Source organism: Actinoplanes sp. NPDC051346, from assembly GCF_040682215.1.
Classification (GTDB): Bacteria; Actinomycetota; Actinomycetes; order Mycobacteriales; family Micromonosporaceae; genus Actinoplanes.
The window spans coordinates 43,501-97,260 of record NZ_JBFBAJ010000008.1; the positions used below are offsets into that span (position 1 = coordinate 43,501).

The 53,760-nt window shown below is 70.7% G+C and carries 53 protein-coding genes, 1 tRNA gene, 1 other RNA gene and 1 pseudogene; 34 read left to right on the forward strand and 22 right to left on the reverse strand.

Features of this window, described 5'->3' with window-relative positions:
* Nucleotides 1–325: 325 nt before the first annotated feature.
* Complete coding sequence (locus AB0M36_RS20590; RefSeq protein ID WP_364159773.1) at nt 326–655, reverse strand: hypothetical protein; 330 nt, start codon at nt 653–655, stop codon at nt 326–328.
* A gap of 244 nt (nt 656–899) precedes the next feature.
* On the opposite strand from AB0M36_RS20590, the gene AB0M36_RS20595 reads away from it, so the two are divergent.
* The 3 genes from AB0M36_RS20595 to AB0M36_RS20605 all read left to right on the forward strand — a co-directional run bounded on the left by AB0M36_RS20595 (nt 900) and on the right by AB0M36_RS20605 (nt 3,913).
* Nucleotides 900–1,391, forward strand: coding sequence for a DUF3145 domain-containing protein (locus tag AB0M36_RS20595; protein WP_364159775.1), 492 nt, complete (start codon nt 900–902; stop codon nt 1,389–1,391).
* Nucleotides 1,392–1,837: 446 nt separating this feature from the next.
* A complete protein-coding gene (locus AB0M36_RS20600; protein WP_364159777.1) occupies nt 1,838–3,577 on the forward strand; it encodes a glycoside hydrolase family 3 protein in 1,740 nt (579 codons plus the stop codon).
* A 3-nt stretch (nt 3,578–3,580) separates the two neighbouring features.
* The gene (locus AB0M36_RS20605) at nt 3,581–3,913 is read left to right on the forward strand and encodes a hypothetical protein (RefSeq protein ID WP_364159779.1); all 333 of its coding nucleotides are present in this window, start codon (nt 3,581–3,583) and stop codon (nt 3,911–3,913) included.
* Nucleotides 3,914–3,965: 52 nt separating this feature from the next.
* Here AB0M36_RS20605 and AB0M36_RS20610 read toward each other — a convergent pair whose 3' ends face one another.
* From AB0M36_RS20610 to AB0M36_RS20635, 6 genes are all read right to left on the reverse strand, one after another.
* Nucleotides 3,966–5,390: a carboxyl transferase domain-containing protein gene (locus AB0M36_RS20610; protein WP_364159781.1), complete on the reverse strand. Its 1,425-nt coding sequence runs from the start codon at nt 5,388–5,390 to the stop codon at nt 3,966–3,968.
* A 26-nt stretch (nt 5,391–5,416) separates the two neighbouring features.
* Complete coding sequence (gene fabF, locus AB0M36_RS20615) at nt 5,417–6,643, reverse strand: beta-ketoacyl-ACP synthase II (protein ID WP_364159783.1); 1,227 nt, start codon at nt 6,641–6,643, stop codon at nt 5,417–5,419.
* Nucleotide 6,644: 1 nt separating this feature from the next.
* Nucleotides 6,645–6,887 (reverse strand): acyl carrier protein, encoded by a 243-nt coding sequence (locus AB0M36_RS20620; RefSeq protein ID WP_364159785.1) that lies wholly within the window; start codon nt 6,885–6,887, stop codon nt 6,645–6,647.
* Between the two features lie 57 nt (nt 6,888–6,944).
* Entirely contained in the window at nt 6,945–7,895 is a 951-nt protein-coding gene (locus tag AB0M36_RS20625; RefSeq protein WP_364159787.1) for a beta-ketoacyl-ACP synthase III, read from the reverse strand.
* A gap of 31 nt (nt 7,896–7,926) precedes the next feature.
* The gene (locus AB0M36_RS20630; protein WP_364159789.1) at nt 7,927–9,099 is read right to left on the reverse strand and encodes an acyltransferase domain-containing protein; all 1,173 of its coding nucleotides are present in this window, start codon (nt 9,097–9,099) and stop codon (nt 7,927–7,929) included.
* Between the two features lie 165 nt (nt 9,100–9,264).
* A complete protein-coding gene (locus AB0M36_RS20635; RefSeq protein WP_364159791.1) occupies nt 9,265–10,461 on the reverse strand; it encodes a helix-turn-helix domain-containing protein in 1,197 nt (398 codons plus the stop codon).
* 220 nt (nt 10,462–10,681) lie between these two features.
* Here AB0M36_RS20635 and AB0M36_RS20640 point away from each other — a divergent pair, with 220 nt between their 5' ends.
* From AB0M36_RS20640 to AB0M36_RS20655, 4 genes are all read left to right on the forward strand, one after another.
* Entirely contained in the window at nt 10,682–10,921 is a 240-nt protein-coding gene (locus AB0M36_RS20640; protein ID WP_364159793.1) for a hypothetical protein, read from the forward strand.
* 82 nt (nt 10,922–11,003) lie between these two features.
* Nucleotides 11,004–11,816 (forward strand): TetR family transcriptional regulator, encoded by an 813-nt coding sequence (locus tag AB0M36_RS20645; RefSeq protein WP_364159794.1) that lies wholly within the window; start codon nt 11,004–11,006, stop codon nt 11,814–11,816.
* Between the two features lie 64 nt (nt 11,817–11,880).
* Complete coding sequence (locus AB0M36_RS20650) at nt 11,881–12,357, forward strand: sigma factor-like helix-turn-helix DNA-binding protein (RefSeq protein WP_364159796.1); 477 nt, start codon at nt 11,881–11,883, stop codon at nt 12,355–12,357.
* The gene (locus AB0M36_RS20655) at nt 12,357–13,121 is read left to right on the forward strand and encodes a hypothetical protein (protein WP_364159798.1); all 765 of its coding nucleotides are present in this window, start codon (nt 12,357–12,359) and stop codon (nt 13,119–13,121) included. Before AB0M36_RS20650 ends, AB0M36_RS20655 begins: the two co-directional genes overlap by 1 nt.
* Before the next feature lie 33 nt (nt 13,122–13,154).
* Here the strand turns inward: AB0M36_RS20655 and AB0M36_RS20660 are convergent, their stop codons facing one another.
* From AB0M36_RS20660 to AB0M36_RS20670, 3 genes are all read right to left on the reverse strand, one after another.
* A complete protein-coding gene (locus AB0M36_RS20660) occupies nt 13,155–13,838 on the reverse strand; it encodes a hypothetical protein (protein ID WP_364159800.1) in 684 nt (227 codons plus the stop codon).
* A 325-nt stretch (nt 13,839–14,163) separates the two neighbouring features.
* Nucleotides 14,164–15,573, reverse strand: coding sequence for a glutamate--tRNA ligase (gene gltX, locus AB0M36_RS20665; protein ID WP_364159802.1), 1,410 nt, complete (start codon nt 15,571–15,573; stop codon nt 14,164–14,166).
* 36 nt (nt 15,574–15,609) lie between these two features.
* A complete protein-coding gene (locus tag AB0M36_RS20670) occupies nt 15,610–16,863 on the reverse strand; it encodes an MFS transporter (RefSeq protein WP_364159804.1) in 1,254 nt (417 codons plus the stop codon).
* Nucleotides 16,864–16,942: 79 nt separating this feature from the next.
* Here AB0M36_RS20670 and AB0M36_RS20675 point away from each other — a divergent pair, with 79 nt between their 5' ends.
* On the forward strand, nt 16,943–17,476 hold the full coding sequence (locus AB0M36_RS20675; RefSeq protein WP_364159806.1) for a dihydrofolate reductase family protein: 534 nt from the start codon (nt 16,943–16,945) through the stop codon (nt 17,474–17,476).
* A gap of 44 nt (nt 17,477–17,520) precedes the next feature.
* On the opposite strand, the gene aceE is transcribed toward AB0M36_RS20675, so the two are convergent.
* Nucleotides 17,521–20,259: a pyruvate dehydrogenase (acetyl-transferring), homodimeric type gene (gene aceE, locus AB0M36_RS20680; RefSeq protein ID WP_364159808.1), complete on the reverse strand. Its 2,739-nt coding sequence runs from the start codon at nt 20,257–20,259 to the stop codon at nt 17,521–17,523.
* A 149-nt stretch (nt 20,260–20,408) separates the two neighbouring features.
* Nucleotides 20,409–20,813: a YjbQ family protein gene (locus AB0M36_RS20685; RefSeq protein WP_364159810.1), complete on the reverse strand. Its 405-nt coding sequence runs from the start codon at nt 20,811–20,813 to the stop codon at nt 20,409–20,411.
* A 203-nt stretch (nt 20,814–21,016) separates the two neighbouring features.
* Here AB0M36_RS20685 and AB0M36_RS20690 point away from each other — a divergent pair, with 203 nt between their 5' ends.
* The 5 genes from AB0M36_RS20690 (at nt 21,017) to AB0M36_RS20710 (ending at nt 25,195) form a co-directional block, all read left to right on the forward strand.
* Complete coding sequence (locus AB0M36_RS20690) at nt 21,017–23,293, forward strand: transketolase C-terminal domain-containing protein (RefSeq protein ID WP_364159812.1); 2,277 nt, start codon at nt 21,017–21,019, stop codon at nt 23,291–23,293.
* Nucleotides 23,294–23,387: 94 nt separating this feature from the next.
* Nucleotides 23,388–23,819: a DUF3052 domain-containing protein gene (locus AB0M36_RS20695; RefSeq protein WP_364159814.1), complete on the forward strand. Its 432-nt coding sequence runs from the start codon at nt 23,388–23,390 to the stop codon at nt 23,817–23,819.
* A gap of 93 nt (nt 23,820–23,912) precedes the next feature.
* Nucleotides 23,913–24,377, forward strand: coding sequence for a peroxiredoxin (locus AB0M36_RS20700; RefSeq protein WP_364159816.1), 465 nt, complete (start codon nt 23,913–23,915; stop codon nt 24,375–24,377).
* A gap of 35 nt (nt 24,378–24,412) precedes the next feature.
* A tRNA-Val gene (locus AB0M36_RS20705) sits at nt 24,413–24,484 on the forward strand.
* Between the two features lie 270 nt (nt 24,485–24,754).
* Nucleotides 24,755–25,195: a DUF1810 domain-containing protein gene (locus AB0M36_RS20710; protein WP_364159818.1), complete on the forward strand. Its 441-nt coding sequence runs from the start codon at nt 24,755–24,757 to the stop codon at nt 25,193–25,195.
* On the opposite strand, the gene AB0M36_RS20715 is transcribed toward AB0M36_RS20710, so the two are convergent.
* Nucleotides 25,192–25,617, reverse strand: coding sequence for a MarR family transcriptional regulator (locus tag AB0M36_RS20715; protein WP_364159820.1), 426 nt, complete (start codon nt 25,615–25,617; stop codon nt 25,192–25,194). The two genes, AB0M36_RS20710 and AB0M36_RS20715, sit on opposite strands and share 4 nt — an antisense overlap.
* A gap of 35 nt (nt 25,618–25,652) precedes the next feature.
* On the opposite strand from AB0M36_RS20715, the gene AB0M36_RS20720 reads away from it, so the two are divergent.
* From AB0M36_RS20720 to AB0M36_RS20735, 4 genes are all read left to right on the forward strand, one after another.
* Entirely contained in the window at nt 25,653–26,234 is a 582-nt protein-coding gene (locus tag AB0M36_RS20720) for a TIGR03086 family metal-binding protein (RefSeq protein WP_364159822.1), read from the forward strand.
* Nucleotides 26,235–26,723: 489 nt separating this feature from the next.
* Nucleotides 26,724–27,374, forward strand: coding sequence for a maleylpyruvate isomerase family mycothiol-dependent enzyme (locus AB0M36_RS20725; RefSeq protein ID WP_364159824.1), 651 nt, complete (start codon nt 26,724–26,726; stop codon nt 27,372–27,374).
* Between the two features lie 71 nt (nt 27,375–27,445).
* A complete protein-coding gene (locus tag AB0M36_RS20730; RefSeq protein ID WP_364159826.1) occupies nt 27,446–27,970 on the forward strand; it encodes a hypothetical protein in 525 nt (174 codons plus the stop codon).
* 538 nt (nt 27,971–28,508) lie between these two features.
* Entirely contained in the window at nt 28,509–28,802 is a 294-nt protein-coding gene (locus tag AB0M36_RS20735) for a barstar family protein (RefSeq protein ID WP_364159828.1), read from the forward strand.
* A 10-nt stretch (nt 28,803–28,812) separates the two neighbouring features.
* Here the strand turns inward: AB0M36_RS20735 and AB0M36_RS20740 are convergent, their stop codons facing one another.
* Nucleotides 28,813–29,211 carry a YciI family protein gene (locus AB0M36_RS20740; protein ID WP_364159830.1) on the reverse strand — a complete coding sequence of 133 codons (399 nt, stop codon included), beginning with the start codon at nt 29,209–29,211 and terminating at the stop codon, nt 28,813–28,815.
* A 595-nt stretch (nt 29,212–29,806) separates the two neighbouring features.
* On the opposite strand from AB0M36_RS20740, the gene AB0M36_RS20745 reads away from it, so the two are divergent.
* Complete coding sequence (locus tag AB0M36_RS20745) at nt 29,807–30,670, forward strand: hypothetical protein (RefSeq protein ID WP_364159832.1); 864 nt, start codon at nt 29,807–29,809, stop codon at nt 30,668–30,670.
* A 285-nt stretch (nt 30,671–30,955) separates the two neighbouring features.
* Nucleotides 30,956–31,444, forward strand: a pseudogene (locus AB0M36_RS20750) (XRE family transcriptional regulator); the annotation flags it as partial.
* 406 nt (nt 31,445–31,850) lie between these two features.
* Here AB0M36_RS20750 and AB0M36_RS20755 read toward each other — a convergent pair.
* On the reverse strand, nt 31,851–32,546 hold the full coding sequence (locus AB0M36_RS20755; RefSeq protein WP_364159834.1) for a bifunctional DNA primase/polymerase: 696 nt from the start codon (nt 32,544–32,546) through the stop codon (nt 31,851–31,853).
* 245 nt (nt 32,547–32,791) lie between these two features.
* Here AB0M36_RS20755 and AB0M36_RS20760 point away from each other — a divergent pair, with 245 nt between their 5' ends.
* The 8 genes from AB0M36_RS20760 to mctP all read left to right on the forward strand — a co-directional run bounded on the left by AB0M36_RS20760 (nt 32,792) and on the right by mctP (nt 41,025).
* Complete coding sequence (locus AB0M36_RS20760; protein ID WP_364159836.1) at nt 32,792–34,021, forward strand: helix-turn-helix domain-containing protein; 1,230 nt, start codon at nt 32,792–32,794, stop codon at nt 34,019–34,021.
* Between the two features lie 13 nt (nt 34,022–34,034).
* Nucleotides 34,035–34,622 (forward strand): flavoprotein, encoded by a 588-nt coding sequence (locus AB0M36_RS20765; RefSeq protein ID WP_364160392.1) that lies wholly within the window; start codon nt 34,035–34,037, stop codon nt 34,620–34,622.
* 228 nt (nt 34,623–34,850) lie between these two features.
* Entirely contained in the window at nt 34,851–35,711 is an 861-nt protein-coding gene (locus AB0M36_RS20770) for a Nif3-like dinuclear metal center hexameric protein (RefSeq protein ID WP_364159837.1), read from the forward strand.
* The gene (locus tag AB0M36_RS20775) at nt 35,708–36,442 is read left to right on the forward strand and encodes a C4-type zinc ribbon domain-containing protein (protein WP_364159839.1); all 735 of its coding nucleotides are present in this window, start codon (nt 35,708–35,710) and stop codon (nt 36,440–36,442) included. Before AB0M36_RS20770 ends, AB0M36_RS20775 begins: the two co-directional genes overlap by 4 nt.
* An 85-nt stretch (nt 36,443–36,527) precedes the next feature.
* Nucleotides 36,528–37,631, forward strand: a complete 1,104-nt coding sequence (locus AB0M36_RS20780; RefSeq protein ID WP_364160393.1) for a bifunctional RNase H/acid phosphatase — start codon at nt 36,528–36,530, stop codon at nt 37,629–37,631.
* Nucleotides 37,632–37,713: 82 nt separating this feature from the next.
* Complete coding sequence (locus AB0M36_RS20785; protein WP_364159841.1) at nt 37,714–39,006, forward strand: glycoside hydrolase family 18 protein; 1,293 nt, start codon at nt 37,714–37,716, stop codon at nt 39,004–39,006.
* A 143-nt stretch (nt 39,007–39,149) separates the two neighbouring features.
* Nucleotides 39,150–39,386 carry a DUF3311 domain-containing protein gene (locus AB0M36_RS20790; protein ID WP_364159843.1) on the forward strand — a complete coding sequence of 79 codons (237 nt, stop codon included), beginning with the start codon at nt 39,150–39,152 and terminating at the stop codon, nt 39,384–39,386.
* Nucleotides 39,379–41,025, forward strand: coding sequence for a monocarboxylate uptake permease MctP (gene mctP, locus AB0M36_RS20795; protein ID WP_364159845.1), 1,647 nt, complete (start codon nt 39,379–39,381; stop codon nt 41,023–41,025). Before AB0M36_RS20790 ends, mctP begins: the two co-directional genes overlap by 8 nt.
* Here mctP and AB0M36_RS20800 read toward each other — a convergent pair.
* Entirely contained in the window at nt 41,022–41,483 is a 462-nt protein-coding gene (locus AB0M36_RS20800) for a MarR family transcriptional regulator (protein ID WP_364159847.1), read from the reverse strand. The two genes, mctP and AB0M36_RS20800, sit on opposite strands and share 4 nt — an antisense overlap.
* A gap of 28 nt (nt 41,484–41,511) precedes the next feature.
* A complete protein-coding gene (locus tag AB0M36_RS20805; RefSeq protein WP_364159849.1) occupies nt 41,512–42,270 on the reverse strand; it encodes a sulfite exporter TauE/SafE family protein in 759 nt (252 codons plus the stop codon).
* 52 nt (nt 42,271–42,322) lie between these two features.
* Between AB0M36_RS20805 and rnpB the strand changes: the two genes are divergently transcribed.
* Nucleotides 42,323–42,720, forward strand: an RNA gene (gene rnpB, locus AB0M36_RS20810) — RNase P RNA component class A.
* A 111-nt stretch (nt 42,721–42,831) separates the two neighbouring features.
* Here rnpB and AB0M36_RS20815 read toward each other — a convergent pair.
* Nucleotides 42,832–43,449: a hypothetical protein gene (locus tag AB0M36_RS20815; RefSeq protein WP_364159851.1), complete on the reverse strand. Its 618-nt coding sequence runs from the start codon at nt 43,447–43,449 to the stop codon at nt 42,832–42,834.
* Nucleotides 43,450–43,610: 161 nt separating this feature from the next.
* On the opposite strand from AB0M36_RS20815, the gene AB0M36_RS20820 reads away from it, so the two are divergent.
* Nucleotides 43,611–43,772 (forward strand): hypothetical protein, encoded by a 162-nt coding sequence (locus AB0M36_RS20820; RefSeq protein WP_364159853.1) that lies wholly within the window; start codon nt 43,611–43,613, stop codon nt 43,770–43,772.
* A 120-nt stretch (nt 43,773–43,892) separates the two neighbouring features.
* On the opposite strand, the gene AB0M36_RS20825 is transcribed toward AB0M36_RS20820, so the two are convergent.
* The gene (locus AB0M36_RS20825; protein ID WP_364159855.1) at nt 43,893–45,902 is read right to left on the reverse strand and encodes a LamG-like jellyroll fold domain-containing protein; all 2,010 of its coding nucleotides are present in this window, start codon (nt 45,900–45,902) and stop codon (nt 43,893–43,895) included.
* Nucleotides 45,903–46,101: 199 nt separating this feature from the next.
* On the opposite strand from AB0M36_RS20825, the gene AB0M36_RS20830 reads away from it, so the two are divergent.
* Nucleotides 46,102–46,809, forward strand: coding sequence for a phosphatase PAP2 family protein (locus AB0M36_RS20830; protein ID WP_364159857.1), 708 nt, complete (start codon nt 46,102–46,104; stop codon nt 46,807–46,809).
* A gap of 125 nt (nt 46,810–46,934) precedes the next feature.
* On the opposite strand, the gene AB0M36_RS20835 is transcribed toward AB0M36_RS20830, so the two are convergent.
* Nucleotides 46,935–47,537 carry a hypothetical protein gene (locus tag AB0M36_RS20835; RefSeq protein WP_364159859.1) on the reverse strand — a complete coding sequence of 201 codons (603 nt, stop codon included), beginning with the start codon at nt 47,535–47,537 and terminating at the stop codon, nt 46,935–46,937.
* Between the two features lie 324 nt (nt 47,538–47,861).
* Nucleotides 47,862–48,314, reverse strand: a complete 453-nt coding sequence (locus AB0M36_RS20840; RefSeq protein WP_364159860.1) for a MarR family transcriptional regulator — start codon at nt 48,312–48,314, stop codon at nt 47,862–47,864.
* An 88-nt stretch (nt 48,315–48,402) separates the two neighbouring features.
* Here AB0M36_RS20840 and AB0M36_RS20845 point away from each other — a divergent pair, with 88 nt between their 5' ends.
* Both AB0M36_RS20845 and AB0M36_RS20850 read left to right on the forward strand, forming a co-directional pair.
* A complete protein-coding gene (locus AB0M36_RS20845) occupies nt 48,403–48,636 on the forward strand; it encodes a hypothetical protein (RefSeq protein ID WP_364159862.1) in 234 nt (77 codons plus the stop codon).
* Nucleotides 48,637–49,130: 494 nt separating this feature from the next.
* Entirely contained in the window at nt 49,131–49,511 is a 381-nt protein-coding gene (locus tag AB0M36_RS20850; RefSeq protein ID WP_364159864.1) for a hypothetical protein, read from the forward strand.
* Here the strand turns inward: AB0M36_RS20850 and AB0M36_RS20855 are convergent.
* The gene (locus AB0M36_RS20855; RefSeq protein WP_364159866.1) at nt 49,500–50,084 is read right to left on the reverse strand and encodes a hypothetical protein; all 585 of its coding nucleotides are present in this window, start codon (nt 50,082–50,084) and stop codon (nt 49,500–49,502) included. The genes AB0M36_RS20850 and AB0M36_RS20855 overlap by 12 nt on opposite strands.
* A gap of 750 nt (nt 50,085–50,834) precedes the next feature.
* On the opposite strand from AB0M36_RS20855, the gene AB0M36_RS20860 reads away from it, so the two are divergent.
* Both AB0M36_RS20860 and AB0M36_RS20865 read left to right on the forward strand, forming a co-directional pair.
* Nucleotides 50,835–51,845, forward strand: a complete 1,011-nt coding sequence (locus AB0M36_RS20860) for a glyceraldehyde 3-phosphate dehydrogenase NAD-binding domain-containing protein (protein ID WP_364160395.1) — start codon at nt 50,835–50,837, stop codon at nt 51,843–51,845.
* A gap of 586 nt (nt 51,846–52,431) precedes the next feature.
* Nucleotides 52,432–53,346: a threonine/serine dehydratase gene (locus AB0M36_RS20865; RefSeq protein ID WP_364159868.1), complete on the forward strand. Its 915-nt coding sequence runs from the start codon at nt 52,432–52,434 to the stop codon at nt 53,344–53,346.
* Nucleotides 53,347–53,760 lie beyond the last annotated feature (414 nt).

Here is a 53,760-nt window from a genome sequence, read left to right on the forward strand (position 1 = left end):
CGGACGGGAGAGTCCGCCCGTGACCCGGACGGGAGAGTCCGCCCGTGACCCGGACGGGAGAGTCCGCCCGTGACCCGGACGGGAGAGTCCGCCCGTGACCCGGACGGGAGAGTCCGCCCGCGATGTATGCGGCGGTTTGGCCCCTCGGTGCTTCGGTTTTGGACGCCAAAAGGCGCCCCCGGAGCATGATGCCCGGGAGCGCCTAAGCCGGCGAGGTGTTGCCCCTGGCCCAGGAACGCGGTCCTTGACTCAGAGACTCGGCCTCGACCTGGCGATCAGTCCTCGACCTGAAAGTTCAGGCCTCGGGCTGGAAGCCGGGAGAGGCTCAGCCCTCGAAGACGCCCGCGTCGACGAGGCGCTTCTCGGTGGCGGCCCAGCCGTGCTGCGGGAAGGTCTGGTCGTAGCCCTGCAGCTCGGCGCGGATCTTGGCGCCATGGCCCGCCGCGGCGAGGACGCGGATCTCCTCGACGAAGGCGTCCGAGTCGGTCTTGAGGTGCGCGGTCTTGCCGTTGGTCAGGTTGCGCACGTATGCGAAACGGCCGTTGGCCAGCGGGATGAGGTACTTGAACTCACCGAGCACGCTGAGGGCGCCACCCTGGCCTGCCTGGCCGGCGCGGACGGATGCGCGGGCGGTCTTTGAGGTGTTGCTCGCCACGGCGTGTACTCCTTGGGAAAGAACGGGTGTCGGCATAAAACGCCGGAGCAATCCTACACGACCATGGCCGGGCCGCACCGCGGGAGCGGGCTGGTCCGTTAGGTCAGGTGTGCCACTACGGCCATTCACATGTCGATATTGCGGTTTCTCTGGCGCACCATCCGTACCACCCGGCATCATGGAGCACGATCAACCGCGGTCGAGGTCGTAGGGGAAGACGCACCTCGGTCTCCGGGAGGTCACCGTGCCAACGTGTGGCGTCGTATACGTCCACTCGACCCCACTCGCCGTGTGCCAGCACGTCGAGTGGGCGATCGCGCGCGTCCTGACCGCGCCGGTCACCTTGCACTGGACTGCGCAGCCGGTCGATCCCGGCATGCGGCGGTCCGAGTGCGGCTGGACCGGAAGGCCTGGCACTGGCGCCGAGCTGGCTGCTGCCCTCCGACAGTGGCCCATGATCCGTTTCGAGGTCACCGAGGAGCCGAGCCCCGGCATGGACGGGGAACGCTTCATGCACGTACCGGGCCGGGGCCTGTTCCGAGGCACCACCGGCGCCTCGGGCGACATCCAGATCGGTGAAGACCGCCTCCGCGCGATCATGGCCTCGGCACGAGCTCCGGAGGCGCTGTCGCACGCCCTGGACAAGGCGCTGGGCACGGCCTGGGACGCCGAGCTGGAGCCCTACCGCTACGCGGGCGACGGCGCACCGGTCACCCTCCTCACCCGCGTCGGCTGATCGGGACCCCTGCCCGGCGGCTCCCGCCGGCCCGGGTCGTATCCCGCACGGCGCGGGTCGTATCCCGCCGGCACGGAGTCGTATCCCGCACGGCCCGGGAGTCGTATCCCGCACGGCGCGGGTCGCCTCCCGCACGGTCCAGGCGGGGCCTGAGCCGCGCTGCCGGCGGGTTGGGGTCCTAGCCGCGCTCCCTCGTGGTCGTTGTGGCTTGTGCAGCCCGCCGCGCTCTCCGCGAGACAGCCGCTGCAGGGAGGCGCTGCCGCCCGACGAGCGCTGGGAGGTGTTGCCGTTCCACTCTGCGGCGACGATGTCGATCCGCGGTGTGCTGCCGCCCGACGAACCCCGGGGGAGGTGCTGCCGCCCGACAAGCCCCGCCACCCGCGACGTAGTGTGGGCGACGGCCGCCACCGCGGTCGGTTTGTCGGAGGCTGGGCGGAGCTGGTCCAATGGCGGGCGTGAATAGGGCGCTTCGTGTGGCTCTGGCCGTACCCCTCGGGCTTGTTTTAGCCGCCTGCAGCAGTGACGCGCCTTCCTTGCCGCAAGCCGGCGCCAACGTCGCGTCCGCTCCCGCGCCGAGCCTTGTGCCCTCCTCGGCGCCGGCGAGTGTTCCGGCGGTGGCCGATCCCGCCGTGCGCGCGCGTGAGACCGTCAAGACCCTGAGTGACGTCCAGCTCGCGGGCCAAGTGCTCATGCCCTATGCGTACGGTGACAAGGCCGACCGGGTGGATGCCGCGGGCGCCGCCGGGAATCAGCGGCTGGCTGGGGTTGACACTCCGGCGGAGATGGTTGCGAAGTTCCATCTCGGTGGGCTCATTCTCGTCGGTTTCGTGCCCGACGATCCGACCGCCGCCACCAATCCGGCGACCAATGTCGATTCGCCGCAGCAGGTGCGGGCGCTCACTGACGGTCTCCAGGCGGCCGCGCGGAAGCTGCCGGGGGGCGTGCCGCTGTTGATCGGCACGGACCAGGAGTTCGGGGTTGTCACCCGGATCAGGACCCGCGCCACGCAGCTGCCGTCCGCGATGGCGTTCGGTGCGGCCGGGCGTCCCGATCTGACGGAGGCCGCCTGGCGGGTCGGCGGCACGGAGCTTGCCGCGATGGGCGTGAACCTCGATTTCGCCCCGATCGCCGACACCCTGGGGCCGGCGGGGAGCTCGGTCATCGGCTCCCGGTCCTACGGTGCCGATCCGGTGGCCAACGCCGCGCAGGTGGGGGCCGCGGTGCGGGGCATGCAGGGCGCCGGGGTGTCCGCCACTCTCAAGCATTTTCCGGGGCATGGTCACACCACGGGCGACAGTCACGACGATCTTCCGATCGTGCGGCAGAGCTCGGCGGCGTGGGAGAAGCAAGATCGTCCGCCGTTCGACGCGGGCATCGCCGCGGGGGCGCATGTGGTCATGTCCGGCCATCTGGACGTGGAGGGGCTCGACAAGGGCGTCGCGGCCACGTTCTCGCGCAAGATCATGACGGATGTGTTGCGTGGCCGGCTCGGGTTCACCGGGGTGGTGATCACCGACGCGATGAACATGGCGCCGGCGCTGAAGTGGCCGCCCGGCAAGGCCGCGGTCCTCGCCCTGAACGCGGGCAACGACATCTTGCTGATGCCGCCCGACATCGCCGCCGCGCGCGACGGGATCCTGGCCGGGCTGCGGGATGGCAGTCTCAAGCGTCAGCGCCTGGTCGAGGCGGTCACCCGCGTCTTGACGCTCAAGTTCCGGAGCGGCCCGCCGCAGCCCGCGTTGTCCGTTCTGGAGTCGCCCGCGCATCTCGAGGCGGTCGCGCGGGCGAGCGCCGCGGCGGTCACCGTCCTCAAGGGCCGCTGCTCCGGGCCGCTGGTCAGCGGCCCGGTCACCGTCACCACCTCCGGCGGCCGGGAGGCCGCGCGGATCGCGCTGGTCGAGGCGTTGCGCCAGGCGGGCGTCCCGGTCCAGGCCGCGGGTGGCAAGGTCGTGCACCTCGTCGGGTACGGCGACCGCACCACGGACCTGGCCGCCGGCGCGGCGGTCACGGTGGTGATGGATACGCCCTACCTGCTGGCCGCGGCGCGATCCCCGGCGCTCGTGGCCACGTACTCGTCGGGCCCGGCGTCGATGACCGCCCTGGCGGCGGTGATCGCCGGCAAGGCGAAGGCGCCAGGACGGTCTCCGGTCGCGGTCACGGGCCTGCCCCGCAGCGCCTGCCCCTGACAAGTGCACGGCAAGCCGGGGCGGTGGGCGTGGAAGGGCGTCTTCGCGGTTCACCGCCGTTCCGAGGGTGCCCTGTCATCGTGCACCGGGCGGATCTACCAGTACACCTACCGGCTCTATGCGCCGGAGGACAGCCGTTATGAGCGCTGCGTCGGCATGTCCTGGTGTTCGGTGTGTCGCGAGGCTTCCGAGAATCTCGTATTCGTCAGTCGCGACACGACGCTCGCGGACGCGCTCGCCGACCTGCCGGCGAGTGAGCGGGAAAGGATCGGCCAGAACTCCCGGAAGATCCGTGAGTGTCTGGATCGCCTCGTCCGGCGCGGGCTCTGGCCGTGACGCGGAGAAGGGGCGCCCCAGGTGGGACGCCCCTTCTCCGACCGGTAGTTCGTCAGAGCGGGATGTTGCCGTGCGCGCCGCGGGCCGCCGGGGCCGCGGCCAGCGCCTCCGCCAGCCGGCGGCGGGTCTCCTCCGGCTTGATGACGTCGTCGACAACGCCGATCTCCAGCGCGCGGTTGACGCCGCCCGCCGTGGTGATCTGCTCCTGGATCAGCTGCTCGCGCAGCGCGTCGCGCTCCTCGTGCGGTGCCGCGGCCAGCTTCTTGCGGTGCAGGATGTTGACGGCCGCGCTCGCGCCCATGACCGCCACCTCCGCGTTGGGCCAGGCGAAGACCGCGGTCGCGCCGAGCGAGCGGGAGTTCATCGCGATGTACGCGCCGCCGTACGCCTTGCGGGTCACCAGCGTGACCCGCGGGACGACGGCCTCGGCGAACGCGTGCAGCAGCTTGGCGCCGCGGCGCACGACGCCGTCCCACTCCTGGCCCAGGCCGGGCAGGTAGCCGGGCACGTCGACCAGCACGATCAGCGGCACGCCGAGCGAGTCGCACATCCGCACGAACCGGGCCGCCTTCTCGGCGCTGGAGGCGTCGAGGCAGCCGCCGAGGCGCAGCGGGTTGTTGGCGATGACGCCGACGGTGCGTCCGGCGAACCGGCCCAGCGTCGTGACGACGTTCGGCGCCCACTTGCCGTGCAGCTCCACGCCGGGCTCGTCGAGCAGGGCCTTGACCACGGGCTTCACGTCGTACGCCCGGTTGGCCTCGGCCGGCATCGTGGCACCCAGGTCGTGGCCCTCTTCGGCGCCCTCGGCGACGTCCGCGGGGGTGAGCCGGCCCTGGTGGCCGAGCAGCACGGTGAGCTTGCGCGCCTGGTCGAAGGCGGCCGCGTCGTCCTTGGTGGTGATGTGCACGACGCCGGAGCGGCGGCCGTGCGGCTCGGGGCCGCCGAGGCGTTCCATGTCGACCTGCTCGCCGGTGACGCTGCGGACGACCTCGGGGCCGGTCACGAAGATCCGGCCGCCCTTGCTCATGATCACGATGTCGGTCAGCGCCGGCCCGTACGCGGCACCGCCGGCCGCCGGGCCGAGCACCACGGAGATCTGCGGTACGCGCCCGGAGGCCCGCACCATCGCCGCGAACACCTGGCCGACGCCGTCGAGGGCGACCACACCCTCGGCGAGGCGGGCGCCGCCGGAGTGCCAGAGGCCGAGGACCGGCACGCGCTCGCGGACCGCCGTGTCGATGGCGTCGATGACGTGCTGGCAGCCCTCCATGCCCATCGCGCCGCCCTGGCGGGTGGCGTCGGTGGCGAAGGCGATCGCCGGCGTGCCGTCGACCTCGCCGCGGGCGTACAGCACGCCCGAGTCGTCCTTGGGTGCGAGCAGGCGCAGGGAGCCGCTGTCGAAGAGCGCGCGCAGGCGTGCCTCCGGGTCGCGGTGGTCGACGGCGGCCGCGTCGGCCGAGGTTGAGGTCGTGGTCACGGCGTTCTCCAAGGTGGGATGAGGGGTCACGCGCGGGTGAAGACGAGCGCCACGTTGTGGCCGCCGAAGCCGAACGAGTTGTTCATCGCGGCGTTGATCTCGAGCGGACGCGCCTTGTGGGCGGCCACGTCGAGGTCGAGCCGCTCGTCCGGGTCATCCAGGTTGATCGTGGGCGGCACGACGCCGTCGCGGATCGCCAGGATGGTGGCGATCGACTCGAGCGCGCCCGCGGCACCGAGCAGGTGACCGGACATCGACTTGGTGGAGGTGAGCACCGGGTGGTCGCCGAGGGCGGCCCGGATGCCTCGGATCTCGCCCATGTCGCCGACCGGGGTCGAGGTGGCATGGGCGTTGACGTGCGCGATGTCGGCGCCGGTCAGCCCGGCGTCGCGGATCGCCTTGGTCATCGCGCGGATGCCACCGCGGCACTCCGGGTCCGGCTGGACGATGTCGAATCCGTCCGAGGTGATGCCGGCACCGGCGAGGCGGGCGTAGACGGTGGCGCCGCGGGCGGCGGCGTGGTCGGCGCGCTCGAGCACGAGCGCACCGCCGCCCTCGCCCAGGACGAAGCCGTCGCGGCCCTTGTCCCAGGGGCGTGACGCGCGTTCCGGATCGTCGTTGCGCGTCGACATGGCGCGCATGGAGGCGAAACCGGCGATCGGCAGCGGGTGGATGACCGCCTCGGTGCCGCCGGCGACGACCACGTCGGCGCGACCCGAGCGGATGAGGTCGAGGCCCAGCGACAGCGCTTCGGCGCCGGTGGCGCAGGCGCTGGCCATCGAGTGCACGCCGGCCTGCGCGCCGAGGTCGATGCCGACCCAGGCCGCGGGGCCGTTGGGCATGAGCATCGGCACGGTGTGCGGGCTGACCCGGCGGGGCCCGGAGGCCTCCAGGATGTCGTCCTGGTTGAGCAGGGTGATCGCACCGCCGATGCCGCTGCCGAAGCTGACGGCGAGGCGCTCGGGGTCGAGCCCGGAGTCGGCCAGGCCGGCGTCGGCCCAGGCCTGGTGCGCGGCGATCAGGGCGATCGCCTCGGACCGGTCGAGTTTGCGCAGGCGTACCCGCTCCAGCACCTCGGAGGGGTCGACGGCGAGCGAGGCGGCGATGCGGACGGGCAGCTGCCCGGCCCACTCCTGGGTGAGCGGACCCACCCCGGAGCGGCCGGCGAGCATGGCGTCCCAGGTGGACGCGACGTCCCCGCCGAGCGGGGTCGTCGCGCCGAGCCCGGTGACGACGACGTCTGTGGAACTCATGTCAGTGGTTCGCCTCGATGAAGGACACGGCGTCGCCGACGGTCTTGAGGTTCTGCACCTCGTTGTCGGGGATCTTGACGCCGAACTTCTCCTCGGCGGCCACGACGACCTCAACCATGGAGAGCGAGTCGACGTCCAGGTCGTCGGTGAAGGACTTTCCCTCGGCGACGTCGTCCGGGTTCACCCCGGCGACCTCCTCCAGGATCTCGGCGAGGCCGGAGGTGATCTCAGCGCGGGTAGCCATTGTTCGGTGGTTCCTCTCGATGGTGGGTGAAAACTCGACGGGTTGTCGGTCCGCTGCTCAGGGGCAGCGGATGACCTGCCCGGCGTACGTGAGGCCGCCGCCGAAGCCGAAGAGCAGCACCGGGGCGCCCGAGGGCACCTCGCGACGCTCGATCAGCTTGGACAGGGCCAGCGGCATGCTCGCCGCGGAGGTGTTGCCGGATTCGACGAGGTCCTTGGCGACGACCACGTCCGGGCTCAGGCCCAATCGCTTAACGATGCCGTCGATGATGCGGGTATTGGCCTGGTGCGGCACGAACGCGGCGAGTTCCTCCGGCTTGACCCCGGCCCGCTCGCAGGCCTGCAGGGCGAACGGGGCGAGCGCGGTGGTGGCCCAGCGGAAGACGCTCTGGCCCTCCTGCTGGATGTAGGGCCGCCAGCCCTCGATGCGCAGCACGTCGCCCTTTTCCGGTGCGGAACCCCAGAGCACCGGGCCGACGCCGACTTCCTCGCCGTCGGCGACCGCGGTGACCACGGCGGCGCCGGCGCCGTCACCGAAGAGCACGGCGGTGCTGCGGTCGGTCCAGTCGACCAGGTCGGACAGCTTCTCGGCGCCGATCACGATGGCGTTGCGGGCGGCGCCGGCACGCATCGCGTGGTCGGCGGTGGCGAGTCCGTAGGAGAACCCCGAGCATGCCGTGTTGAGGTCGAACGCGGCGGGCGCGGCGACCCCGAGCCGGGCGGCGACCCGGGTCGCGACGTTGGGGCAGCGGTCGACCGAGGAGCAGGTGGCGACGATGACCATGTCGATGTCGGCGGCGGTCAGCCCCGAGCTCGCGAGTGCCTTCTCCGCGGCGAAGGTGGCCATGTCGGCGACCGACTCCGAGTCCGCGATCCGGCGCTCGGCGATGCCGACCCGGTCGCGGATCCACGCGTCGTTGGTGTCGACGACCGCGGCGAGGTCGTCGTTGGTGACGACTCGCGAGGGCTGGTAGTGGCCCATCGCGACGATGCGGGAACCCGCTGTCATGGTGCTGCTCCTTCGGTCGCGATTGGCGGGGTCACACCTGCTGCCCGCCGATGCGGGCAACGGGCTGGCCGGGGGCCACCGGGTCGTCGTGGTGGGCGAGCCACTCGGTGAGAACGCCGGCGGCGTGTGCGGTGATCTCGACCGGTCCCTGCCGGGTCACCACGCTGCCGATGACCTGACCGCTGCGGACGGTGGCGCCCTCGTCGAGGCCCTCGGCCGGCGCGAACGTGCCGGCGCTGCTGGCCACGACCACGCGGAACACCGGCGTCGGCTCGAGGCTGGGCACCATGCCGTGGCGGGCGATGAGGTCGCGGGCGGCGGCCAGGTCGTCCGGCGTGTTGAGGGTGACGATCTCCGGCGCCTGCTCGCCCTTGAGCTCCCGCTTGACCAGGCCGGCCAGGGTGCCGGCCGGCGGCAGCTCGATGATGCCGGTCACTCCGAGGTCACGCAGGGTGCGCATGACCAGATCCCAGCGAACCGGCGCGGTGACCTGCCGGACGAGGCGCTGCACCATCTCGCGGCCGTGGACGACCGCGGAGCCGTCCAGATTCGACAGCAGGATGCGGGCCGGGTCGGCCGCGGTGATACCGCCCGCGACGGCGGCCAGCGCCTGCTCGGCGGGGGCCATGAACGGCGTGTGGAACGCGCCCGCGACGGCCAGCGCCCGGACCCGGGCACCTTCGGGCGGCTCGGCGGCGAACTTGCCGAGCGCGTCGAGGGCCCCGGCGGCGACGATCTGGCCGGCGCCGTTGCGGTTGGCCGGGTAGAGGCCGTGCTGCTCGATCGCGGCGACCACGGTCTCCGCGTCGCCGCCGAGAACCGCGCTCATGCCGGTCGGCTCGAGCGCGCAGGCGGCGGCCATCTCGCGGCCGCGGACACCGGCGAGGGTGATCGCCGCCTCGGCGGGCAGCACCCCGGCGAGCGCGGCGGCGCCGATCTCGCCGACGCTGTGGCCGGCGACCAGGCCGACGTCGTACATCGGGAGTTGTTCGGCGGCGAGCAGGGCGGCGGCGACGAGCAGCGGCTGGGTGCGTGCGGTGTCCTTGATCTCGTCGGCGTCGGCCTGGGTGCCGAGGTGGATCAGGTCGACGCCGGCGAGGGCGGACCACCACTTGAGGCGGGCCTCGGCACCGGAGAGTTCGAGCCACGGAGAGAGGAAGCCGGGCTTCTGGGAGCCCTGGCCGGGCGAGAGTACGGCGAGCACGTCCTCGACTCTTCCGGATGCGAGTGCGATCCGCGGTTGCCGCGGGAGACCAAACCCTACGATCCGCGTTGTGGGTTTCCTACAAAGCGCCCCCGGCTTTGCCCCGATGCGTGGGGTTTTCCGCCGTCTGGCATCACGGAACGATCGTTCGATCGTTGGGGTGATTTAGCTCGCAGGGTCGAGCCGGCCGATGGTCAGCGCCATCCGCAGCGCGAACGCGTCCCGACCGTCCAGCGGGGACAAACCGGTCACTTCGGCCACCCGCTTGAGGCGGTATCGGACAGTGTTCGGATGCACGTACAACTCTCGGGCGGCGCTCTCCAGGACGCCGCCCGCGGCGAAGAACGCGTCGAGGGTTTCGAGCAGGCCCCCGCCGGCGCGCGCGAGGGCGCCGTACGCGTCGTGCCGCAGCGCCCGCCGCGCCTCGGCGTCGCCGGCCAGGGCCCGCTCGGGCAGCAGGGCGTCCGCGGCCACCGGGGTGGGCGCCCCGGGCCACGCGGGCGCGGCCCGGAAACCCGCGAGGGCCGCGCGGGCCGATTCGGTGGCATGGTCCAGCGACGGTACGGCGGGCCCGACGACGACCGGCCCCTCCCCGAAAGCGGGGGCGAGCTGCCCCGCGATGGCGAGCGGATCCGCGGCGCCGCCCATCACCACCACCAGCCGGTCGCCGTGCACGCCGCCGATGACCTCGACCCGGGCTCGCCGGGCGGCCCGGTAGACGGTGTGCAGCACGGCGGTGTGGTCGCCGCCCGGGGAGCGCCCGACCACGACGGCGACCGGAGGGGCGTCGGCCCAGCCCAGCGCCGCCGCCCGGCTGGCGAGCACGTCGGAGGAGTCGCCTCGCAGCAGCGCGTCGACGAGCAGGGCCTGCAGCCGGGCATCCCAGGCGCCGCGCGACTCGGCGGCCCGGGCGTACACCCGGGCGGCGGAGAAGGCGATCTCGCGGGAGAACTTGAGGATGGCCTCGGTGAGGGCGCCCTCCTCGCCGGCGGCGGCCAGGTGCGCGACCTGGGACTCGGCGACGTCGATGGTGACCTTGACGAGCTGGACGGTCTGGGTCAGCGTGATCGAGCGGGCCAGCGCGCGCGGCGCGGCGGCGAAGACCTCGTCGGAGATCTCCTGGGTGCCGGCCGCCGTGCCGCCCGAGCGCAGCCACTCGACCAGGGAACGCACGCCCGCCTGGGCGACGAGCATGATCGAGGAGCGCTGGTCGGCCGGGAGCTCCCGGAACCACGGCAGGGTCTCGTCCATCCGGGCCACGCTCGCCGACGCCAGGTCGCCGGCGCTGCGTTCGACCCGGCGCAGGGTGGCGGCCAGGGGCGGGCGCTTCGCCGTACCCCCGGATCTGTCGCGCTCTGCCACCCGCCCAGCATGTCAGGGGCCCGACGGAGCGGGAGTGTCGCGGACCACATTGCGCAACCTTTTGAGCATTTTGTCCTTAATAGCGGTGCGCCTTCCCCCCGCTCTCGGTCGGTGACCTGGCATGGTGTCGTCCTAGCGTTGCGCGGACCGGTGCCCCGCGGAGGGTCAACCCGGGCCCCGCGGTGCCGATCAGACCGGCGACCGGCGGAAGGAGGCGGAAGTGACGGACCACGAGGGCGTACGCCCCGACACGGAGCATGACGGCGAGGACAGGCAGTCCTCCGCGCCCGACACCGCCGTGCTCGCCGCGGTGCCGGCCGAGGAGCCGACGGACGACGTCCCGCACCGCGTGGGCTGCCGATCGGAGCTGCGCGGCTGGGCGGGAGCCCACCTGCACGGCGCCGTGCGACCCCGGCGGCGCGCGGCGGGCCGAGGCCGCCCACCCGGCCGCTGGTGCTGAGTCCTCACCCTGGGGAGTGACTGACGGCCGTGCTCCGGCGCGTCCGGCGTCCCGTCCGGTCGGCTGCCGACACGGTGTGCGGGTGGACGACAAGAGACGGCTGATTCTCGACCAGGCCCTGGCGCTCGTCGACGAGCGCGGGCTGGCCGCCATGTCCATGCGAGCCGTGGCCGAACGCGTCGGGCTCACCTCGATGGCGCTCTACCCCTATGTGGGTGGCAAGGACGCGCTCCTCGACGGCCTGGTCGACCTGCTGCACCTGGAACTCGGCTCGGCATACGGCGACGACCCGGCCGACATCGACTGGCGGCAGCGCCTGCGGGCCCTGGGCCGGGCGGTCCGCGGGGTGTCCCGGCGGCATCCGGCGGCCTACCCGCTGCTGCTCAACCGCCCGTCGCCCGCGGGATCCTGGCTGACGGCGGCCCTGCGCGGCACGCTGCACGACGCCGGGGTGCCCGCCGGCGAGGTGCCGCGGCTGACCCGGATGATCTGCGCCTTCCTGCTCGGCTACACGACCGGCGAGGTGACCGGGGGCCTTCCGTCGGGCGGACCCGGCCGCCCGGCCCAGACCGACCCCGACCCGTCCCCGGCCGAGCCATCCGCTTCGCCACAGCCGTCCCCAGCCGAGCCATCCGCTTCGCCACAGCCGTCCCCAGCCGACCAGCCGTCCCCGGCTGAGCCGTCCCCGGCCGAGCCGGCGTCGGCGGTTGAGCTGGTGGATTCGGTCGAGTCGGTCGAGCCGGGGTCGGTCGAGACCGAGTCGGCCGACGTGCGGGGCGGCGGCCGCCCGTTCAGCCCTGCCGGGTTTGAGCCCGGTCCGACGGCCGACGCCGAATTCGACGCCGACCTCGACGACCTGATCCGCCTCGTGGAGGTCACCGTCCGGGTCGCGTGACCGCCGTTCCGCGCCGCACCCCCTTCCTCGTGCCCTATAAAGGTGCAAAAGGTACGGAGGCGCGATGACCGACGACTACGTGGCACAGCGATACGTCCACCTGCGCCGCGCCGCGTTCCTGATGTGCGGCGACTGGGAGCGGGCCGGCGACCTCGCCCGCGCCACCCTCGCCCGGGCGTTGACCGATCCCGACATCGCTGACCTGGACCTCTGGGCCTACGGCGACCTGATGGCCGCGTTCAAGCCGTCCCACGGGCGCCGCGAGCACGTCTTCGTCGCCCCACCGGAGGCCGCCGCCCAGGGAGCCGCCGACGCGGACGCCGCGCTGAGCGACGTCTACACCGTGTTGGTGCTCGACGCGCTGCGTCGGCTCTCCCCGAAGTGCCGGGCGGTGCTGGTGCTGCACCACTTCTGCCATCTCGCCGTCGGGGAGACCGCGGACGTGCTCGGCATCGACGGCAACAAGGTCACGGAGTACGAGGCGGAGGGCCTGGCGGCCTTCGGCGCCCTGCTCCGGGCGACCCAGCCGGCGGTGGCGTGATGAGCGCCGCGATGACCGCCGTGCTCGAGCGGGCGTGCGCGGGTGAGCCGCCCATCGGCGACGCGGTCGAGGACGTCTTCCGGCGCGCGGACCGGCTGCGCCGCCGCCGCGCCAGCTCGGTGGTCCTGGCCGGCCTGGTCGCCGTTGTGCTGGTGGTGCTGCTCGGGTACGCGCTCACCACCGTCTTCCTGCCCGGCCCGAAGCCCCGCTCCGCCGCCGCGGTCCCGGTCGCCCAGCCCCGCCCGTCGGCGGAGCTCGACCCGGTGCTGAACGTGCTGGCGCCGCCCGTCGACGCGAAGGAGCACCGGATCGTTCCGCGCCCGCCGGCGTCGGGTTCGGGCTGGCGGCAGTACGCGGTGATGGACGCGGACGGCAGGCCGCACGGCATGATCGAGGTGGCCGTCTTCGACGCCCGGGCCGGGATCTGCCTGCCGGTGCTCGCCGACGAGACCGCCTGCGCCCGCCCGGAACGGACCCGGGCGGGCATCGAGTATGCCCGTTACGCCGACACCGCCGACCAGGACTGGCAGGTGCGCCAGGTGATCGCCCGGCGGGTGGTGGACGGCCGCACGGTGGCGGTCCAGGCGACGGGCGAGCGTGGCACCGGCGACGGTGAACGCGGCGAGCCGCCCCTGACCACCCGCGAGTTGGCGGACGCGGCCACCGACCCGCGCCTGCCGGACGCGTTCGGCCTGGGGGAGCGCTGCAACGCACCCGCTCCGGCCTGCCCGATCTTCAAGATCCCGATCCGCCCGTCCACCTGAGCGACCCCAGCCCCGGCCGAGCGGCGGAGGCGGCTAGACCCGGCGGCGGATCAGGAAGGCGACGCCGCCCAGTCCGGCCAGGACGACCAGCAGCACGGCGATGTTGATCATGAACAGGCGCCGCATCTCGCCGAACACGCTGCTTCCAACGGCGAGCGGGTCGAGTTCTCCCGAGTCGACCTTCTCGCCGATGCCGCCGCCGATGCCGCCGGTGACCACATCCGGCTTTTCCTTGAGCGGGAGGCCGCTCAGGCGCAGCGACTCGGACATGGTGAGCCGGCCGTAGAACCAGCCGGCGCTCTTGCCGCCGGTCGGCTGCTTCGCCGGCCGGTACGCCCGCGGGCCGCCGGAGGCGAGCGGGTAGAGGTCGTAGGACTGGGTGGCCCTGTCCTTGACCAGGACGGTGACGGTGTATTTCGGACCGAGCTTGTCCGCCTTGGGCTTGGTCGTGGTCGGCTCGGCGCCGGAGAGCCAGTTGACCTCACCGAGCAGGCGCCGGAACAGTTCGGGGTGTTCCGCCTGCTGGATGGTGATGTCGGCGGTGCTTTCACCGGCGATCTGGACGGCGGTCGGTTTCGCCGGTGCCTTCGGCGCCGCGGCCGGAGACTCCTCTCGCACCGGCGGCGGTGGCGCGGCGTGTGCCGCCGTTGCCATTCCGGCACCGAGCACCGCGGCCGCGGCCAGTGCTCCGGCCGCCGCGACCAACCTTCCGAACATTCCTCGAGCCACCGTCCGGCCTCCCCCGCCTACGTGATGGACACTGCTGGCGCTGCGCACGTTCTCACAGCCTCCCCGCAGTGCCGTCCGGGCGCATCCCTCGGCCGTGGCCTTTGGAGCTATCCGGAATCGGTGTGGGAGGTGTAACGAGTGCTGATCAGCGCGCGAATAGTACCGACCGGTGGCAAGTCGTGGATCACCACGTCACCCGTGCTGCTGACAGTCATACCGGTACGACTTTCAGCAATGGCGGAACCGGGGGCCATAAGGTAATGCGCGCGCCGGGAACCCCGGCGCGCGCATCTTGAAGCGGTGGTGGAGGCGGTCAGCCCAGCTTCGCGCGGGCGGCCGCGAGGCGGGCGAGGCTCCGCTCGCGGCCCAGGATCTCGAGCGACTCGAAGAGCGGCAGTCCGATCGTGCGGCCGGTCGTCGCGACCCGTACCGGAGCCTGGGTCTTGCCGAGCTTGAGCCCGCGCTCCTCGCCGACCCGCTCGAGCGCGGCCTTCAGCGGCTCGGCCGTCCACTCGTCCAGGGCGCCGAAGGCGGCCGCCGCGGCGTCGAGGATGTCGCCGGCACCCTCCTTCATCGCCTTGTTCCAGGACTGCTCGTCGGTGGCCGGCTCGTCGAGGAAGAGGAAGTCGACATAGTCGACGATCTCGCTGAGCACCGCGATGCGGGTCTGTGCCAGCGGCGCGACGGCCGCGAACACCTGGGTGTCGAACGCGGCCGGGCTCCACGGCGGTGCCGGGATCGTCGCGGTGCCGGACAGCCACGGCGCGCAGACCGCCGCGAACTCCTCCGCGGACAGGGCGCGGATGTACTCGCCGTTGAACGCCCGCAGCTTCTTGACGTCGAAGAAGGCGGGGGAGTGGTTGACGTCGGAGAGCCGGAACTCGCTCAGGACCGTCTCCCAGGGCACGATCTCCCGGTCGCCGCTGGGCGCCCAACCGAGCAGCAACAGATAGTTGCGCATGGCGGCGGCGAGGTAGCCCTCGTCCCGGTACGACTCGAGGGCGACCTTGTCGCGGCGCTTGGACAGCTTCTGCCGCTTCTCGTTGACGATGACCGGCACGTGCGCCCAGACCGGCGGCTTCACGCCCAGCGCCTCCCAGAGCAGCTGCTGCTTGGGGGTGTTGGGCAGGTGCTCCTCGGCGCGGATGACGTGGGTGATGCCCATGGTCATGTCGTCGACGACGTTGGCGAGGAGGAAGACCGCGGAGCCGTCGCTGCGGGCGATCACGAAGTCCTCGAGGAGCTTGTTCTCGAAGGTCGGCTCGCCGCGGACCAGGTCGACGACGACGGTCGCGCCCTCGTCGGGCGTACGGAAGCGCAGGGCCCGGCCCTCGCCCGGGCCGAGCGCGCGGTCCCGGCAGAAACCGTCGTAGCCGGTGTGGGTGTTGCCGGAGCGCTGCACGACGTCGTCGCGGCTGCAGTCGCAGTAGTAAGCGCGGCCCTCGCCGTAGAGCCGGGTGGCGGCGGCGGTGTGCTCGGCCGCGTACGACGACTGGAAGTGCGGGCCCTCGTAGGTGCCGCGTTCGATGCCGATCCAGTCGAGCGCCTGGATGATGCCCTCGGTCCACTCGGGACGGTTGCGGGCCGCGTCGGTGTCCTCGATCCGCAGGACGAAGGCGCCGCCGCTCTGCTGGGCGAAGATCCAGTTCTGCAGCGCCGAGCGGGCGCCGCCGACGTGGAACATTCCGGTTGGAGAGGGGGCGAAGCGTACTCGTACAGTCACGGGACAAGCGTACGGCGCCCGTCACCCGCTTATCCGTCAGGGCACGGAGCGGATCCGCGTCACCAGCACGGCGCCGAGCAGAGTGACGGCGGCGGTGGCCGCGTACAGGGTCGGATAGCCGCCGAGGTGGGTGACGATCGGCGCCGCCAGCGCGGGCCCGAGCACCTGCGGCGCCGCGGTCGCGATATTGATCACTCCCAGGTCCTTGGCCCGGTCCACGGCGGTGGGCAGCACCTGCGTGATGAGCGCGGTGTCCACGGCCAGATAGACGCCGTAGCCGGCGCCGAGCAGGACCGATCCCACCAGCGCGACGGGCCAGGTCGGCCAGATCGCCAGCAGCAGCGCGGCGACCGCGATGACGACCCCGGACCAGACCACGAAGATCTTGCGACGTCCGGAGGCGTCGGACAGCCGGCCGCCGATGACCGCCGTGGCGACCATGCCCAGCGTGTAGAGCAGGATCATGATCAGCAGGCCGGTGTCCGGGTCGGCGAGCCGCACCTCGTCGGTGAGGAAATACAGCAGGTAGAGGGTGCCGAGGGCGTTGCCCAGTTGGACCAGGAACCGCGTTCCCCAGGCCCAGACGAAGTCCGGGTGCTCGCGCAGCGTCCGCCACAACGGTTCGCCCGGCGGTCGGGCGCCGGACGCGGCGGGCAGCGGGTCGTCGGGCGTGAGCAGCGCGAACGGTACGGCCAGCACGACCAGCCCCACGGCCATCGCCACATATCCGCTCAGCGTGCCGGTGACGACGGCCGTGACCAGCACGGCGCCGAGCACCAGGCCGAGCGCCTGCGGCATGCCGATCCAGCCGGACACGCTGCCGCGCTGGCTCACCGGCACCCGGTCGGGGACCGCCGCGCTCAGCGTGGCCAGCATGACGTTCAGGCCGGCCATGGTGCCCGCCCAGCCCAGCACCACCCCGGCCACGGAGTGCTGCGCGCCGAGGAAGAGCAGGGACATGGCGGCGAGTGCGGCGCCGCCGAGGGTCCAGACGTGGCGGCGCCCGTACGCCCGGCCTCCGACGCGCGGGCGCGAGCGGTCCGACAGCGACCCGGCCGCGGGGTTGACGATGATGGCGACGAGGGCGCCGACGCCGGTGACCCAGCCGAGGGTGGCCTCCTTGCCGCTCACGCCCAGCTCGGAGATCTGCTCGGGCAGCAGGACCTGGACGGGCGTGAAGAAGACCATCCAGAGGCCCAGGTTGGCGGCGAAGAGCAGGCCGATCCAGGAGTGCCGGACGGGTGCGACCGGCTCGGCCAGCGCGGCCGCCGTGCCCTGCGTGACGCTCATGGTCCTCCCAGGCGAAACACGAAATTCCCTCGGACTCTAGAGGGCGGCGGTCCCCTCCGGAAGGACTACTCTTCAGGACATGGGCAAGCTGGTGGCTGTCTCGTACGTGACCCTCGACGGCGTCTTCGAGGAGCCGGCCTGGAGCGGTCCCTACTTCAACGAGGAGCTGGGCAACTGGCAGGACGCCAACCTCAGCGAGGCCGACGCGCTGCTGCTCGGCCGCAAGACCTACGAGGGTTTCAAGGCCGCGTGGCCGCAGATGGAGGCCAGCACGGGCGACTTCGGCAAGCGGATGAACTCGATGCCCAAGCACGTCGCCACCACGACCCTCACCGAGCCGGAGTGGAACGCGACGTTTCTGCACGGCGAGGTCGCCGACGCGGTGGCCAAGCTGAAGACCGAGCCCGGCAACCTGCTGCTCAACGGCAGCGCCGACCTGCTCAACTACCTGACCCGGCACAACCTCGTCGACGAGTACCGGCTCATGATCTATCCGGTGGTGGTGGGCGAGGGCCGCACGCTCTGGCACGAGGGCACCAAGGTGGCGCTGCGGCACACCGGCTCGTGGACCACCAAGACCGGCGTCGAGGTCGTCACCTACGTCCCGGCATGAAAAGAGGGGATGTGCCACGTGGCACATCCCCTCTTTGCTGACGACTAGCTGTCGCCGCCGGTCTCGCCCACCGGGGCGGCGTTCACGTCGTCGATCGCGTACTTCTTGGCGGCCTCGGCGGGCACGTGCGTCGGCACCTTGCCGCGCAGCGCGAGCTGGCGCAGCGTCGCCACCGTCACCGACTCCGCGTCCACGTGGAAGTGGCGGCGCAGCGCGTGCCGGGTGTCGCTCATGCCGAAGCCGTCGGTGCCCAGCGACGTGTAGTCGTTCGGCACCCAGCGGCTGATCAGGTCCGGCACCGCCCGCATCCAGTCGCTGACCGCGACCACCGGGCCCTCCGTACCCTCCAGCTTGGTCTGGATGTACGGCTTGCGCGGCTGGTCGCCCGGGTGGAGCAGGTTGTGCTCCTCGACCTCGACCGCGTCGCGCCGCAGCTCCGTCCACGAGGTCACCGACCACACGTCCGCGCCGACACCCCAGTCCTGGGCGAGCAGCTGCTGGGCCTTGAGCGCCCACTGCATGCCGGTGCCGGAAGCGAGCAACTGCGCCCGGGGACCAGTGGTCTCCGGCGCCGCCGCATAGCGGTAGATGCCCTTGAGCAGACCCTCCACGTCGACCCCGGCGGGCTCGGCCGGCTGAATGATCGGCTCGTTGTAGATGGTCAGGTAGTAGAAGACGTTCTCCTGCTTCTCGCCGTACATGCGGTGCAGGCCGTTCTCGACGATGTGCGAGATCTCGTACGCGAACGCCGGGTCGTACGCGATCACCGCCGGGTTCGTCGCCGCGATCAGCAGCGAGTGACCGTCCTCGTGCTGCAGGCCCTCGCCGTTGAGCGTGGTCCGCCCGGCGGTCGCGCCGAGCAGGAAGCCGCGGGTCATCTGGTCCGCCGCCGCCCACAGCTCGTCCGCGGTGCGCTGGAAGCCGAACATCGAGTAGAAGATGTACAGCGGGATCATCGGCACGCCGTGGGTCGCGTACGACGTGCCCGCGGCGATGAAGCTGGCCGTGGACCCGGCCTCGTTGATGCCCTCGTGCAGGATCTGCCCGCTGGTCGACTCCTTGTAGGACAGGAACAGCTCCCGGTCGACCGAGGTGTAGGTCTGCCCGTGCGGCGAGTAGATCTTCTTGGTCGGGAAGAGCGAGTCCATTCCGAACGTACGCGCCTCGTCCGGGATGATCGGCACCCAGCGGGCGCCGAACTCCTTGTCCTTCATGATGTCCTTGAGCAGGCGGACGAACGCCATCGTGGTGGCGACCTTCTGCTTGCCCGAGCCGCGCTTGACGTCGCCGAACCGCGCCGACTCCGGAATGGCCAGCGGGGTCGTGTTGGTGCGCCGGGTGGGGATGGAACCGCCCAGCTCCCGGCGCCGCTCGCGCAGGTATTCGATCTCGTCCGACTTCTCACCGGGGTGGTAGTACGGCGGGAGGTAGGGGTTCTCCTCGAGCTGCTTGTCGGAGATCTCGAGGTAGAGGCGGTCCCGGAAGCCCTTGAGGTCTTCCAGGGTCAGCTTCTTCATCTGGTGCGTGGCGTTGCGGGCCTCGAAGTGCGAGCCCAGGGTCCAGCCCTTGATGGTGTGCGCCAGGATGACCGTCGGCTGGCCGGTGTGCTCGGTGGCCGCCTTGTACGCCGCGTACAGCTTGCGGTAGTCGTGGCCGCCCCGCTTGAGGTTCCACACCTCGTCGTCGCTCATGTGCTCGACCATCTTGCGGGTGCGCGGGTCGCGGCCGAAGAAGTTCTCCCGGACGTACGCGCCGGACTCGCCCTTGTAGGTCTGGTAGTCGCCGTCCGGGGTCACGTTCATGAGGTTGACCAGTGCGCCGTCGGTGTCGGCGGCGAGCAGCGGGTCCCACTCGCGGCCCCAGACGACCTTGATGACGTTCCAGCCGGCGCCGCGGAAGAACGCCTCGAGCTCCTGGATGACCTTGCCGTTGCCGCGCACCGGGCCGTCGAGGCGCTGCAGGTTGCAGTTGACGACGAAGGTCAGGTTGTCGAGCTCCTCGCGGGCCGCGAGGCCGATCGCGCCGAGCGACTCGACCTCGTCCATCTCGCCGTCGCCGAGGTAGGCCCAGACGTGCTGCTGGCTGGTGTCCTTGATCCCGCGGTTGTGCAGGTAGCGGTTGAACCGGGCCTGGTAGATCGCGTTCAGCGGGCCGAGGCCCATGCTGACGGTCGGGAACTCCCAGAAGTCCGGCATCAGCCGCGGGTGCGGATAGGACGGGAGACCGCCGCCGGGGTGCGACAGCTCCTGCCGGAAACCGTCGAGGTCGTGGGTGGTCAACCGGCCCTCGAGGTACGCGCGGGCGTACATGCCCGGGGAGGCGTGCCCCTGGAAGAAGATGTGGTCGCCACCGCCGGGGTGGTCCTTGCCGCGGAAGAAGTGGTTCATGCCGACCTCGTAGAGGCTGGCGCTCGACGCGTAGGTCGAGATGTGCCCGCCGACGCCGATCTCCGGGCGCTGCGCCCGGTGCACCAGCATCGCCGCGTTCCACCGGATGTACGCCCGGATGCGCCGCTCCACGAACTCGTCGCCGGGGAACCACGGCTCCCGCTCCGGCGGGATCGTGTTGATGAAGTCGGTGGAGGTCAGGGGCGGCACGCCGACCTGTCGCTCCCGGGCCCGCTCGAGCAGGCGCAACATCACGTAGCGGGCGCGTTTGGTGCCCGCGGCGTCGATGACTCCGTCGAGCGACTCGACCCACTCACCGGTTTCCTCGGGGTCGATGTCCGGAAGCTGGCTCGGCAGGCCGTCGCTGATCACCGGGCGCTTGCGTTCCGTGGCCACAGGCATTCCTCTTGGTCGGGTGTCGGACCGTGCGCCCATTGTGTGAACCGCACGTGAATGCTTCCATCCTGCCCCCTTGCGCCGGCCGGCGTCACGCCTACCGTCCGGCTACGCGACGCTCGACACAGGTACTGACCAGTAACTTCGGTTCATCCGGGCAGAAAGCTGAACCGCACCTGGCGCTCGGGGTTGTCGCCGTTCGGATCGACGAGGCAGATCGACTGCCAGGTGCCCAGGGCGATGCGGCCGTCGAACACCGGCAGCGTCGCGTACGGCGGAATCCAGGCGGGCAGAACGTGGTCGCGACCGTGCCCGCGCGACCCGTGCCTGTGCCGCCATTTGTCCTCGGCGGGCAGCAGGTCGTCGATCGCCGTGAGCAGGTCGTCGTCGGAGCCCGCGCCGGTCTCGATGATCGCCAACCCGGCGGTGGCGTGCGGGACGAACACGTGCAGCAGGCCGTCACCCCGCCCGTGGACGAATCGCTCGGCCTCCCGCGTGATGTCACGCACGACCGGGCTGCCGCCGGTCCGGACGGTGATCACGGTGGTGTCCATGACCGGAAAGTCTTACATGTAGAGGTCCATGACCAGGAAGGACGTCCCCACCGTCAGGAACCACAGTCCGCAGAGCACGATCCGGCCCACCCCGGCCCACACCGTCATCGCACCAGCCGATCACGCCCGCCCCGGCGCCCGCAGCCGATTCGCGCGGCATCACCCGCCGCGGCGTGCGGTGGCGGGGCCGGCCGGGGTCGGCGATGCTGGGTCGCGTGACCACCCCGCAGAACCTCGACGAGCGTTTCCGCGACGCCGTCTCGGCGCTGCGGCCGAGCGGGACCCCGGGCCTCGCCCGGCCCGGCGACGACCCGGTGCGCGACGGTTCCACGCTCACCGGTGCCCGCGCCCGCGAATTGTTCGACGCCCAATCGACCAGCCGCCACCTCGACCTCGCCGCGCGCTGGCTGCGTGGCTTCAACGAGGGCTTCTCGGCGATCGGCTCGTCAGGCCACGAGGGAAACGCGGCCCTCGCCGCGGCCCTGCGCCCGGACGATCCGGCGCTGCTCCACAGGCGTTCCGGAGCGTTCTACTGTGTCCGCGCCGCCCGGGTCTCCCCGCCCGAGGACTCCCCGGACCCGCTGACGGAAGCGGCCCGGGACGTGCTGCGCGGCGTCGTGGCGTCGGCCGCCGAACCGCTCGCCGGCGGCCGGCATCAGCTCTTCGGCCGCGCCGACCTGCGGATCATCCCCAGCACGTCGCCGTCGGCCGCGCACCTGCCGCGCGCCGTTGGGATCGCGTACGCCATCAGCACGGTCCCCGAATGGCGCGGCATCGAGACGCCCTGGCCCGCCGACGCCATCGCGGTCGCCTCCTTCGGCGACGTGTCCGTCAACCACGCCGCGGCGACCGCCGCCCTCAACACGATCGGCTGGCATACGCACACCGGCCGGCGCCTGCCGCTGCTGCTCGTCTGCGAGGACAACGGCGGCAGCGTCGCGTCGCCGCCCGGCTGGGTCGCCGAAACCCTGCGCGCCCGCCCCGGCCTGCGCTACCTCGCCGCCGACGGATGCGACACGGCGGCCGCGTACGACACCGCGCGGGCGGCCGTGGACTGGGTGCGCGAACACCGCCGGCCCGCCGTGCTGCACCTGAGCATGGTCCGCCTCCTGGGACACGCCGGCGCGGACGGCCGCCCCGAGGACGCCACCCCCGACCTGGACCGGGACCCGCTGATCGGCACCGCCCGCCTGCTGGTCACCGGCGGCTTCGCCACGGGCGAGGAACTGCTCGCCCGCTACGACGAGCTGGGCTGGCAGGTGCGCAAGATCGCCGAGGAGGTCATCGGCGAACCCAAGCTCGCCGGCACGGCCCAGATCGTCGCGCCGCTCGCACCCCGGCGCCCGCTGCGCGTCGCCCGGCACGTCGCCGACACCGCGACCCGGGCGAGCGGTGCCGGCTCCGCGGCGCGCGCCCGGGCCTTCGACGGCAAACTGCCCGAACAGGGCGGTCCGCTCACCCTCGGCGAGACGCTCAACGCCACCCTCACCGACGCGCTGCTCGCCCTCCCGGGCGCCTTCGTGTACGGCGAGGACGTCGCGTCCAAGGGCGGCGCACACGGCATCACCCGGCACCTCCGCGACCGCTTCGGCGCCGACCGCGTCTTCGACACCGTCCCCGACGAGACGTCCATCCTGGGCCTGGGCCTCGGCGCCGCGGTGGCGGGGATGCTCCCGATCCCGGAGATCCCGTACCTCGCCCACCTGCACAGCGCCGAGGACCAGCTGCGCGCCGAGGCCGCCACGATGTCGTTCTTCTCGCAGGGGGCATTCCGAAACCCCATGGTCGTGCGGGTCGCCGGGCTCGCCCGGCCGGAGGGCTTCGGCGGCCACTTCCCCAACGACAACTCGGTCGCCGTGCTGCGCGACGTACCCGGACTGGTCCTGGCCGTGCCCGCCCGCGCGGCCGACGCGGCGCCGATGCTGCGCTCCTGCCTGGCCGCGGCGGCCGTCGACGGCACGGTCAGCGTGTTTCTGGAGCCGCTCGCGCTCTACCACTGCCGCGACCTGTTCCAGCAGGGCGACGAGGAGTGGCTGGCGCCGTACGCTCCGCCAACGCAGTGGGCCGCCGCGCACCTCCCGATCGGCCGCGCCCGGACGTATCCGTTCGGGTCCGCCGAGGACCTGACCATTCTCACCTTCGGCAACGGTGTCCGGATGTCCCTGCGGGTCGCGGCCCGCCTCGCCGCCGACGGGTACGGATCCCGCGTAGTGGACCTGCGCTGGCTGAACCCGCTGCCGGCGGCCGACCTGCTCCGCGAGGCGTCGGCGACCGGCCGGGTCCTCATCGCCGACGAAACAAGGAGGTCGGGAGGGGTCGGCGAGGGAATCCTCGCGGCCCTGGTGGACGGCGGTTTCGTCGGCGCGGCCCGCCGAATCGCCGCCGCCGACTCGCTCGTTCCACCCGGTCCGGCAGCGCGCCACGTCCTGATCGGGGAAGATGCCATCACACAGGGTGCCCACGCCCTGCTGGCGCGGTAAATTGCCACACACCCGGTGCGCCACTTGCGCGTAGGCCCCCGAGTGTGTGGACTACCCCCACAGAATGTCCTCAACAGCAAGGAGGAATTAGACAGTGAGCGCGACCGCTGGTCAGGCCGACGGCGTACGCAGCCTGGCGGACCGGTTCGGCCTCGAGCCGAACATGGTGGTCATGGAGATGGGCTACGACGACGATGTCGACGAGGATCTCCGTGACGCCCTGACCGAACGCGTGGGCGATTTGGTCGACGAGGACACCGACGAGGTGGTCGACGCGGTACTACTCTGGTATCGCGACGGCGACGGTGACCTGTTCGAACTGCTCACGGATGCACTGGGCCCGCTCGCAGACACTGGCGTGGTGTGGCTCCTGACCCCGAAGGCGGGCCGCGACGGCCACGTCGAACCGAGCGAGGTCAGCGAGAGCGCACCGACGGCAGGCCTTCAGCAGACCTCCACGGTGAACGCCGGCAAGGACTGGACCGCGGCCAGGCTGGTGTCCCCACGCGGAGCCAAGAAGAAGTAACGAAGCCAGTACTCGCCGCTGACCCATCGCGGCCGCCCGCCGCGCGGACCCGCCGCCGCGCGGCCTAGAAGCACGTCCGTTTATGGTTACCGGATGTTGATCGATGCGGGCGCCGAGGCTCCGAACTTCACCCTCAAGGACCAGAACAACCAGGAAGTCACCCTCGCGGACTTCCGCGGCCGCAAGGCGGTGCTGCTGGTCTTCTACCCCCTGGCCTTCACCGGCACCTGCCAGGGCGAACTAGCCGAGATCAAGGAAAACCTCCCGGCGTACGCCAACGACGACGTCCAGGTCCTGACCGTCAGCGTCGACTCCGCCTACAGCCACAAGATCTGGGCGGAGAAGGAAGGCTACGACTTCCCCCTCCTGGCCGACTTCTGGCCCCACGGCGGCGTGGCCCAGGCGTACGGAATCTTTAACGAGGAGGCCGGTTTCGCCAACCGGGGGACCTTCGTCATCGACAAAGCGGGGGTCGTCCGCTTCGCCGAGCAGTACGGCCCGGGCGACCGGCGCGACCAGGAAGCGTGGCGGAAGGCGCTGGCTGAGGTGGTCGGCTGACCGGGTAGGATGACCACTCCGGCAGTTGCGGGGCCGGGCGCGTAGCTCAGTGGGAGAGCACTCGCCTTACAAGCGAGGGGTCGCAGGTTCGAAACCTGCCGCGCCCACGTCTCTGGCCAGCACGAACGGCGGGCACCGAGGTCATCGGCGCCCGCCGTCTTCGCATTCCCGTCCGAGATTCCCTCATGGATTGAGGGCCAACTATTGGGTTGTCCCATGCCGGTAACTGCGGCAGCCTCACGGGATGATCGAGACGCGGGTGTTGCGCCAGGACGATTGGAAGATCTGGCGGGAACTGCGGCTCGTCGCGCTCGCGGAGGCCGGGTTTGCCTTCGGCGCCCAATTGGTCACCACGGATTCGTGAAGAGGGGGAGATCATGGGGCGGGACGACGATCTGGGACGGTTCGTGTCGGCACAGGACGCGATTTACGATCGGGCGCTCGCCGAACTGCGGGCGGGGGACAAGCGCAGCCATTGGATGTGGTTCGTGTTCCCGCAGATCGCCGGGCTCGGTTTCAGCCAGACCGCGCGGACGTACGCGATCCGCGATCTCGCCGAGGCGCGCGCCTATCTGGCGCACCCCGTACTCGGGCCGCGTTTGGTGGAATGCGCACGCGCGCTGCTGGCGGTGGAAAGCCGCGATGCCCGGCAGATCCTGGGGTATCCCGACGATATGAAGCTGCGGTCGTCGATGACGCTGTTCGCCCGGGCCGCGGATGATGCCACGGTTTTCCAGGCCGTTCTCGACAAGTACTACAACGGTGAGCACGATCCCGCCACACTGGAGCGAATTCCCTCAGGATCGGAAACCGCCTAGATCCCGGGCCCTTCGGTGTGGAGGGCCGCGAGTGCCGTAAGCAAAGCCGTACGGTCCGATTCCTGAAGCGTGCCGAGCAGTTGATCCTCCGCGGTCCGGATGTCGGCCTGGATCCTCTGCTGCAGTAGGCGGCCGGCCTCGGTGAGGCGGAGCAGGCGCACCCGGCGGTCGGCGGGGTCGGGCTCGCGCTCGATGAGCTCGCGCCGCTGCAGGTCGTCGAGCACGGCGATGAGACGGGTCTTGTCCGCGCCGATGCCGGCGGCCAGCGCGGCCTGCGTGCGCATCGGGCGGTCATGCAGCGCGGTCAGCACGATGTAGCCCCACATGGAGATGGCGTGGGCCGCGAGGATCGGCCGCTCCATCGCCAGGATCCGCCTTCCCAGTCGCATCACCATGGCGCCGAGATCGGCCCTGTTCTCCATGACCCCTATTGTAAGCGCATGCATATAGTAAGCGAATGCATATGATCGATGACGTGCGAGAGCTCGACGCGGCCGCCGTCCGCGGCAGCGTGGACGTGGTCGGCAAGGTCACCGTCTCCGATCTGTCCCGGTCCACGCCGTGCGCCGACTGGGATCTACGGGCCCTGCTGACGCACATGACCGTGCAGCACCGCGGGTTCTCGGCCGCCGCACAGGGCCGCGGCGACGACCCGGCGGCGTGGCAGCCGATCGACCAGGACGATCCGGTACGGGCGTACGCGGCAGCCGCCGAGGACGTCCTGGAAGCCTTCGCCGCCGAAGGTGTGCTGGAGCGCGACTTCTTCCTGCCCGATCTGGGACGCGCCGTTTCCGGCAGACGCGCCATCGGATTCCACCTCGTGGATTACGTGGTGCACGGGTGGGACGTCGCGGCCACCATCGGCACGGCCTACCAGGCCTCACCCGCCGTGCTCGACGCGGCGCTGCTCATCGCTCGCGCCGTGCCGGACGGGCCGGCTCGTCGAGCACCGGACGCGGCCTTCGCGCCTGGCCTGCCGGTGCCCGCCGGCGCCGACACCCTCGAGGCGATTCTGGCGCTGCTCGGCAGGAAATGTTGATGTCTAGAGAAGGATGTAGATGCTCACGCCGCCAACCGCGAGGGTGAACAGCGCCAACATGCCGGCGAAGACGGCACGCCCCCGCGCTCCGCAAGTGGGCGAAGGGCACCGCCGCCGCCGTGGCCAGGCCGGTTGACAGCAACGATGAATCACCGGATGAGATCACAACAGCGGATCAATGACGACGAGCTGAAGGCGGTCGGCTGTCGGCGCCCGAGAGTGTCAGGCCCGCGACGGCGAGGATGAGCGCGGCCACGTGGGATGACGATAGGTGCGCTGGGCTGCGATGCGCCCTGTCGGCGTTGCGACGCCCCGTCAGTCGGCTCGATCACCGCCGTTGCATCGGGCCATGAGGGCCGCACCGCCGGGGCGTGAGGGCCCGCATGGCGGGGCATGAGGGCCCGCATGGCGGGGCATGAGGGCCCGCACGGCGGAGGGATCCACGGCTACCTAGGCAAACCGGCGCCGACCAACCGCTAGCCTTGCGCCGTGGATATTCGTGCCGCCATCGCCGACGAGCGCCGACGCGTCGCCGACCTGCTCGACTCGCTGGAACCGGGGCAGCTCGACAAGCCGAGCCTCTGCGGCGAATGGACGGTCAAGGAGGTGGCCGGACACCTCGTCGCCGTGCTTGCCAAGCCGCCCGTACCCTTGCTGCCGTTGCTGCCGTTGCTGGCCCGCAACCGCTTCCGCCTGCACCGTGCGAACGCGCAGCTGGCGGTGCTGACGGCCGAGCGCCCGGCCGCGGAGCTCGCCCAAACCCTGCGCGACAACGCGGACAACCCCTTCAAACCCCCTGTCGTCGGGTACGCGGGTCAGCTCACCGACCTACAGGTGCACGGCCAGGACATGCGCCGTCCGCTGGGCCTGGACCACGGCCTGCGGCCCGACCGGCTGCTGGCGTCGCTGGAGTTCCTGACCAGCGGGCGGGCGTACGGCTTCGCCCCGAAACGACGCCTGGCCGGACTGCGTTTCGAAGCCTCCGACCTCGACTGGTTCTCCGGCGTGGGACCGCTGATCGCCGGCCCAGCGGAGGCACTGATGATGGCGATGTGCGGGCGCACGGCGGCATTCAGCGACCTGGGCGGGCCGGGATTGCGGGTTCTCGATCAGCGGCTCCAGCGCCGAGCTATCGCGTAAGGGTGTCGCGGAGGCGACAGGAGCACCAGGCCCCGCCGAAAAGTGTCGGACCCTCGCCCTACGGTCGTCCCATGGATACCAACGAATACCCACCGGACCTTGACCGGCGCCCCCACACGCAGCTCGACCGGCACTTCCTGTCGGGCGACAACACCTACCACCTAACCGCGTCGGGTACGGGTGACGACCGCGTCAGACTGGCGGTCACGGGCTGGGGCCCCGCCGGAGAGGTGGTGAGCGAGCTCAGCGGAGGGATCTCGCCGGCCGACCTCCCCGCCGTGACCGACGCTCTCACCTCGACCCTGACGGGCCTGGCAGCCCTACGCGCTAGGCGCGGCACCCTGCGAACGGCCGGGCGGAAACCCAGGCGCCATCCCAACCGCGGCGTCCGCTGGTCCACCGAGGACGACGAACGCCTGGTGGCCCGCTACCGCGAGGGGGCATCCGAGCGCGACCTGATGGACGAGTTCGGCCGCAGCCGAGGCGGTATCCGGGCTCGGCTGGAAATCCTCGGCGAGGCGGCATCGGACACCGAATTGCGATATCGCTCCAGCGACACCCCGGCGAAGGAGGAGGTGCCGACGGCGGCCTTGTGACGCCTGGCCGCTCGCTCCGCCGTCCGCCTGGCTGCCTGACCGATCGGGCTGGCTGTCTGTCCGCCTGGTTCCCAGTTGTCCGCCAGACCGACCGGCTGGTTGCCTCTTCACTTGGCCGGGGGCGGGCCGGCTGGTTGCCTCTTCACCTGGCTGGCGGCGGATCGGCTGGTTGCCTCTTCACCCGCCTGCCAGGCGGACCGGCTGGCTGCGAACGGCCGGCTGCCTGACCCGGCTGAATGATGCCCGACCGCCCGGCTGGCCGCTTGACCGGCTGGCCGCTTGACCGGCTGGCCGCTTGACCGGCTGGCCGGGCGGTCGGCCCGGACGCGCACTGGATCGAGTGTCGGTTCGGTTCCGGGGCATGGTGGGCGTGCAGGTTCCCGCTCGCCGCCGCCCGGACGTGTCGGTGTCGCCTGGCGGTGTTTTCCCGCACCCCGGTGAGGGCACAGTCCGCGAGACGCCCGCCACTTCCCAAGAACGCGCGGTCTGGGTCGTTGATCAGGCGTTAGGTGTCGACCGGCGACGGGAGGCTGGCACGATGAACGTGGTCATCGACGGCCGGTTCATTCTCGACGAGGCGGACCTGCACCGGCGGCTGGCCGGTGCGCTCGGCTATGGGCCCTACTACCGTCACGACCTGGAGGACCTGGGCCAGCGACTCGCGACCGGAGACCCCCGTCCACTCCAGCTGGTGTGGATCTACGCGGGCAGCCTGCGGATGGCTCTCGGCATCAACCTCTACGACCGTTACCTACGGACGCTCGAAGACATCGAGGCGACCGACGCGGGACGAGGCTGGAACGAGCGATTCATCTTCCGCGTCTTCGAATAGGCAGGGGTTGTTACAGGGGTTCGGCGTCGGTGGTGCTCATTACTCGGCGGACTCCGATCGGTTGCCGCAGGGGTGTGCCACCCGGACCTGGGGCCTGGGAGACGCGGCCGGCGATTTCGATCGCCCGGGCCTCCGAGTCGACGTCGATGAGCTGGAAGCCGGCCAACATCTCCTTGGCCCCCGCGAACGGGCCGTCGGTGGCCACCGGCACCGTCCCGTCCGAGGTGACCACCTTGGCGAGCTCGGGATCGGTGAGCATGTGCCCATCGACGTGTTCGCCGTTCGCCGCGAGCTCCCGGTGGAGCGCGGCGTGGTAGTCCAGGTGTGCTTTGATCTCCTCCGGCTTCCACTCGGGCATCGGGAGATCGGTGGTGCCGCCGCGATAGTCGACCGTGAGCAGGTATTTCACGGGCTTCCTCCGTTCACGCGCCGCGCCGGTGGTTCGGGGCGGTCGTCGTGGGACGGAACAGAGGGCCTTTTCTCGACATCCTGGGAGCCAGCGTGTGCCCCACCTTGAGGGTCAGCGCTGGGCCGCCGCCCGAGGTGGCGCGGCAGCCACGTGCCTCAGCTTGAGGGTCAGCGCTGGGTCGGCGCCCGAGGTGGCGCGGCACTCGCGTGCCTCAGCTGAGGGTCAGCGCTGGGTCGCCGCGGTGGCGCGGCACTCGCGTGCCTCACCTTGAGGTCTATTGCTGGGTTGCCGCCCGAGCTGGCGCGGCAGCCGTGCCTCACTGGGCTCAGTGCTGGGTCGCCGCCCACGTGGCGCAGCGAGCCGCGTGCCTCATGTTGAGGGCCAGGCCTTCGCCTTGCCTCGGGGATCGAGTGGGGCCTGAAGTTCGCAGTTCAGGGTGCACCCGCGCTGCACCCTGGCCCGGCTCAAGTCGGGTTGCCCACACCCGATCCTTCTGGCACCTGCGGACGGCTCCGCGGGTGAGCGGGCCCGGCCGTACCCCCTCGGCGGCCGGGTCCGTTCGGCTACCAGGGCAGCGGGCCGGAAGGGGTGCGACGTGACCGGACTCCAGGGCCTGTTCGTCGGGGCCGACCACGAGAAGATCGTCGTTTCGCCGTACCCGATCCGGATGCGGACCGGGCGCGCTCGGCGGGAGCGGCGGGGTTCGCTCACCGAGGTCGTGCCGGTGCCGCCGAGCGGGCGTAGCCGGGAGGTGCGGGTGCGGTTTTCCTCGCAGCTTTCGCTGGCGTTGCTCGTGCTCTGCGCCGTCCTCAGCGCGCTGGGTATCCCGTGGTGGATCGCGGCCGCCGGGTCGCTCGCTCTGGTGTCGTTCGTCAGCGTCCAGCAGGGGCGGGCGGCGCGGAAGGGCACGCTTGCTCTTCCGCGGGGCGACGATTCGTTCGTGCTGCATGCCGCCGAGGAGCGGGCCGCCTACGGGCGGGCGCTGGAGGTTGCGCGGCGGGTGCGGGGGACCTGGCCCGAGCTGCGGCGCATGATTGATCCGGATGAGGCCGACCGCAGCCTCACCGCCGCCCTTCGCGAGCTTGCCGCGATCATGAACCGGCGGCAGCAGATCCGCCGGCTGCGCGAGGAGCTCGGCGCCGCCGCCCTGCACAATCTGCCCGCTGACAGCCCGGCCGTGCAGGCCTTGGCCGAGCAGCGGCTGCGGGTCGAGGGTCTGTGGCGTTCGACGGCCTCCGCGGCCAACCGCATCCTGGCCAGCATCAACGCCGCCGCGCTCGCGGGGGAGGACCTCATCCGTGAGCAACGGGTCGGCCAGACGGCCCGGGAGGCGGAGCTGGCGATTTCGCGGCTGACCCTTGCCGGCTCGGCGCCCGCCGACTCCGGCCCGGAACTGGCCGAGCGGACCGCCGCGGTGATCTCCGCCTATCGCGAACTCGCCGCCGACCACGAGCGCTGACCGCCGGCGGACACCTGCGGCGGACACCCGCGACGGGACACCCCGCGACGGGACACCCCGCGACGGGACACCCCGCGACGGGACACCCCGCGACGGGACACCCCGCGACGGGACACCCCCAGTCGTGCTGCAGGCCCGCAACGCCGCCCACTCGGGTTGATCGCCGGACGGATCCTCCCGGACGGATCGCCGCGACGGATTGTCCCGGACGGATTGTCCGGACGGATCGTCGCGCAGGGGGAATAGCTGGCGTTTGCACCGGTCTAAATGGCAAGGTGATTTGCCGTGACGGCAAATGATGATGTGCTCGCCGCGGTCGGGCCCCGGTTGCGGGCATTGCGCCGGGAACACGAAACCACCCTTGCCGCTCTGTCTGACATCACCGGCATCTCGGTCAGCACCCTTTCGCGGCTGGAGTCCGGGCAGCGCCGGGCGACGTTGGAGTTGCTGCTGCCGCTCGCTCAGGCCTACCGGGTGCCACTCGACGAGCTTGTCGGCGCCCCGGCGACCGGTGATCCGCGGATCTACGCGCGGCCGATCAAACACCGCAACGGTCAGACGATCATCCCGCTCAGCCGGCAGGCGACCGGGCTGCAGGCGTTCAAGATCCTCATTCCCGCGGGTCCGCCGCAGGAGCCGGACCCGCAGACCCATGAGGGGTACGAGTGGCTCTACGTGCTCTCGGGCCGCCTGCGCATCGTCCTCGGAGACCACGACCTGATCCTGCCGGCGGGGGAGGCCGCCGAGTTCGACACGCGCATCCCGCACTGGTTCGGCAGCGCAGCCGGGGCCGCGAGGCAAGCTCCCGCAGCCGGGGCCGCGAGACATGCTTCCGCAGCCGAGAGACAAGTTGGCGAGGCGGAAGCGGCAGAAGCGCGAGAAGATGCAGCGGAAGAGATCGCGACAGGGAACGCCCGGGCGGGAAAGGCCGGCGCCCCTGTCGAGATCCTGACAATTTTCGGACCGCAAGGCGAGCGGATGCACGTCCGTGCCCGGCCCAGCACGCCCCAAAACTCAGCGTAATTACGCCTTCACCCGTATGGGTGACTGGTCTACTGCCAAGTAGACACATACGTTGGCTGCTGACATGCGTGCCCCCGGCAATGCCCAGCTACCATCCGCTGCCAGGCTCAGGGGCCCGGCGGCAGCGGATCGCAGGACGGCGTCCGCAACAGAGAAATCATGCCGCTCGGCGGGCCGTGGACACCTGGCGTGGCACGGTGGCGGTGACTCTCCGTTGTGGTCGGCGGCCGAGTGCGTCGAGCGCTTCCATCAGCATGGCCTGGACGGTGGCGGAGGCGGGCAGGTGCCAGCCGGTGTGCTCCGGGGCGACGGCCCAGCGCACCGGCCCCTGTGGCGTGCGGCTCGGCGCGGCCGGGATCCAGGAGCCTCGACCGTGGCACAGGATGTCCAGACAGGACGCCAGTTCGGGGCGCAGTTGCTCGCCGGGGCGCACCAGGAACAGCCACTGGCCGGTCGGGGTGATCATGACCGGGCCTCGGGCGTCGCCGCGTTCCGGGCCGATGACGTCCGTGTGCAGCCGGACCGCGCCGAGGACCCGCAGGCCGACGGGCGCGGGGACCTCGAGGGCGTCGAAGCTCCACCCCGTGGCCAGCAGCACTGTGTACGGGCGGTGCCGCCACCACCGGGCGATCCGCTCGGGATCCGTGGCGGCGTCGTCCTCCCAGTACTCGATCGCGGGGTGGCACCCCGTGACCGGGCAGCCGGCACGGCCGCAGGTGAAGCGGTCGCCGGACAGGTAGGCGCCGGGCGTCACCGCCCAGCCGCGGGCGGCGTAGCGCAAAGCCGCCCGGCGCAGGCGCAGCCGATCGATCGTGGCCCATGGGCCGATCGGCTGTTGGATGCTCCACTGCATGGTCGGAATACCCCCGATTCGCCGACTCCCGCCGCTATATCAGCCAGAGTTGCCGTCACCAAGCACGACACGCTTCGTTGGTTCGGTCAGATCACGCATTGCAAGTTGCATGAGAAACTACGAGCAACGGTGGGCAGACGATCACACAGGCTGTGCGACCTGCACAGACGAGTGAGGTCCACACTGCGCAGTGAAACACCGGGTGCTCACCGGCGGGGGTCGCCGGGTGAGTTTGGGGAGGCACCGTGGACGAGCTGCCGATCGGCCGTCGAGTCGCCTACTGGCGCGGCCGGCGCAAGATGTCCCAGCAGGTCTTCGCTGACCGGTTGGGCAAGTCCAAGAGCTGGGTCGACAAGGTGGAGCGGGGAGTCCGCCGGCTCGACAAGTTCTCCGTCGTCTACGAGATCGCCGACGTGCTCGCCATCGACGTCCAGCTGCTGCTGGGCAAGGACGTCGAGCGGCGGCCGGAGACGCAGAACTGCATCGACCAGGTCGAGGTCGAGGAAATTCGCGCCGCGCTCGAGCGATATGACCAGATGAGCGCGTTCTTCCATCCCGTTCCGCAGGCGCCGCCGCTGACGGAGATGCGCAAAGCGGTCAGCCACGCCTGGCTGACCTACCAGCACGCGAAGTACGGCGTGCTGGCGCGCAAGCTTCCCCAGCTGCTGCGGGACGCACAAGCGGCGGACAGTGCGCACGCCAGCGGTGACGAGGCCCGCGACGCCGCGCACCTGCTCGGGCAGGTCTACCAGATCGCCTCGTCGGCGCTGCGCAAGGTTGGCGAGCACGAGCTGTCCTGGCTGGCCGCGGACCGTTCCATCGCGGTGTCGCAGCGGGCCGGCGACCAGCTGCTCGCCGGGATGGCGAGTCACCGGGTCGGCATGGCGCTGCTCTCGCTGGGCCGCGTGCGCTCGGCGCTGGAGGTCAACGTCAACATCGCCAACCGGCTCGCGCCGATGACACCGGAGGCGGCCACCCCGGAACGACTTTCCGTGTACGGGCTGCTGTTGCTCACCGGCGCGATGGCGGCGGCGCGTATCGGCGACAGCGCTACTGTGCGTGACCTCGTGAACGGCGCGGAGCAGGCGGCTGGTGCGCTCGGCGGCGACTTCAACTATTACTGGACGTCCTTCGGGCCCACCAATGTGGAGCTGCACCGCGCCGCGGCGGCGGTCGAGCTGGGGGATGGCGGCAAGGCGATCGAGACACATCTGAAGATCGATCTGGCGGCGTTCGCCGCGATGCTGCCCGAGCGGCGTGCGCACCACTACCTGGACATCGCGCGCGGATACACGCAGCTTGGCGACGTGGAGAAGGCGAGTGAGATGCTGTTGGAGGGTGATCGGCTCGCCCCCTCCGAGATCCGCTGCCGGCCGCTGGCCCACGAGGTCATCTCCGACGTGCTGCGACGCACCCGGGGCACCCCGCCGGCACCCATCGCGGAGCTGGCCGAACAGATGGGAGTCGGCGTATGAGGTGGATTCTGCGGTGATAAGCGCCAATACCGCACCGGGTGTACTTTACGTCCTGGTGTGCGGCTCGCCGATCGCCCGGGACGTGGGCGTTCTCGTGGACCTGGCCCAGCGGGACGGCTGGGAGGTCTGCGTGATCACCACCCCCGACGGACGCAAGTTCATCGACGCGGCCGCTCTGCACGCCCAGACCGGGCATCCCGTACGCAGCTACTACAAGAACCCCGGTGACGACGATCTGCTCCCGCCGGCCGACGCGATGATCGTGGCTCCCGCGACGGTGAACACGGTCAACAAGTGGGCGGCCGGCATCACCGACACGCTCGTGCTCGGCCTGCTGGTCGAGGGGTACGGCTTCGGCATCCCGACGGTCGTGGTGCCGTACACGAACAAGGTCATGGCGATGCACCCCGCCCTGCACGACAGCATCGCGAAGCTTCGCAATTGGGGCGTGCAGGTCCTGCACGGCGACGATGTCGTCCGGCTCGGCGGCCCCGGCCAGAACGACCGTTTCCGCAGCCAGTTTCCCTGGCGCCGGGCACTGCAGGCGCTGCACACCCGGTTCGACACCGAAACCCGAGTCGAACCCGGAGCCCGCTCCTAGCGCCGCGACGAGCTCAGGGGCGGCCGTGACCCGGGGCGACACCCCTCTGAGGGCCGGGCCCGCTCCCGAGGCTGCGTTGAGCTCAGGGGCGGCCGTGACCCGGAGCGACACCCCTCTGAGGGCTGGGCCCGCTCCCGAGGCTGCGTTGAGCTCAGGGGCGGCCGTGACCCGGAGCGACACCCCTCTGAGGGCTGGGCCCGCTCCCGAGGCTGGGTAGAGTTGGCGGCCGTGACCGACTCCGTCCTCGCCCCACCCACCGTCCGTGAGGTCGTGGCCGCCCTCGACGCCCGATATCCGCGCGCCTGGGCCGAGCAGTGGGACCGGGTGGGCCCGGTTCTCGGCGACTTCGACTGCCCGGTCGAGACGATCCTCTGCGTCGTCGACTGCGTGCCGGAGACGGTCGAGGAGGCGGTGGAGGCCGGCGCCGGCATGATCGTGGCGCATCATCCGTTGCTGCTCAAGGGTGTTTCGTCGGTCGCGCCGGATACTTACAAGGGTCGGATCGTGCACCGGCTGATCAAGGCCGACATCGCCCTTTATGTCGCTCACACCAATGCCGATGTCGCCAATCCCGGGGTCAGTGACGCTCTCGCCGCCCGGCTGGACCTCGTGCTGCCGCGCCCGCTGGTGCCGGCCGCGCCTGGCAGTCCGGCCGCGGGTGGGGGCCGCGGCGTCGGCCGGGTGGGGGAGCTGGCCACCCCGATGCGGCTGGCGGAGCTCGCCGACTTCGTCGCTCGCCGGCTGCCGGCCACCGCCGCGGGCGTGCGAGCCGCCGGCGACCCCAACCGCGTCGTGCGTACGCTCGCCGTGTCCGGGGGAGCGGGCGACTCGTTCCTGCGTGACGCCACGGCCGCCGGCGCCGACGCGTACCTGTGTGCCGATCTGCGCCACCATCCCGCGAGCGAGCACCTCGCCGCCGGCGGGCCCGCCCTGCTCGACGTCGCCCACTGGGCGAGCGAACGGCCCTGGCTCGACGAGGTGGCCGGATGGCTGCGCGCGCAGTTCGGCGTCACCGCGCTCGTGTCCGACCTCGACACCGACCCCTGGACCGTGCACGCGGTCAGCTCAGACAAGGAGAACCATCTGTGAAGGCCGCCCCCGAAGCCCAGCGTCGCCTGCTCGACCTGCAGGGCATCGACACCGCGCTCAACCAGCTGGCGCACCGCCGCCGCTCGCTGCCCGAGCTCGCCGAGATCGAGACGATCTCGCGCGAGCTGTCCGCCCTCGAGGACGAGCGGGTCCGGGCCCAGGTCGCCGTGGACGATCTGGACCGCGACATCGCCCGCTTCGAGAAGGACATCGAGCAGGTACGCACCCGTAAGGACCGCGATCAGGTCCGGCTCGCGGCCGGCGGCGCACTGCGCGAGATCGAGGGCCTGCAGCACGAGCTGGCGACGCTGAACCGCCGCCAGTCCGAGCTCGAGGACGCCGAGCTCGAGCTCATGGAGCGCCGGGAGACCGCGGAGCAGACCCTCAACGAGGTCAAGAAGCGGATCGCCGCGGCGGCCGAGCGCCGGGCGGCGGCCGAGTCGCGGCGCGACGAGGCGTACGCGGAGATCGGCAAGGAGCAGGAGTTCAAGACCCAGGCCCGGGCGCCGCTCGCCGCGGACCTGCCGGCGGATCTGATCAAGCTCTACGACAAGATCCGGGAGGACACCGGGCTCGGCGCCGCGCTGTTCCGCTCCGGTCGCTGCGGCGGCTGCCGCATCGAGCTGTACGGCGCGGACCTCGGCCGGGTGAAATCCGCTCCGGCCGACGAGGTGGTGCGCTGCGAGGACTGCCGACGGATCATGGTCCGCACGGCGGAGTCGGGCCTATGAGCGACGGAGTTGGCGCGGCGGCGTTCTGTCGGAGCGCAGCGGAGGCAGGACGTCGCCTTTACGGCGCCGCACGAGGGAGCGAATCATCAGTACTGTGAGGGTCGTCGTCGAGGCCGACGGCGGGTCGCGGGGTAATCCCGGACCCGCCGGGTACGGCGCCGTGGTGCGTGACCCGGACAGCGGCGACGTCCTGCTGGAGCGGGCCGGAGCCCTGGGCACCACCACCAACAACGTGGCGGAGTACTCCGGGCTGATCGCGGGCCTGCGGGCCGCGGCCGAGCTCGGCGCTACCCGGGTCGACGTACGGATGGACTCCAAGCTGGTCGTCGAGCAGATGTCCGGCCGCTGGCAGATCAAGCACCCGGGGTTGCGCCCGCTCGCCGCCGAGGCCGCCACCCTGGTGAGCGGCTTCACGACGGTGACCTTCGACTGGATCCCGCGCGAGCGCAACAAGCTCGCCGACGCCCTGGCCAACCGGGCGATGGACGAGGCGGCGGGCAAGCCGGTCCGGGACGTGATCGAGCCCGAGGCGAAGCCGCCGCCGAAGAGCTGGGCGCCCCCGTCGCTGGACGCCGCCACCCGGCTGATCCTGGTGCGCCACGGCGAGACCTCGCTCACCAAGCAGGGCCGCTACTCCGGCCGCGGCAACGTCCCGCTCTGCGACGAGGGGGAGGCCCAGGCGATGGCCGCGGCCGCGCGGGTGGCCGGCATCAGCCGCGACGTCACGGCCGTCGTCTCCTCGCCCCTGCAGAGGTGTACGCGCACCGCCGAGCTCATCGCCGCCGAGCAGGGCAACATCCCGGTGACCGTGATGCCCGAACTGATCGAGTGCGACTTCGGCGACTGGGAGGGTTTGACCTTCGCCGAGGTGCGCGAGCGCTGGCCCGACGAGCTGGATCGGTGGCTCGAGTCGACGAGCGTCGCGCCGCCCGGCGGGGAGTCGTTCCAGGCGGTGTCGAAGCGGGTGCGTGGGGCGCTGGCGACGTTGCAGTCCGCGTACCCGTCGTCGGTGGTTGTGGTGGTTTCGCACGTCTCGCCGATCAAGCTGATCCTGCGCGACGCGCTGGCCGCGAGCGACCTGTTCCTGCACCGGTTGTTCCTCGACGCGGCGGGTGTCTCCACGGTGGACATGTGGCCGGACGGCGGCATCGCCGTGCGGTCGGTGAACGAGACCGCGCACCTTAGATAGATCGATGTCTTGACCCTCCGGGTGCGGGCGTTTAGCTTCCTCAATCAGGAAACTTTCTTTAATGCTCGCCCCTGGAGGGCTCATGCGCGGATCCGCCCGTCGCCTGCTCGCCGTCGCCGCGACCGTCCTGGTCGGCCTCGCCACCGCTCCGGGCGTGGCCGCGGCACACGGCGGAAAGCCGCCCGTCAAGGTCGGATACTTCACCCAGTGGGGGATCTACGGCCGCGACTTCCCCCTCGCCAAGGTGGAACGGTCGGGTGCGGCCGCCCGGCTCACCCACCTCAACTACGCGTTCGGCCCGGTCACGGCGGCCGGCGTCTGCGACTCGGCCGACCCGTGGGCCGACTGGCAGACGCTGTTCTCCGCCGAGCGCAGCGTGGACGGTGTCGCAGACGTTCCAGGCCAACCGCTCGCCGGTAACCTGCACCAGCTCGCCGAGCTCAAGGCGGCCCATCCCGCCCTGCGGGTGCTCATCTCGCTCGGCGGGTGGACCGGCTCGGCCCACTTCTCCGACGCCGTCCTCACCGACGACTCCCGCCGGAAGCTGGTCGGCTCCTGCGTGGACCTGTGGATCAAAGGCAACCTGCCCGGCCTGCCCGCCGGGATCGCCGCCGGCATCTTCGACGGCATCGACCTCGACTGGGAGTGGCCGGCTTCCGTTGGCAACGCGGGCAACGTCTTCCGTCCCGAGGACCGGCGCAACTTCACGCTGCTCACCGCCGAGTTCCGCGAGCAGCTCGACAGGCTGTCGCGCACCACGAGAAAGCGTTACGACCTGACCGCGTTCCTGCCGGCCGCGCCCGCGAAGATCGAGGCCGGCTTCGAGTGTGAGATCTTCAAAAACCTCGATTTCGGTACGGTGCAAGGTTACGACTTCCACGGCTCGTGGGAGTCGCGGACGAACCAGCAGTCCGCCCTGCGCGTGCCGGCCGGCGCACCCGACGACCTCGACTTTTCCGCAGAGGTCGCCATCGACGCGTGGCGGCAACTGGGCGCGCCGGCACGCAAACTCGTGCTCGGCATTCCGTACTACGGCCAGGGCTGGACCGGCGTGACCGGCGGCGGCGACGGGCTGTTCGCCCCGGCCGCCGGCGGTGCGCCGGGCACGTTCGCGGTGGGCACCGAGGACTGGAAGGTCCTCAAGAACCTGCCCGCGCGGGGATTCACCGTCCATCGTGACTGGCGGGCCGGGCACTCGTGGCTCTTCGACGGCACTACCTTCTGGACGTACGACGATCCCGCGCAGGTCGCGCGGAAGACGGCGTACATCCGGGCCAAGCGGCTGGGCGGGGCGATGATGTGGTCGCTGGACGGCGATGACGAGAACGCCTCGCTGACCCGTACGATCTCCGCCGGCCTGTCCCGGCCGTACTGAACTGCGTCGATGACGGTGGTGTGCCGTTCGGCGCACCACCGTTGCCGTTCGGCGCATCAAGATCTCTGGCCCGACGTCGGCACGACACTCCTCGGTAACCTGCGGCCGATGGCCGTGCATACCGGCGAAGAGGAGGTGCCACCATGACGGAACCGGCGCGTTCCGGCCGCAGTGACCGCAGCCCATGGAACTGGCTGCTCGTCATTCCGATCGTCATACCGTTGCTGACCCCGCTCTACAACCGCGACGATCCGCGGCTCCTCGGCTTCCCGGCGTTCTACTGGGTGCAGCTCGCGTTCATCCTGCTCGGAGTGGCCACCACGTCCGCCGTCTACCTGGCGACGCGTCGCCCTCGGGCGAAGGAGGCCGGCGATGAGTGACCACATCACCGAGATCGTCGTCTTCACGGCCCTGTTCCTTCTGGTCAGCGGAATGGGCTTCGTGGCGGCCAAGTGGCGCGCCCCCAAGGACATGGCCCACCTCGACGAGTGGGGGCTCGGCGGGCGCAGCTTCGGCGGCTGGATCACGTGGTTCCTCGTGGGCGGCGACCTCTACACCGCGTACACGTTCGTGGCGGTGCCCGCGCTGATCTTCGGTGCCGGTGCGGCCGGGTTCTTCGCGGTGCCGTACACCGTGATCATCTATCCGTTGTTCTTCCTGATCCTGATCCGGCTCTGGTCGGTGTCGCACCGGCACGGCTTCGTGACCCCGGCCGACTTCGTCCGCACCCGCTTCGACTCGCCGACGCTCGCGCTGCTCGTCGCGATCACCGGCATCGTGGCGACCATGCCGTACATCGCGCTGCAGCTCGTCGGCATCGAGGCCGTGCTCAAGACGATGGGGGTGACCGGCGACAGTGCGCTGGCCCGGCACGCGCCGATCATCGTGGCGTTCGCGATTCTGGCCGCGTACACATATCAGTCGGGGTTGCGTGCCCCGGCCCTGATCGCGTTCGTCAAGGACACGCTGATCTACATCGTGATCCTGGTGGCGGTGCTCTACCTGCCCTACAAGCTCGGCGGTTGGGGCAGCATCTTCGACGACGCGAACGCCAAGTTCCAGGCGTCCCCGTCGCCGAACGACGGGATCACGCTCAACGCCAACAACCAGCTCCAGTACGTCACCCTCGCCCTCGGTTCCGCCCTGGCCCTGTTCCTGTACCCGCACAGCATCACGGGCGTGCTCGCGAGCAAGAACCGCAACGTCATCAAGCGGAACATGTCGGCGCTGCCGGCGTACAGCCTGCTGCTCGGCCTGATCGCCCTGCTCGGTTACATGGCGATCTCGGCGGGAGTGAAGCCACTGCCCGGCACCAACCCCGGCACCGTGGACAGCAACACGGTCGTGCCGCTGCTGTTCGACCAGCAGTTCCCGGCCTGGTTCACCGGCGTCGCGTTCGCGGCCATCGGCATCGGCGCACTGGTCCCGGCGGCCATCATGTCGATCGCGGCGGCGAACCTGTTCACCCGCAACATCTACAAGGAATACCTGCGCAAGGACGCCACCCCCGCCCAGGAGGCCAACGTCTCCAAAATCACGTCGCTGGTGGTCAAGGTCGGCGCCGTGGCCTGCATCATCTTCCTCGACCCGCAGTTCTCCATCGACCTGCAACTCATCGGCGGCATCATCATCCTGCAGACCGGTCCGGCGGTCGCCCTCGGCCTCTACACCCGGTGGCTGCACCGCGGCGGCCTGATCGCCGGCTGGGTCGCGGGCATGGGCCTGGGCATGTGGATGCTCTACCAGATTCCCAACGCGGCGACCGGACGCAAGCACTTCGGCGGCTCGGCCTTCCCGCTCGCCGAATTCGGCTTCGACACCCGCAGGACGATCTACGTCGGTTTCATCGCGGTCGCGGTCAACATCCTGGTCGCCGTGATCGCCACACTGATCCTGCGCGCGACGAAGACACCGGAGGGCGTGGACGGCACAACGCCGGACGACTACTTCGCCGACGAAGGCGATCCGCGCCTGGAGAAGACCCGCACCACACCGGACGCGATCGGCTCGTCGACCTAGGGCGTCCCGCGACCCTTTATGTACGTGTCCATGTCGCGCGTCAGCCGTTCCAGCACCGCCGCGAGCTCTTTACGCTCATGGGGCGTCCAGTCCTTGAGCACCGTGTCATAGAGCTCGCGGCGGGCCTGGCTCACCGCATCCACCTGGGCCAGACCCTGCGTGGTCGCGGCGATCACCGTGCCCCGCCCGTCCTCGGGATCCGGGCTGCGCTCCACCAACCCGTCCCGGTACATCGCGCCGACCTGCCGGGTCACCGTCGAACCGTCCAGATTGAGCCGATGGGCGACGGCCGACACATTCTGCGGGCCGGACTCCTGCAGCAGCCGCAGAATCACGTACGCCGCCCGGTCCAGCGCCCGATGCGGCCGCACCGAACTGCGCCGGGTGGCCTCGCCGAGCCGGACGATCATCGCGACCTGGGTCTCGATGACCCCCAGCGCCGCCTCATTCTCCGCCATGTGTCCTTCCCTCGTCGTCGGCATTCTGTCACCGGAACGCCCGCCAGAGCAGCACCACTCCGATCACCGCGCCGAATGTGACGATGACAGCCTTCAATGTCTGCCCCGGCAGGCGGCGAGCGAGTCGCGCACCCGCATACCCCCCGACCACGGTGGCCGGCGCCACGACCAGCACCGCTCCCCAATGGATCGACGCGAAGACCGCGAAGACGACGACGGTGACAAGACCGACGCAGGCCGACAGCACATTCTTCAGCGCGTTGATCCGGTTCAACGACTCGTCCAACACCAGCGCGAGAGCGGCCACATACATGACACCGAGCGCGGCGCCGAAGTAGCCGCCGTAGACCGCCCCGACGAAGACGACCACATGCAGCGCCACCCGGCGATCCCTCCCGCCCGGCGCGTGCCCCACCAGCGCCCGCAGCCGATCCTGAAAGGCCAGCGTCGCCGTCGCCAGCAGCACGAGGAAAGGAACAACGACCTCGAAAGCCCGAGCCGGCGTCCCCAACAGCAGCGCACACCCCCCGACGCCGCCGACCACAGCCGTCGGCAGGATCGCCGCCACCCGCCGCCCCTGGCCGGCCAGATCCGCCCGACTCCCGGCCACGCTCGACACGTACCCGGGAAAAACCGACACCGAGTTCGTGACATTCGCGTCAACCGACGGCAAACCGATACCGAGCAGACTCGGAAACGTGATGAGCGACCCGCCCCCGGCGACAGCATTGACCACCCCGGCGGCCACCCCGGCAGCGACCAACAGAAGAACCTGACCAACATCCATGATGCAAAGAATCTACGGCGCGCCACCCCGGGTACGATGAGGCGGCGACGGACGAGTCGGCTGGGCGGTCGCGTCGGCACCCCTTCGGGTGCCGCCGAGGAACGTCCGGACTCCGCAGAGCAGGGTGGTTGCTAACGGCAACCCGGGGTGACCCGCGGGAAAGTGCCACAGAAAACAGACCGCCGGCGACAAGCCGGTAAGGGTGAAACGGTGGGGTAAGAGCCCACCAGCACCCCGGGTGACCGGGGTGGCTCGGTAAACCCCACCCGGAGCAAGGCCAAGAAAGGCCCGCGCCGCAAGGCAAGGGCCGGCGCAGGCGTTCGAGGGCTGCTCGCCCAAGCCTGCGGGTAGGCCGCAAGAGCCTGTCGGCAACGGCAGGCCGAGATGGATGACCGCCCAGCGGCGAGCGATCGCCGCGGACAAAATCCGGCGTACAGGCCGACTCGTCCGTCGCCCCCAGATGCCTGAGCGCTCCCGGCGGAGGCACCGCACTTGCCGCTCGCAGAACGTCGGCTCCGTCGCGGTGGCTGGGCCGGCGGCCCTTGCCAGTTCGGCTGACGATCAGTCGTACCCTGGGCAGAGGTCCACGGGGATACGTTGGGTGACGTGCATGGTCTTCGGGTCGAAGACGATGGAGATGGGGCCCTCGTCGGTGGCGATCCGCACGGCGCCGGCTTCGACCGACTGGACCCCGCTGTAGTTTCCGGACGCCTCCGAGTAGAGGCATCCCGCGTACGCTTCCACGCCGCGGAGGCCGTCTCGGCGCTGGATGACGACGTCCCAGCCGTCCTCGCCGAGCATTGCCTGCCAGTGGAACACCTTGACCTGGTATCGGCCGTCAGCCGAGGACATGTGATCGATCTGATCGGCATGCCGCCCCGAGGGTCCGACGTCAAAGAAGGCGACCGCCGAGCCGAGGCAGCCGGAGCAGAGCATGACGAGTCCGGTGGCACCGAAAACGCGGGTAGTGGTCCTGCGGCTGCGGCGGTCGGACGGGATCCGCAGCGTTACGGCCACGGCGAGCATCACCCACATCGCGGGCAGGAAGATCAACGTCGGCAGCGGATGGTCCTGCAGGACAACGAGATCCGCCACATTCCAGTACGCCAACGCCAGCAGAAGCGCCGACGAGAGCGCGGCGCTGGCCGGCGCCCATGTTCGGGTTGGCCGGAGGATCACGCGCCGGGGCAGCTTCCGTGCTGCCCACTGAGCGGGTTGTGCGACGACATCGAGGACCCCAGATGGAAGGATGGTGATTCGGTCGGCTGAGGCATCAGCGGAGCGTACGGTCGCGAATCTTCCGGCACGTCAGCCAATCTGGCGAACGGCGGCAACCTCTGGTGGCGAACCGGACGAAGACGCATAACGCGCCGCCCGCGGGAGACATCGCTGGGCTTGAGGGCGGAAAAGGATCGGCGGCGCTGCGGCTGGCCACCGTCACGATCGTCTCGTTCACCGTGCTGGCCCCGCGGCTCGCGACCACCGCCACCTGCCCGGAGTGACGCGTCGCCTGACGCACAGGGGAGCGGTTTGCCGGCCCGTGCCGCGGCCTGCTCGGCGCGGTGGATGATCGGGCGCTTTTGTTGATCATCCACCGCGCCGAGGTGCCCGGTGGGGTCGCGTCAGGCGGGTGTGTTGGCGGTGAGAGCCACGATCTGCGCCGGAGTGAGGGCTCCGGCTACCACGCGGACGTCGTCGATGTCGCCTGGCCAGTAGTTGCCCGCGTAGCCGTTGAACATCGAGCGGCCGATGGTGAGCGGGCCGGTGGCGTTGAAGGGGCTCGCGGGTACGGATGTGCCAGCGACGCCGTTGACGTACAGGGTTATCTCCCCGGCTGCGGCGTCGTAGACACCGACGAGCAGCGTCCACTTTTCGAGATTGGCGGGTTTTCCCACCGCGACGCTGAACTCCGGGTCAGCAGTGTCCGCTTTGGGGACCGCGAACGTGCACAGGCCGCCCGGCGCATGCTGCAGGTAGAAGCCGCTCGCCTGCTGCCCATCCTGGGCCACGGCGGTGTGGAAGCCGTTGCCCTTGGGCAGCCGTACCCATGCTGACACGGTAAAGCTCTGATCGGTGCGCACCGCCGGTCCGGCGGTCGACGCGTAGCTGTTGACGCCGTCGAAGCGTACGGCTCCACCCCCGCCGGACCGAACGTCCGAGATGCGGGTGAAAGTGCCGTGCGGGATGGCATCGCCGGCTGTTCCGGCTCTGCCCCGGAAGATGTGGCTGTTCTCGCGGTCCCAGCTCCATTCGTTCATCGGCCAGTAGCCCCGCACCGTCTGCGGTGGTGGATCGAAGGCGAACCAGTCGATGTTGACGAACTCCTCCGGCACGTTGCGCGTGAACGTGACGAACACGGTGTGCACACCGGTCAACGGCCGGGTGATGGGCGCGGTCACCGTGGTGTATGTGTCCCAGCTCCCGGTGCCGACGATCTTTGCGGTGGCGATCGGCGCCTGGGTGGGATGCAGCCGGAATTCGACGTTCCCGCTCGCGCCCGCCGGTATCGCGGCGGCGGCCCGGACCTGCACCCCGCGGGTGCCGGTGCCGAAGTCAACCTGGTTGAAGCGCATCGAGTCGCCGGGGGCCAGGGAACCGGCGACCTCTCCGCCGTCGGGGCCGGGGCCGAACTTGACGCCGGTGAACGAGTCCCTGTCCTCTGCCTCGATCCGGCCGCCCGGCGGCCGGTTGTCGATGACCTGCACCCAGTCGATCAGCGTGCGCACGCCGCCACGGGCGATCGCAGCCTTCGTCGCGTCTGGCAACCCCTTGCCGCCACCGGCCCAGGGGCCGCCGAGCGCCATGTTGAGGATCAGGTACTGCGGCTCGTCGAAGACCCAGGCGCCCTTCTCGGTGACCTGCTCCCGGGTGACCCGCCAGATCTCGCGCTCGTCGATCAGGAAGGCGATTCCGCCCGGTGACCAGTCGGCGCGGTAGACGTGCCAGTCAGCGGCGCTGAAGCCAGGCGGGAAGGCCTTGGCTCGGTCGTCCGCGCCAACATCTTGTCCATGCCATGCCAGGCCTTTGTCATTCTCGGTCGTGGGCTTCACGACGCGGAACTGCACGCCGGCCGAGGTCCACCGTGGGTCGCCGATGTTCTCCATGATGTCGATCTCGCCGTTACCCGGCCAGCGCCAGCCGTCCAGGCCGAGGGTCCAGAACGCGGGGAACGTGCCGGCGAGGTTGGGTAGCTTCATCCGCGCGGACATGCTTCCGTAGGTGAACGTCGGGCTCTTCTCCGTCTGAACCCGGCCGGAGGCGTACCGGAAGGATCTCTTCTCGGTGCCTTTGTCCGTGTCGAATGTTATTTCCTTCGGCGTGGGTTCGACGGTGGCCTCGAGTGCGAGCGCACCACCATCAGTCTCGGGCACGTTGTGATCGATGTAGACGTTGCGCGGATCCTCCGAGTAATACTGCTCCTCGCCCTTGTTGACGTTCTTGTAACCTCCGCTCACTTCGGTCAGCCAGACGTCGCGGTTCAGGCTCTCTCCAGAGAATCCTTCCCAGAGAACCAGTTTCCGTCCCGGAGGCCCCGCCGGTGCCGGTGCCGGTGCCGATGCCAACGCCGGCGCGACGGCGCCCACAGCCAGCCCGGCGACGACCGCCGCCGCGATGGCCGTACCTCTCCTCAACAACCGCACGCTTCCCCCGCTCAACCTGAAATGGTCTCGGGATCCTAGCGGCGCCGCGGCGACAGCCACGGTGCCGCCGGCCGGAGGGATGAGATATCCCGATGGCGGTGATCTGACCGGGAATGGGCGGGCGACTCCGACCCTCTGAACAGGAGAGCTCGGGTTTCGTCGCAGGCCAGCAGCGGGTACTGCGCCGCCCATGGCGGATTTCGCGGCACAGGCGCTCAAACGGGTGCTGATACCAGTAGCCGCGCTGCTCGGCGTCATGATCGCGCTGGGCATGCTCGTCACTAGGGTGCTGACGCACACGTGGCCGCTGACCGTGGAGGACTCGGTCAGTCGCGAACTCGAGCGCGACCGTACCCATGACCTCAGCATGATTTCCCTGGTCTTCAGCACGCTGGCCAGCACGCCGGCCATCATCGCCGTGGCGGTCCTCGCGGCCATCGCGTTGCGGCTGGTCCTCAAACGCTGGCGAGAATCGATCTTTCTCTGCACGGCGGTCTGCGCCCAGGCGCTGATCTTCTTCCTGACCACGCTGATGATCGACCGGAGGCGCCCGGACGTCGAGCACATGGACGCGTCCCCGCCGACGTCGAGCTTCCCGTCCGGCCACACCTCGGCGGCCGTGGCTCTCTACCTCGGGCTGGCCGTGATCCTGGTTCGGCTGACCGACCGTACGCGACTGAAGGCGGCGTGCTGGCTGCTGCTGCTCGTGCCGATCGGCGTGGCGCTGAGCCGCATGTACCGCGGCATGCACCATCCCACCGACGTGATCGCGTCGATTCTCAACGGGGGCGTCTGCGTGTGGGTCATGGCCCGGTCCATCCTTGACGAGGCTCTGATCAGACCGCGAACGGCGTTGTCCCCCGCGACCACAGCCCGGCGGTCGCGTCCAGGCCGTTAGCAAGAAGATTTGGTACGGGCGCAAGCAAACGGGAACTCCCGGTATCCGTCGCTCGATCGCCCGTCTTCGCAGCACCGGGATTGCAGCCATCGATGATCGTACCGTGCGGATGGTCTGTGCGTTACTCACCGGGAGGCGAGCGTCTTTCGCAGGGTCCTGATCACGACCGCGGTGACCGCGCCGACGGCGATGAGCCAGGCGAGGAAGTACAGGTGGCCCGCATCGGTGTAGGGGGAGTCGAAGGCCTTGATGAAGGTGAACATGCGGGCGGCGTCCGGTATGTCGGCCAGCCTTCGCGAGCCGGCGGCGAGCGCGGTGCCCGTCACCAGGAGCAGGAACAGCGCTGCTCCCGCTTGTGCCCGCCAGGCGGTGTCGAGATAGCGAACGGCTCGCTCGTGTCGGCCGAGGAGGATGAGCATCGTCGTGACGGCGAGGATCACCGTCGTGAGGATCGTGAGTGACCAGCCGGACAGGTACGCCAGGATCCGGGTGTTCTGCAGATACGCGAGTTGCTGATCGACGAGTTCCGCGGCGTCGGGTGCGCACGATGCCGCGGTCCCGCATTCGCGCATCGTGGTGTCCGCCTCGCCGGGCAGAGGGCTCAACATCTGGCGGACGTAGGACGCCGTCGTCAGCCACGAGAAGGTGATGACCGCGGCCGCGGTGAGGATCCAGGCGGCGATGAGGTGCAGCCGGTTTCTGCGTACGGTGGTGAGGTCGTCAGTCACCGCGGACTGCCCGGGGCCGGGCGCCCGCGCACGGCCCGGCCGGCCGCTTCCTGTGGATGATCGCGGCGGTGGCCGGCTCTGCGCAGCACGAAGTCGCACGCGGCACGGGGCGAACGTCCTCGCCCCCGCCGCGGACATTGAGCGATATCAGATCCGCAGCGGCCACAAGCGCATCATATAGGCGAGCTCGGATGTCTGTACTCGCCGGTAAGGATGACCGCCGAGGGCCTATGTGGACAAAGTCCGCCCTGGGGCGCTGTCCGTGGGAGCGTACGTGGGAAAGATGGCGGCCCGGGATGCGTGACGTCGGTCCGGAGCCGGTTGTCAGGATGCTGGTTTTGCCGCGGCGATGACCTGGGTGAGGGCGGCGTGCAGGCGCTGGAGATCGTCGATCGGCATCCCCAGTCGCTGCACGACCGCCGGCGGAATCCGCTCGGCCCGCTCCCGCAGCGCCCGGCCCTCGGCGGTCAGCACGATGGCCAGACTGCGTTCGTCGTCGCGATTCCGCTCGCGGCGCAGGTAGCCGACCGACTCGAGCCGCTTGAGCAGCGGTGACAGGGTGCCGGGGTCGAGCTGGAGCAACTCGCTCAGCCGGCGCACGGACAGCGGGGCGTGCTGCCACAGCGCCAGCATCACCAGATATTGAGGATGGGTCAGGCCCATGGGCTCCAGCAGCGGACGGTAGACAGCCACGACGCTGCGCGCCGCCACCGAGAGGGCGAAGCAGACCTGCTGCTCCAGCGCCAGCGGGTCGGTGGTGTGGATCGGCTCACTCACAGCGGTTCTCCTCAGGTCGCCCGCTAGACTACCAATAATTGGGGCACCAATGATTGGCCCACAAAGCATCTGGGAAGGGGCGCTCGCCATGGCGGAGGATCACCGGACTCCGGGCAGCCGGTTCATGCGCTGGTTCCACAAAACCTTCGACGACTGGTTCTTCCGGTCGATGATCGGTCCCGCCCAGACCGCGAACGCGGTCCACGGCTGCGAGCAACCGGCCCGCGACCAGTGGAAACGCGACCTGGAAGCGCGCAAGCAATTCACCCGGAACCAGCGCGCCCGCAAGCGCCTCGCCCGCGAGGGACGGCAGGGAGCCTGAGCGCGCGTTCGCGCGGCGGCTCGCCGTGAGGGCGGGGAGCCTGAGCGGCGCGTTTTCACGGCGGCTTGCCCGCGAGGGGCCGCAGGGCGCCAGCGGCGCGTTCGCGCGGCGGCTCCGCCTGTGAGGGGGCGGCGGGGGGCCTGAGCGGCGCGTTCCCTCGGCGGCTCGCCCGTGAGGGAAGGCGCCGGCGGGGTGGCCTGTCCGTGACGGACGGGGATCCGAGCATGCCGTCCGCATGAGGCGCGCCCGCTGCGGCCGGCGGCAATCCTGAGCGCCGGCCGCACCGCCAACCCATGAGCTTTCGGACGGCCCTGGCCGCTGCGATGTGGGAGAGGGGGTGGCGATGATGCGGTGTTTCGCGGGGCGGCGCAACCGGAGAACGTGGCTGTGTCGGGCATCCGCCTGGCGCGTTCCGGTGTGGGGGCGCGCTCCCTAGTCTGCGGGGCAGGCCGTTACGCACGAGGCGCGCGTGACGATCTCGCAGGAGGCAAAGCGTGACGATTCCGCAGGTGGCGAGCGCGACGATCCCGCAGGGTGATCTCGACTTCGTAGCCCGTCCCGCCGACGCCGTGGGCGGGCTGCTACCCGACCGGCAGTGCGCTCGGGCGGCCGTCGCCTCGCTGCGCGAGGCCGGATTCGCGGCCGTGGAAGCCTGCCCGCGCCACCCGGACCGCTGCCGGCTGCGGGACTGGGGCAACGACACGACGATCATGCATCTGTACGTGGAAGGGCTGCGCCAGGGGCAGTCGCTGGTCCTAGTGCCCTCCGCGCGACGAGAGCGGGAGCAGGTCGGCCGGTTGCTGGTGCGGCACCAGGGGCACGCCGTCTACTACTTCTCCGCTGTCGGGGTGGAGTCGCTAGCGCTACTGGTCTGAGTTCGCTGCGGCCGGCACGAGATGCCAGGCGCCACGGGGCTTGATGGGGAGTGCCATGCGAGCTTCGGTGGGGGCGTCTCGTGCGGACGCTGGCAGGACGTGCCGCGCAGCTTCGGTGCAACTGCACCGAGCGGGCCGGGTGGAGTTGCGTTGCGCGGGCCGGGTGGAGTCGCGCTGTGCGGGCCGGGTGGCGTTGCGTTGCGCGGGCCGGGTGGCGTTGCGTTGCGCGGGCCGGGTGGCGTTGCGCTGTGCGGGCCGGGTGGCGTTGCGTTGCGCGGGCCGGGTGGAGTTGCGTTGCGCGGGCCGGGTGGAGTCGCGCTGTGCGGGCCGGGTGGAGTTGCGTTGCGCGGGCCGGGTGGAGTCGCGTTGCGCGGGCCGGGTGGAGTTGCGTTGCGCGGGCCGGGTGGAGTCGCGCTGTGCGGGCCGGGTGGAGTTGCGTTGCGCGGGCCGGGTTGAGTTGCGCTGTGCGGGCTCGATCGGGATGTGCCGTTCGGGCGGTCCGGGATGTGCCGCCCGGGTGGTCGCGGTGAAGCGCGGGGCTGGGGCTCGGGGGCTTTCGTCGCGGAGGCGCATCGTTGGTGGGGATGGACGGTGACGGTGGTCGCCGGGGCGGTCGGCGCAGTGTCGCGCGTGGTCGTCGGTGGCGAGGGCGGCCCTTTGGGACGGGCGGCGGTAAAAAGTCTGACCGTGATGTCGTTCGTTACATTTTCGTGAATCGGATAGGGCTGTCCGGACAAAATCGCGCTCCCTCGGGCAGTGGGTGGGCGCGGTTCTTCTGTGGTACCCCGTGGTGGCTGCGGAAATGAATGGTCACTGTCCCGAACCGCCGTGGAAAATTCGGGTCTTGTGAATCGGCACCGGGGGTGCGGAATGGTGTCGCGGAACGGATTGAGCTGCGGTGATGTCCGTGCGACGCGGTTGTCATGAGTGTGACGGAGCGCATCGACAACCTTCGGTGGGTTCTGTCCGGTATCGACGGTCGCGGTCTTACTCAGGTGGTTGCGTGTCGGTGGTGGGGGGATGCTCGGAGAGGATAGAAATTGCTGGTGGGCAAGGAAATTCGGAGGAGGTGAGCCGCTGAGTAAGGCGGATCTGTCATGTCTTGACAGCGGAGCGCTAGGTTGTGAGTATCCCCTCCGACTGCACGATTTGACGTGCAAGTTGCATACTCATAGTGTCTGATATGTAACGCCGGGTGCTCGCTGGGGTGGCTTCCAGCACGATCACGGCGCGGAGTCCAGAGGTAGTCGGAGCAGCCGCGAGGAGTACTTGGTGACTGTCAGGATCGGCATCAACGGCTTCGGTCGCATCGGGCGATCCGTTATGCGCATCATCAGCGCCGCGCCACCTTCCGGAATCACGGTCGTCGCCATTAATGACATCGCGTCGCCCGACAGATTGGCAAACGCGCTGAAACGCGACAGCTTACGCGGCCGATTCGCGGGCACCGTCGGCACGGTGGGCGGGCAGCTCATCGTCAACGAACATCCACTCTGGACCTACCAGGAGGCCCAGCCGGGTCGGATCCCGTGGTCCGACGCCGGTGTCGACGTGGTCATCGAGGCCACCGGACAGTTCCGCAGCGGCGAGGTCGCGCGCACCCACATCACCCACGGCGGCGCCCGCAAGGTCGTGATCAGCGCGTCCGCCGAGGACCCCGACGCCGTCCTGGTGTGGGGCGTCAACCACGACAGCTACGACCCGGCCCGTCACGACGTGATCTCGCCCGCCTCCTGCGGGGTCAACGCCCTGTCGGTCATGGCCAAGGTGCTGCTCGACCGCTTCGGCCTGCGCAGCGTGCAGACCTCCGTGGTGCTCGCGGTCCAGGGGTGGCAGCGGGTGCACGACACCACCACCGGCACCTCGCGCGACGATCCCCGGCTGGGCCGCGCCGCCGGCGAGAGCATCATCCCGCACGACCACGTCAGCGGTGACCTGGTGAGCGTCGTGCTGCCGCGGCTCGGCGAGGTGCGCTACAGCTACTACTGCGTGCCGACGCCGATCGGTTCCCTCGCCGAACTGGGCGGCCAGACCGACCGACCGGTCAGCGTCGACGAGGTGAACCACGCGATCGCCGATGCGGCGGCCGGCCCGATGCGCGGGCTGATCGACTTCGAGCCGGACCCCACGGTCTCGATCGACGTCCGGGACAATCCGGCGTCCCTCCTGTTCGACCCCTCCGGCACCCAGACCACAGCGGACGGCGGCGTCAAGGTGCGCGGATGGTTCGACAACGAATGGGGCTTCTCCCACCGGCTGCTCGACATCTCGCGCCTGGTGGGGGAACGTGAGCCCGTGCCCGCGGGCCTCCTCTACAAGACAGCCGCCGCATAGTGGAGGCCAAGACGCCGCCGCATAGTGGAGGCCAAGACGCCGCCGCATAGTGGAGGCCAAGACGCCGCCACATGGTCGGCGCCGAGGCCGCCGCATAGGCGAGGCCACGATGCCACTGTTCGTAGTGGTCAAACGTCGCGCGTAGGTGAGCCCATGAGAGGTCGCTGGGTAGCCGGAGCGAAGTGGTAACCGTTTTGCCGGGCGTCGAGACGCCGCCGGGTAGCGAGACCTGCGGCACGGTGATCACGGTGATTTAGTGGGCGCGGTGTGAGATCGCCGGCAGGGTGCGGCGCCTAGCCGCAAGGGTGGCGGCAGGTAAGGCGCGAGGTGGCAGTGCGTAGGCGCGAGCTTGGCGGCGGGCAGGCGCGCGGGTGGCGCGCGGACGGCGGCGGGTAGGCGCGCGGGTGGCGGTCGGTAAGGCGCGCGGACGGCGGCGGGCAGGCGCGCGGACGGCGGCGAGCAGGCGCGCGGACGGCGGCGCGTGAGGCGCGCGGGCGGCGGTCGGTAAGGCGCGCGGACGGCGGCGGGTGAGGCGTGAGGTGGCGGTGGGTAGGCGTGGCGGCGGCGGTGGGTGTAGAACGGATCGGTGATATCCCGCGAAGCGATCGAAGCCGCGGCCCGGCGGATCGAGGGTCGGGTTCGCCGGACGCCGGTGCTGTTCGACGGCTCCGTTGGATACAAGCTCGAGCTGGTGCAGCATGCCGGATCGTTCAAGACCCGCGGCATGTTGAACAAGATTCTGACGGCGGCCGAGGTTGGGCTGCCGGCCGCCGGGATCATCGCCGCCTCTGGCGGTAACGCGGGCCTCGCGGCCGCGTATGCCGCGCGGGAGTTGGGGGTGCCGGCCGAGATCTACGTGCCGGTCACGGCGCCGCCGGTCAAGGTCGCCAAGTTGGCCAAGCTGGGTGCCCGTGTCGTTCAGGCCGGAGACGAGTACGCGGAAGCGTATGCCGCCGCGCTCGAGCGGGCCGGTCATTCCGGTGCCCTGTTCTGCCATGCCTACGACGACCCGGACATGGTCGCGGGCAACGGCACGCTGGGGCTGGAACTGCTGGAGCAGGTGCCCGGCGGGTTCGACACCGTGCTGGTGGCCGTCGGTGGGGGCGGCCTGATCGCGGGTGTCGCCGCGGCGGTGCACGGCCGGGCGAAGGTGGTGGCCGTCGAACCGCGGAACGCCCCGGCGCTGCATGCCGCCCTGGAGGCCGGTGAGCCCGTGGACGTTCCTGTCTCCGGGGTCGCCGCCGACTCGCTCGGCGCGCGCCGGGTCGGAACGATCGCCTTCGAGACCGCCGTCGCGGCAGGGTTGACGTCGGTGCTCGTCGACGATCAGGCGATCGTCGAGGCGCGGCGTCGGCTCTGGGAGGACTACCGCGTCGCGGTGGAGCACGGCACGGCCGCGGCGCAGGCCGCGCTTACCTCCGGCGCGTATGTCCCGGATCCCGACGAGCGGGTGATCGTGCTGCTCTGCGGCGCGAACACCGACCCCGCCGATCTCGCCTGACAGAAGGCGGACGTCGCCCAGCAGCGCGAGGGCAAAGGATCGGCTCGGCGATCAACTGCGTCGAGGCGGATTGGGAACCAGCGCGAGCGCAGGAAAGTGCTAGTGCGGCCGGTGGGCAAAGCGCCAGGGCGGGCGAAGTGCCAGCGTGGGCAGTGGAGCAAAGGGTCAGTGCGGCCCTGGGTGACCGAGCTCTCCCACGCCGTAGCGCTCTCCCATACCGCAGCGCCCGTGCTCACGCCGCGGCGTCCGTGCCCGTGTCCGGGGCGCTCCGGTGACGCACAGTGGCGGTGCGGGGGTGCGCACAGTGGCGGTGCGGGCGTGCGCACAGTGGCGGTGCGGGCGTGCGCACAGTGGCGGTGCGGGCGTGCGCACAGTGGCGGTGCGGGCGTGCGCACAGTGGCGGTGCGGGCGTGC

Excerpts from the sequence above, each read along its gene's own strand:
- AB0M36_RS20600 (WP_364159777.1), top strand. The coding sequence starts at position 1,838 with ATGGCGGGCGTGAATAGGGCGCTTCGTGTGGCTCTGGCCGTACCCCTC.
- fabF (WP_364159783.1), bottom strand. The coding sequence starts at position 6,643 with ATGAGTTCCACAGACGTCGTCGTCACCGGGCTCGGCGCGACGACCCCG.
- AB0M36_RS20620 (WP_364159785.1), bottom strand. The coding sequence starts at position 6,887 with ATGGCTACCCGCGCTGAGATCACCTCCGGCCTCGCCGAGATCCTGGAG.
- AB0M36_RS20625 (WP_364159787.1), bottom strand. The coding sequence starts at position 7,895 with ATGACAGCGGGTTCCCGCATCGTCGCGATGGGCCACTACCAGCCCTCG.
- AB0M36_RS20650 (WP_364159796.1), top strand. The coding sequence starts at position 11,881 with ATGACCGACGACTACGTGGCACAGCGATACGTCCACCTGCGCCGCGCC.
- AB0M36_RS20655 (WP_364159798.1), top strand. The coding sequence starts at position 12,357 with ATGAGCGCCGCGATGACCGCCGTGCTCGAGCGGGCGTGCGCGGGTGAG.
- AB0M36_RS20660 (WP_364159800.1), bottom strand. The coding sequence starts at position 13,838 with ATGTTCGGAAGGTTGGTCGCGGCGGCCGGAGCACTGGCCGCGGCCGCG.
- AB0M36_RS20670 (WP_364159804.1), bottom strand. The coding sequence starts at position 16,863 with ATGAGCGTCACGCAGGGCACGGCGGCCGCGCTGGCCGAGCCGGTCGCA.
- AB0M36_RS20675 (WP_364159806.1), top strand. The coding sequence starts at position 16,943 with ATGGGCAAGCTGGTGGCTGTCTCGTACGTGACCCTCGACGGCGTCTTC.
- AB0M36_RS20685 (WP_364159810.1), bottom strand. The coding sequence starts at position 20,813 with ATGGACACCACCGTGATCACCGTCCGGACCGGCGGCAGCCCGGTCGTG.
- AB0M36_RS20690 (WP_364159812.1), top strand. The coding sequence starts at position 21,017 with ATGCTGGGTCGCGTGACCACCCCGCAGAACCTCGACGAGCGTTTCCGC.
- AB0M36_RS20700 (WP_364159816.1), top strand. The coding sequence starts at position 23,913 with ATGTTGATCGATGCGGGCGCCGAGGCTCCGAACTTCACCCTCAAGGAC.
- AB0M36_RS20710 (WP_364159818.1), top strand. The coding sequence starts at position 24,755 with ATGGGGCGGGACGACGATCTGGGACGGTTCGTGTCGGCACAGGACGCG.
- AB0M36_RS20715 (WP_364159820.1), bottom strand. The coding sequence starts at position 25,617 with ATGGAGAACAGGGCCGATCTCGGCGCCATGGTGATGCGACTGGGAAGG.
- AB0M36_RS20720 (WP_364159822.1), top strand. The coding sequence starts at position 25,653 with ATGCATATGATCGATGACGTGCGAGAGCTCGACGCGGCCGCCGTCCGC.
- AB0M36_RS20730 (WP_364159826.1), top strand. The coding sequence starts at position 27,446 with ATGGATACCAACGAATACCCACCGGACCTTGACCGGCGCCCCCACACG.
- AB0M36_RS20735 (WP_364159828.1), top strand. The coding sequence starts at position 28,509 with ATGAACGTGGTCATCGACGGCCGGTTCATTCTCGACGAGGCGGACCTG.
- AB0M36_RS20755 (WP_364159834.1), bottom strand. The coding sequence starts at position 32,546 with ATGCAGTGGAGCATCCAACAGCCGATCGGCCCATGGGCCACGATCGAT.
- AB0M36_RS20785 (WP_364159841.1), top strand. The coding sequence starts at position 37,714 with ATGCGCGGATCCGCCCGTCGCCTGCTCGCCGTCGCCGCGACCGTCCTG.
- AB0M36_RS20790 (WP_364159843.1), top strand. The coding sequence starts at position 39,150 with ATGACGGAACCGGCGCGTTCCGGCCGCAGTGACCGCAGCCCATGGAAC.
- mctP (WP_364159845.1), top strand. The coding sequence starts at position 39,379 with ATGAGTGACCACATCACCGAGATCGTCGTCTTCACGGCCCTGTTCCTT.
- AB0M36_RS20800 (WP_364159847.1), bottom strand. The coding sequence starts at position 41,483 with ATGGCGGAGAATGAGGCGGCGCTGGGGGTCATCGAGACCCAGGTCGCG.
- AB0M36_RS20805 (WP_364159849.1), bottom strand. The coding sequence starts at position 42,270 with ATGGATGTTGGTCAGGTTCTTCTGTTGGTCGCTGCCGGGGTGGCCGCC.
- AB0M36_RS20830 (WP_364159857.1), top strand. The coding sequence starts at position 46,102 with ATGGCGGATTTCGCGGCACAGGCGCTCAAACGGGTGCTGATACCAGTA.
- AB0M36_RS20845 (WP_364159862.1), top strand. The coding sequence starts at position 48,403 with ATGGCGGAGGATCACCGGACTCCGGGCAGCCGGTTCATGCGCTGGTTC.
- AB0M36_RS20855 (WP_364159866.1), bottom strand. The coding sequence starts at position 50,084 with ATGCGCCTCCGCGACGAAAGCCCCCGAGCCCCAGCCCCGCGCTTCACC.
- AB0M36_RS20860 (WP_364160395.1), top strand. The coding sequence starts at position 50,835 with ATGCGCATCATCAGCGCCGCGCCACCTTCCGGAATCACGGTCGTCGCC.